The organism is Sphingobium sp. TomTYG72, from assembly GCF_055394715.1.
Genome location: NZ_AP027336.1, coordinates 607,927 through 663,019, shown reverse-complemented (window position 1 = coordinate 663,019; position 55,093 = coordinate 607,927). Strand labels below are relative to the sequence as shown.

Genomic DNA, 55,093 nt, shown 5'->3' with positions numbered 1-55,093 from the left:
TGTCGGCGATAGAGCGGCAGATGGTCCGCAATCTCCTGCATTTTTCCGAACATACGGTTGATGACGTCGCGGTGCCACGCGCCGACATCATCGCGATCGAGGAGCGGGCGAGCTTTGCCGAACTGGCCGCGCTGTTCGCCGAAGCGGGGCATAGCCGCATCCCGGTTTATCGCGAGACGCTGGATACGATCGTCGGCATGGTCCACATCCGCGACGCCTTTGCGATATTGGCGGGCAAGTCGCCTGTTCCAGACAGCCTGGAGCCGCTGATCCGCCAGCCGCTTTATGTGCCCGAAAGCATGGGCGCGCTGGACCTGCTGGCCGAAATGCGGGCCAAGCGCACCCATCTTGCCATTGTTCTGGACGAATATTCCGGGACCGAGGGGCTGCTGACTTTCGAGGATCTGGTCGAGGAAATCGTGGGCGACGTCGAGGATGAACATGACGAGGCGCCCGAAGCGCTGCTGGTCCCGCTGGAGGGCGGATTGTGGGAGGCGGATGCTCGCGCCGAACTGGAGGATGTCGCCGAGGAGATTGACGAACGGCTGGCCGATGTCGAGGAAGATGTCGACACGCTAGGCGGTCTGGCGTTCGTCATCGCGGGGCGAGTGCCCGAGGCTGGCGAAATATTGGATCACGAGCAGAGCGGCTGGAAGCTGGAAATCGTGAGCAGCGATGGACGCCGGGTGACGCGGCTGCGGCTGCATCCTCCGGTTGAAAAAGAAAATGAAGCCGAATGAGCCGGATGCCTGCGAAACTATGGAAAAGCGCGGGCAATGCTGGGGAAATGTTAAGAGCTGACGGTTAGGGTTGCGCCCGCCTTGTTGCTTTCCGGCTGGGAGCGATTTGGTGAGGGTGTGAGTCCGACGGGTGTTGCGCCGCCCCCTCTCCCTGCCCTCTCCCCCAGGGGAGAGGGTTAAGTTGGTGGAGCAGCTTCTTGCGGCACGAAAGACTATCGATTTCTGACGCGCGGGCGATGCTTTCGCCCATTGCCGTGCCGGTGACGAGATTGGAGCGCTGGCTGCTGGCGCTGGTCTTCGCCTTCACATTGTCATTTGCGGTGATTACGCCCCCCTTTCAGGCACCCGACGAAAATCAGCATTATATGAAGGCGCTGCTGCTGGCGGACGTTCGGGTCATGACGGAGCGGCGGGGCGAGGAGATTGGGGCTGAGCTGCCGCGATCTGCGCTGGAACTGCACGGGATCGATTTTCCGACCGACGTTACGGGCCAGGCGCGGCACTTTGATCGCATGATGGTCGAGCGGGCATGGAGGGCGGACGCGGGGCGGCCGGGCACTGCCTTTGCCGACTTTCCCAACGTCGCCAATTATGCGCCGACGCTCTATGCGCCTTCAGCCGCAGGACTGATGATTGGTGACGCGTTGGACCTGCCGCGCATGGGGAGCTTCTATGTGGGGCGGATCATCAATGCTGCGGGCGGGCTGATATTGCTGGCGGTGGCGTTCGGCCTGATGCCCTTTGGTCGATGCGCGCTGCTTGGGACGGCGTTGTTACCGACATTCTGCTATCAGACGGGCTCTCTTTCGCCGGACGCCGTGATCAACGGGATGGGCTTTGTAGGATTGGCGCTGTCATTGCGCCTTGCCGCAATGGGTAGCAGTCCGGCCCGGTCGGCCGGCCTGATGATTACCGCACCCCTGCTCGCGCTGGCGAAGGGGGTGTATCTGCCGCTGATGGCGGCGGGGCTGCAATGGCCGCAGCATCGGCGGGACAGGCGGCCCTGGCTGCTGCTGGGCGCGATGGCGGTTGGAGCGGCGGCCTTCATTCTGTGGATGAAAATGTCCGGCGGCAGTCAGGCGCTTTATCATATCGTGTCGCGCAAGACGGGCGAGAATGTCATGACCGCGCCGTTTGGGGCGCAGTTGGGGGTCATTCTGGCTGATCCTGTTGCCTACGCCCATGTTTTGGCGACCAGCATTATCGAGCGGTCGCCGGTTTATGCGTTGCAGATTGTCGGGCGTTTCGGGTGGAACGCGATACTGTTGCCGCTGGGGGCTTATCTGCTGGCGGCTGTCATGCTGGGGGCGGCTGTTTTGAGTGGATCAGGCGTCCGGGTCGGCGCGGGGCAGAGGCTGTGGTGGCTGGCTGTAGCTGGTGGCACCGCTTTGCTGATCGAAACGGCTATGTATCTGACGGGCACGCCATTGGGGGCGGATTATGTGCAGGGGACGCAGGGGCGCTATTTTCTGCCGCTGCTGCCTTTGGTGTTGCTGGCGATGATGCCGGAGACGGGGTTGCGGGTGGCGCGGCCGGTCTTTGCCGGATCGGCGCTGCTGTTGCTGATGATTGCGCTGGGCAGTGCCTATGACAGCTTCTGGGTGCATGGCTTCGTCACGGCTGACGGAATGCCGCCGCATGATCGGCTAAGCGACGCGTTGCTCCTGCCCTCGCCCCGCTGGTAGCCAGTAGCGGCAGAGGCATAGCCAGCCGAGCCCCTCGATCCAACCGGCGAGGACGTCGCTTGGCCAATGGACGCCGAGCCAGACGCGGCTGGTGCCGATGAGGGCGATGATGAGCGCGGCGGTGAGATAAGGTAGAACAGGCTGCTTTTTACCTGAATTACTCCATCCCGTTCGGGCTGAGCTTGTCGAAGCTCTCTTCTTCTCAAAAGAGGAAGGAAAGCCCTTCGACAAGCTCAGGGCGAACGGTGATGGTGGGGCGCCAAGTTCCAAACGTGTCAGCATGGCGAGCGCGCCGAACAGGATCATGGTCCCGGCGGAATGGCCGCTGGGAAAGCTGTAGCTATGCACGATGTCGATGTGCGGCAGAAGATCAGGGCGCGGTGCGGCGAAAATCTGTTTGAGGCCGGTGTTGAGGAAGGTGCCGCCGACCGTCACCAGCGCGAGCCATTGGGCGGCATATCGCTGGCACCGGTAGAGCAGGCCGAGCGCAACGGCGGCCATGATGAGCAATCGCCCGACCGTGTCGCCGATAATCGACGCAGCCACCATGACCGGGGTGATCCATGGGGCGGCTGCCCTGCCCGCCCCCGCCGCCTTCATCGCGGCGATGTTCAGTGGATCGAACCAACCCGATCGCTGGAGCAGCGCGATTGCCAGAACGGCGAGGAGCGCGAGGAGGAATATCCCCGCGCCCCTTTGCCATGAGCGACGATCAGATATGGAGCGCGCGTCCATAAGCGGCGAGCACGCTTTCGTGCATCGATTCCGAGATGGTCGGATGCGGGAAGACGGTGTGCATCAGTTCCGCTTCGGTCGTTTCCAGCGTCTTGCCGACCGTGAAGCCCTGGATCATTTCGGTGACTTCCGCGCCGACCATGTGCGCGCCCAGCAGCTCGCCGGTCTTGGCGTCGAACACGGTCTTGGTGAAGCCTTCCGCTTCGCCGAGCGCGATCGCCTTGCCGTTGCCGATGAAGGGGAACATGCCGACCTTCACCTCATAGCCTGCTTCCTTCGCCTTGGCTTCGGTGAGGCCGACGCTGGCGATCTGCGGGTGGCAGTAGGTGCAGCCCGGAATGTTGCGCGGGTCCATGGCGTGGGGATGCTTGCCCGCGATGGCTTCGGCGGTGATGACGCCTTCATGGCTGGCCTTGTGCGCGAGCCATGGCGGGGCGGTGATGTCGCCGATCGCCCAGATACCATCGACATTGGTGCGGCACATTTCGTCGGTCTTGAGGAAGCCGCGATCGTCCATCGCGACGCCCAGTTCCTTCAGGCCGATATTTTCGGTGTTGGGGACGATGCCGATGGCGACGATCATGTGGCTGAATTCGGCGGCGCTTTCCTTGCCCACCTTGTCCTTCAGCTTCGCCTTGATGCCATTCGCGCCGACCTGAATATCGCTGACGCCAGCGCTGGTCAGGATGGTCATGCCCTGCTTTTTGAGCGCCTTTTCGAGGAAGGCGGAGACGTCCGCATCCTCTACCGGGACGACGCGGTCCATCATTTCGACCACGGTCACTTCGGCGCCCATGTCGTTGTAGAAGCTGGCGAATTCGATGCCGATCGCGCCCGAGCCGATAACGAGTAGCTTGGTCGGCATTTCGGGCGGGGTCATGGCGTGGCGGTAGGTCCAGACGCGCTTACCGTCAGCGGGGGTGCCGGGCAGGTCGCGGGCGCGGGCGCCGGTGGCGAGGATTATGTTCTTTGCGGTCAATTCCTCGGTCTTGCCGTCCTTGGTGACGGAGAGCTTGCCTTTGCCGGTCAGCTTGCCGTCGCCCATGTGGACAGTGATCTTGTTCTTCTTCATCAGGTGCGTGATGCCCTGATTGAGTTGCTTGGCGACGCCGCGCGAGCGTTTGACGACGGCGGCGATGTCGGCGCTGATCTTTTCAGCGGCCAGGCCATAGTCGCCCGCATGCTGCATATAGTGGAAGATTTCCGCCGAGCGCAGCAGCGCCTTGGTCGGGATGCAGCCCCAGTTGAGGCAGATGCCGCCGAGATTTTCGCGCTCGACAATGGCGGTCTTGAGGCCCAGTTGCGCCGCGCGGATCGCGGCCACATAGCCGCCGGGGCCGGAGCCCAGAACGATCAGATCGTAATTTTCAGCCATCGTTGTGGTCTCTCTTCTTATGCCGCAAGCATGGGCGGAACGGTGCGGGGCTGGCGATCCTCTCCGATCGCCACGAAGGTGAAAGTGGCGCGGGTCACGCGGTAGGATCGGTCGTCATGGCGGGTGCGGCGCCAGGCTTCGACATCGATCTTCATCGATGTGCGGCCGACAGAGGCGAGCTTTGCGAAGACCGAAACTTCGTCGCCGACGACGACCGGGCGGAGGAAGGTCATGCCCTCGACCGCGATGGTCACGGCGCGGCCCTTGCTGTGGCGAGCGGCGACGGAGCCTGCGGCGGAGTCCATAAGGCTCATCAGCCAGCCGCCGAAAATATCCCCATAGGGATTAGTATCGGCGGGCATGGCGATGACGCGGACGGCGGGACTTTCCTCCGGCGGCAGCTCGTCGATGATAGGCATACTAGCGATCAGCTACCCCCAAATAAATTAGCCTAAATATAACCAGCGCGAAAGCAGTTAAAAAGTTAATCAAAACTAGCATGGATCGATTATGGGCTAGCGCTACAAATACTTTCGTCGGCGCTTCATGATATCGTAGATCAAAAACATTTCTATGATTTATAACAATACCTTGCAAATAAACTTCCGGCGAAGAGGAAAATGAAGATATCAAAATTAATGAAAACGACCTTCCTTTTGCTAACTTAGCAACATTAACAACACCATGCATGTACTCCACTTCGATTTTAACAGAACAACCGGAGTCAGGCTTCGTGATCAAACTAATGGATTGGACTTGTGCACGATCATCCTTGAGAACGATGCTGAACTCACCAGCCAAAAGTTTTTTTGATCTGTTTCGAAATGTTATTTTCCAACTAGTAGATTGACCAAATGTCCATGATTGTATCGGTTGGCAAATGATATCGTATAAACGCTCTCGATATTTTATATAAAGCGACCAAATGGCGCCGGGCGCGAATAAAACAGCAACGACTGATGTTACAATTTGGGCGATCGCAACTGCGTCCGCCCAACGGTCCTTCATGCGAGCATGCCGAGGGGGTTTTCGACCAGTTCGCGGAAGACCTGCATCAGGCGCGCGCCGTCAGCGCCATCGATCGCCCGGTGATCGAAGCTGCCGGTGGCGGACATGACGGTCGCGATCTGGAGCGAGTCATCGACGACGAAGGGACGCTTTTCGCCCGCACCGATTGCCATGATCATAGCCTGGGGCGGGTTGATGACGGCTTCGAACTGCTTGATGCCGAACATGCCCATGTTGGAGAGTGAGGCGGTGCCGCCCTGATATTCCTCTGGCTTGAGCTTGCCGTCCTTTGCGCGGATGGCGAGGTCCTTCATCTCGTTCGAGATGGCGGCGACGCCCTTGCTGTCCGCGCCGGTCACGATCGGGGTGATGAGGCCGCCGGGGATCGATACCGCGACGCTGATGTCGGCGCGGCTGAACTGCAGCATCTGGTCGCCTGCAAACTGGACGTTGCATTCGGGCACCTGGATGAGGGCGACGCCGAGCGCCTTGATGAGGAGGTCGTTGACCGACAGCTTGACGTTGCGGCTGGCGAGACCGGCGTTGAGTTCCGTGCGGAGCTTCAGCAGCTTGTCGAGTTGAATGTCGACGGTGAGGTAGATGTGCGGGACCTGCTGCTTGGACTCGGTCAGGCGGCGGGCGATGGTCTTGCGCATGCCGCTGAGCTTGATGACCTCGTGCGGGATGCCGAAGTCCTGCGCGGCTGCGGGTGCGGCGGCCGGGGCTGCTGCGGCCGGAGCCGGGGCGGCGGTCGGAGCCTTGGCTGAAGCGCCTTCCAGATCGGCCTTCACGATGCGGCCGTTGGGGCCGGAGCCGGAGAGGTTGGCGAGGTCGAGGCCCTTTTCCTCGGCGAGGCGGCGTGCGAGGGGGCTGGCCTTTACGCGGTCGCCGGATTGGGCGGGCGCAGTCTCGGCTTTGGGTGCGGGGGCTTCTGCCTTTGCGGGGACGGGATCGGCCTTGGGTGCGGCGGCGGCTGGCTTGGCGGCAGGAACGGAGTCGCCTTCGGCTGCCTGGGCGAGGTCTTCGCCTTCTTCGGCGATGATGGCGATGACGGTGCCGACTTTCACGCCTTCGGAACCTTCGGAGACGAGGATCTTGGCGATCTTGCCTTCGTCCACGGCTTCAAATTCCATCGTGGCCTTGTCAGTTTCGATCTCGGCGAGCAGATCGCCCGACGACACAGTGTCGCCTTCCTTCACCAGCCATTTAGCCAGCGTCCCCTCTTCCATCGTGGGGGACAAGGCGGGCATCTGGATTTTCTTGCTCATGCGTGAAGGCCTCTCTTCTTTTCCCGGGCGAGCGGGTAAGCGTTGGAAGCCGTTTTGACCCTTTGGGCGGGAGGGTCAAGAGCGTGGCTTGCGCCTTGGACGATAATCCGCCACATTTCACCAGACTGGTTCATAATTTACCAGATGGGTTCAAGCAGGAAGGCGGCGGGAGACCACGCTGCCCATTTTGGCGTGGGGTGCGGCGGTTATGCGGACTTATCTGGTTGTAGTGGACGAATCGCCGGAGGCGGAGACGGCGCTGCGTTTTGCCGCGCGCCGTGCGGCCAAGACGGCGGGATCGATCCGCATCCTCGCGCTCGTGCCGCCCGCCGAGTTTGTACAGTGGGGCGGCGTGCAGGCGACGATGGAGGATGAGGCGCGGCAGCGGGCCGAGGCGCTCGTCACCAGCGCAGCGGGTACGCTGACCGAGGAGTCCGGTATTCGCCCTAGTATCACTGTGCGACAGGGTGACGCGGTGGCACTGGTGCGCGAGACGCTGGACGAGATGCCTGATGTCGCGGCATTGGTGCTGGGGGCGGCGGCGAGCGGGCATCCCGGTGCGCTGGTGTCGCACTTTGCGGGCGCGGATGCGGGTAAGTTGCCTTGCCCTATCATGGTGATTCCGGGCGGGTTGAGTGCGGAGGCGATCGATCGGCTGAGCTAAGGCTGGTGCGGAGTGCCCTGATCTAAATCACTCAATCCGCTCGTGCTGTCCGAACGAGTCACTTGCCTCGTTCGAATGTCAAAGCCCTCTTCTTCCTAAGAAAAGTAAAGCCCTTCGACAGGCTCAGGGCGAACGGGGTTAGGTAGTGCCGATCAAGCGGGGTTGGGTGGGCGAATTGAGCGGCTTGATGCTCTGAACTCACATCTTGCCGCCCTCAGCGGCGGTGCTTGCCACGTTTTGCGCCCATGTGGCGGATGTTCGCGGGGCGGCCACGTTTCGCGCCGGGACGTGTCCTGTCCTTCTTGAAGCTGGGGCGTTGCGGCGGGGCGTCGGGGAGTTCGAAGCGGAGGGAGCCGTTGATCGGGTCGGCTTCGGCAAGGCGTAGCTGGAGATGCTGACCGACAGTGTAGCGGTCGCCGCTCTCCACGCCTTCCAGCGCGCGGCCTGCTTCGTCGAAGAAGAAGCGTTCGTCACCCATGGTGGAGACGGGGACGAGGCCGTCGCCACCGAGTCCTTCAACAGTCGCGAAGAAGCCGAAATTCTGCACGCCCGTAATGCGCGCATTGACCATTTCGCCAACATGAGCAGCGAGAAAGGCGGCGACATAGCGGTCGATCGTCTCCCGCTCCGCCTCCATCGCGCGGCGTTCATGCTGGCTGATCATCTCGCCGACGCGCCCCATATTTTCATGATCGTCGGCGCTGAGCGAAGTGCGGTCGGGCAGCGCGCCACCCTTTGGCGCTGGAAGTTCAAGCTTGTAGCCGCCGACCAGCGCGCGGTGGACCAGCAAGTCGGCGTAGCGGCGGATGGGCGAGGTGAAATGCGCATAGGAACCGAGCGCGAGGCCGAAATGGCCCATGTTCGCGGGGCTGTAATAGGCCTGGGTCTGGCTGCGCAGGATCTGCTCCATGATCTGGGGCTTTTCCTCCGCCTGGCCGATGCGGTCGATGAGGCGGTTGAAGGTGGACGGCTTGATGACCTGCCCCAGCGCGAAGTCGATGTCGAAGGTCGCGAGATAGTCCTTGAGCGCAACCAGCTTGTCGCGGCTGGGCGGTTCGTGGACGCGGTACATTACGGGGGCCTTCTTGCCTTCCAGCGCCTTGGCGGCGGCGACATTGGCGGCGATCATATAATCTTCGATCAGCATATGCGCGTCGAGACGTTCGCGGACGGCGACGCTGACGATCTTGCCATGTTCGTCGAGGACGACGCGGCGTTCGGGGAGGTCGAGGGCGAGAGGGTCGCGCTTGTCGCGGGCGTTGCGGAGGAGTTTCCAGCAGGACCATAGGGGCTTCAGGGCGGTTTCGAGGAGGTCCGGCTGATTTGGCGGGGTTTCGCCTTGCCCACTCCCGCTCCCTCCCGCCTGCGGGAGGGGAGAGGTGCCGTCTATGGCCGCTTGGGCGTCTTCATAGGCGAGGACGGCGGCTACGCGGATAATGGCGCGGGTGAAATGCCAATTGGTGACCTTGCCGGATGCGTCGATGGTGAGGTGGCAGGCCATGGCTGCGCGATCTTGCCCGGCGCGGAGCGAGCACATGTCGGATGACAGCTGGTGCGGCAGCATGGGGACGACGAGGTCAGGGAAATAGACGCTGTTGCCGCGCTTGCGGGCTTCCTTGTCGAGCGCGCTGCCGGGGCGGACATAGTAGCTGACGTCGGCGATGGCGACGATGGCGCGATAGCCCCCGGGGTTGGCAGGGTCTTCGTCCGGTGCTGCCCAGACGGCGTCGTCATGGTCGCGGGCGTCGACCGGGTCGATCGCGACGATGGGCAGGTGGCGCAGATCCTCGCGCTTATCCTCATTCAGGGCGATGTTCGAGGCGGCGACAGCCTCATCCTCCACCTTCTCGGGGAAGACGTGCGGGATGCCATATTTGTGGATCGCGATGAGGCTGAAGCTGCGGGGCGCGAACGGATCGCCCAATATGTCGGTCACGCGGGCGCTGATGCGCGGCGGGCGGCCTACGGGTTCGGCCAGAACGAGATCGCCGGGAGTGGCGCTGCCCGCGTCGCTGATCGGCGTGTCCTTACGGATGCGCTTGTCGACAGGGCGTAGCCAGAGCTTGCCGCCCTCCCCCGCTTCCACCACGCCAAGCAGTTCCTCGCTCGCCTTGGCGAGCTTCTTCATCGGGTGCGCGACCCAGCCGCGCCCAGCCTCTTCCGTGCGGGCGAGGATGCGGTCGCCAATGGTCAGTGCGCCTCGCTTGCCGCGTTCCATTACGCGCAGGCGGGGTGCAGGCTGGCCTTCGGCTTCCCAGCGCTCGGGCGTGGCGATGAGGGTTGTGCCATCGACATCGACGATGCGCAGGACGGTGACCTTTGGCACGCCGCCCATTTTGTGGAAGGCACGCGCCGGGCCGATGTCCAGCAGCCCTTCGTCGGCCATGTCCTTTAGCAGCGCCTTCAGCGCGATCTTTTCCTGCCCCTTGAGGCCGAAGGCTTTGGCGATTTCCCGCTTGCCTGCGGGCTGATCGGAGGAGGTGACGAATTCCATCACCTGATCGCGAGTGGGGAAGCCGGCGGGCCGGACTTTTTCGGGTTTCTTCTGCTTTTGGGTCGATGCCATGGATCAGCTATAGGGAAGGCCCAGGCGGCATACCAGATGGCGGGGTAAATTTGGACCGCTATTCCACCAGCTTGCTGGCTCGATCGCGCCAGACTTCAGCCAGGACGGGCATATTTGCCAGCGCCCGGACGGCGTCGGGTTCCACCTTGTGTCGCCCGCCGATGAGCAGGCGAAAGACGCGCGCGATCGGCCATTGCGGAAAGGGACGGTCAAGCAGTTCCATGCGCCCTTTCCCTTCCGCCTCCCCTTCGCGCAGCACGCGGAAATAGAGACCTGCGCGACCGGTCTTCACGACGGTGGCCAGTATGTCGCGTGAGCCGAAGCGGTGGTCGAGCTTCCAGCAGGGTTGCCGTCCGTGGCTGACCTCCACCAGCGCGCTGCCGAGGGAGAAACGGTCGCCGAGGCAGATTTCCTCCTCCGTCATGCCAAGGGATGCGATGTTTTCGCCGAAAGCGCCGGGTGCGTCCAGCAGCGGGTGGTCGGGCTTTCGTTCGCGCCACCAGTCATAATGGTCGTGCGGGTAGAGGTGGATCGCCTTGTCCCAACCGCCATGATGGACGGGGTCGGCGACGGCATCCCCTTCAAACCCCTGCCATCCTATGCGGACGGCGCCATCCACCGGCCGTTTCGCAATGGCGCTATAGTCGCCGTCGCGAAAGGGCATGGGCGTGCCGGTCAGCAATGCCTCGATGGTAAGATGCTCAGCCATTCCGCCCCTATGACAGCGGCGCGGAAGGTTGACGAGAGGGGGTCAGGCGCGGCTTAATTCAGACGCCAGTTTCAATACTTCGCTGCCGCTGTCGGTCTGGACGAGATAGGCGGGGTTCTTCGCCGTTCCATTGCGGCGGATCAACGCGCCCTCGATCGTCTTTTCCACATGGCCGTCGAACCTTTCGGCCACGCGTCCACGGCCTACGCCCTGCCCCCAATTCCACTTGACGCGCATACCCCTGCGGAAAGCTTCGGACATCTTCATCCTTCTCCTGCCGCAACATCATGGCGGCGTTTCGATACGGTCATGACGACAAAAATCCCGGTTGCGGATGCGGTTCCCTTGGGTTTTTCGTTTGGGTGGGTTAAGGGGCGGCTGATGGACGTCACTGGCCTTCGCGTCGCGCTCTTCAGCGGCAATTACAATTATGTGCGCGACGGCGCGAACCAGGCGCTCAACCGCTTTGTGGGCTATTTGCTGCGTCAGGGCGCGGCCGTGCGCGTTTATTCGCCGACGGTCGCGACACCAGCGTTCGAGCCGACCGGCGATCTGGTGAGCGCGCCATCCCTGGCGATACCGGGGCGGAAGGAATATCGCGTGCCCTATCGCATGTCGGGGCATGTGCGGCGCGACCTGAAGCGGTTTCGGCCCAATCTGGTCCATGTATCGAGTCCTGATCCATTGGGGCATCGGGCGGTAACATGGGCGCGGAGCAAGGGTCTGCCAGCGGTTGCATCGGTCCATACGCGGTTTGAGACCTATCCGCGCTATTATGGACTGGCCTTTCTGGAGCCGGTGATCGAATCGATGCTGCGGCGATTTTACCGGCGTTGCGATGCTATCGTCGCTCCTTCGGAGTCCATGGCGCAGCTGCTGCGCGAACAGCGCATGAGCTATGATGTCGGCATCTGGACGCGGGGGATTGACCGGGACATCTTCAATCCGGGACGCCGCGACATGGATTGGCGGCGGTCGCTCGGAATAGAAGATGATCAGCCGGTGATCGGCTTCATCGGCCGTCTGGTGATGGAAAAGGGGCTGGACGTCTTTTCCGATGCGATCGACCAGCTGAAAATGCGCGATGTGCGGCACAAGGTGCTGATCATCGGCGAAGGCCCGGCGCGGGAGTGGTTTCAGAACCGGCTGCCGGACGCTGTTTTCACCGGGTTCCAGAAGGGTGATGAGTTGGGCCGCGCGGTTGCCAGCATGGATATGCTGTTCAATCCCTCCATCACCGAGACGTTCGGCAATGTGACGCTGGAGGCGATGGCTTGTGCGCTTCCCACGGTGGCGGCGCGGGCGACGGGGAGCGAAAGCCTGGTTACCGAAGGTGTGACGGGCCGCCTGATCCGTCCGGGGGCGATCGGGGCCTTTGCCGATGCGTTGGCGAGCTATTGCACACATCCTGACGCGCGGGCCGATGCCGGGGCAGCCGCGATGGCGGAGGCGGAGCGATATGGGTGGGATCAGGTGAACCAGGCGCTGGTCGATACCTATATCCGGGTGATCCGCCAGCGGATGCAGGGCGCGCGGTTGCGCTCCAGCCCGGTTCCTTAAACCGCGCACTTTCCCTATATCGGGGCGATGGTCGATCTTTTTGCTTCCGATGCCGTGAACGAGCCCGGTGACGCCGGGGAGAATGCGCCGCTGGCCGACCGCCTGCGGCCTCGTACTTTGGCCGATGTCGTGGGGCAGGAGCATCTGACCGGGCCGGAAGGCGCGATCGGGCGAATGGTGGCGGCGGGGCGGCTGTCTTCGATCATCCTGTGGGGGCCTCCGGGTACGGGCAAGACGACGATCGCACGGCTGCTGGCCGATGCAGTGGATATGCGGTTCGAGCCGATCTCCGCAGTATTTTCGGGCGTGGCGGACCTCAAGAAGGTCTTTGCAGCGGCCAAGGAGCATGCGCGGCGCGGGGACAAGACGCTGCTGTTCGTGGACGAGATTCATCGGTTCAATCGAGCGCAGCAGGACAGTTTCCTGCCCTTTGTCGAGGATGGGACCGTGACTCTGGTCGGCGCGACGACGGAGAACCCCAGTTTCGAATTGAACGCGGCGTTGATGTCACGGGCGCAGGTGCTGATCCTGCACCGGCTGGATGCCGCCGCGCTGGAGCTGTTGCTGGAGCGTGCGGAGGCGATCACGCAGCGGCCTTTGCCACTCACTCCGGCGGCGCGGGATGCTTTGCTGGCGAGTGCGGATGGCGACGGGCGATTCCTGCTCAATCAGGTTGAGACGCTCTATTCGATCGACATAAGCGAGCCGCTTGATCCCGCTGGGCTGTCGGCGCTGCTGCACCGGCGCATGGCGGTTTATGACAAGGATCGGGAGGGGCATTACAATCTGATCTCGGCGCTGCACAAGGCGCTGCGCGGATCGGACCCTCAGGCGGCGCTCTACTATCTGGCGCGGATGCTGACGGCGGGGGAGCAGCCGCTTTATGTGCTGCGGCGGCTGGTGCGCTTTGCGAGCGAGGATATTGGGCTCGCCGATCCGCAGGCGCTGGTGCAATGTCTGGCTGCCAAGGACAGCTATGACTTTCTGGGAAGCCCGGAGGGGGAGCTGGCGATCGTGCAGGCGTGCCTCTATTGCGCGACGGCTCCCAAGTCGAACGCGGCCTATGCGGCGATGAAGGCGGCATGGAAGTCGGCGCGGGATACCGGGTCGCTGATGCCGCCGAAGAATATCCTGAACGCCCCTACCCGGCTGATGAAGACGATCGGCTATGGCAAGGGCTATCAATATGATCATAACAGTGCAGAGGGCTTTTCGGGCGACAATTATTGGCCCGAAGAGATGGAGCCGCAGACTTTCTTTGCGCCCACCGATCGTGGGTTTGAGGCGCGGATAGCCGAGCGCATGGCTTATTGGGACAAGCTGCGGGCCGAGCGCGGCGAAGGCGAATGACTCCGCGCTTCGCCCGTTATGCCGCGATCGATTGGTCGGGCGCGAAGGGGGTGCAGCACAAGGGGATAGCGGTCGCGCTGTGCGAGCGTGGCGATGCTGTGCCCCGGCTTATCCATCCGGATGGCGGAGGCTTCTGGTCCCGTTGCGCTGTTGCGGAATGGTTGATCGCGGCGGCTGCCGAAGCGCCGACGCTGTTCGGATTCGATTTCAGCTTCGCGCCGCCCTTCGTGGCGCGGGAGGCTTATCTGCCGGGCGATGAGGTGCCGGTGACGGGGCCTGACTTCTGGGCCTATGTGGATCGCGTTTGCGATGATTCCGATCTGGGTGCGGCCAGCCTGCTGCACGTCACGCACCGCCGCCATTTCTACTTCGGCAAGGCGGACGGGGTGAAGGCGGACTTCATGCACAACCGGGTGTGCGAAGCGCATTATAATGCGGGCGGTGGGGGCAAGCCCTCCACCGTCTATGACGCGATCGGCGCGGCTCAGGTGGCGAAGGCGAGCTTTGCGGGGATGCGCCTGCTCCATCATGTGCGGGATCATGTTCCCGTCTGGCCTTTCGACCCTGCGCCACGCGAGGGTTCGCTGGTGGTGGAGATTTATACCAGCATCGCGGCAAGGGCGGCGGGGCGGCCCAAGGGGCGGACGAAGATGCGGGATCTTGGCACTTTGGACGATGCGCTATCTACGCTCGGCTCTCAGCCTTATGAGGGATTGCCGCCGGACGATCATGGCGCGGACGCGATCGTCACTGCCGCGTGGATGCGCAACGTCGCGCCAAGACCCAGCATCTGGACCCCACCCGCACTCAATCCACATATTGCCGCAACGGAGGGCTGGACGTTCGGTGTCATCTGATAGTAAGGCGCTTTTCCGTCCAAAAGACGTGCCGGCTTAGCTCAGTTGGTAGAGCACCTGATTTGTAATCAGGGGGTCAGGGGTTCGAACCCTCTAGCCGGCACCATCGCTCTTGCAGGACGGGTTTTACACAGATCGGTGAGACCTACGTGCGCGGTTTATCCCGTGGCACTTCCACCGTCTTTATCCCGGTGTCCAGCGAGCCATATTTGGGCGTGGAATCGAGGCCGGGTTTGGCGCCGCTGTCCCTGGGGCCTCGGTCGCCTCCGCCCCCACCGCCACTGGATGCGGCGATGGCTTCGGAGCTTAGCGAAGTGGACAAAAGGATGGTCATGGCGGGCGGGACCGTTGCAGCGAATCTGCCGCAGGTCTTCAGAAAATTGCGTCTGTCCTCCGTTACCGACGAATTCAGCTGGTTATCCATGATGCGATCCTTCTCTATCCTCATCATAGAGTACAGAAGAGCCGCGCCGATGGATTGGCAATAAAGAGACATAGACTTTAGGATAATGGGGAACCGCGCAGGGCAGCCCAAAAGCAAAATGGGGGCCGACATTGCTGTCGGTCCCCACTTCCGTCGTGTCCCGGATCCGCTTCCCTTTCAGGATGCGATCATCGGACTCGGCGCGCGATGCTTCTACCGAGAAGGTTTGGCATCGTGTTTGCTCCGGCTGTCCGGCTATTCGCCATATTCCGCAGCTGTCTTCAAAAATTCCATGTCCGACGTTCGCTTTCGCGCGTGCATGACAGGTCTTTAGAAGACCATCAGTTTCCATTCGAACCTTGCAGTTCCAATTTCAGCCTGATGACCGAAACGTCAGTCAAATCTTTGATATGATCGCCGATTTGATGATCCGGATTTCTCCGTTTCTTCTTTCGTTTCGATAAGCCGAAGGTCTCACCAAATGTGAGTCGTTCAAAGCGGAATCTGACGGTTCAGCGACAGTCCCTGTCTAAAGCTGTGGATAAGTGTGGATATTTTTTTTCGCGCCGGTTAGCGGCCCTTCCAAACACCCGGGCGCTTCTCGACGAAGGCGGTCATGCCCTCTACCCGATCTTCCGTCGCGGTGAGCAGCTGGAACAGGCGCCTTTCGGTCAGTAGCCCCTGCTCCAGCATGGTTTCGAAGGCGAGGTTCACCATCTCCTTGTTCACCATAGTGGCCATGGGGGGCATGGAAGCAATGGCCGCAGCGGTCTTGAGCGCGTCATCCAGCAGCTCGGCCGCCGGTACGATGCGCGAGACCAGGCCCGAACGCTCGGCTTCTTCCGCGCCCATCATGCGGCCGGTGAGGCACATTTCCATCGCCTTCGCCTTGCCGACCGCCTTGGTCAGGCGCTGCGACCCGCCCATGCCGGGTGCGACGCCAAGCTTGATTTCCGGCTGACCGAATTTGGCCGTGTCCGCCGCGATGATGAAGTCGGCCATCATGGCCAGTTCGCACCCGCCGCCCAGCGCAAAGCCCGCGACAGCCGCGATCCACGGCTTGCGCGTTGCCACCACATGTTTTTGCCAGCCGGAAAAAAAGTCCTCCAGGAAGAAGTCGGCGGCTTCCTTGCTGACCATTTCCTTGATGTCCGCACCTGCGGCGAATGCCTTTTCGCTGCCGGTCAGAACCAGGCACAGTTGTGAGGGGTCAGCGTCATAGGCCGCGAAAGCAGCGCTCAGGTCCGCCAGCACCTGCGTGTTGAGCGCGTTCAGCGCCTGCGGACGGTTAAGCGTAACCAGCGTCACCGCTTCGCGCTGTTCGACCAAAATCGTTTCGAAAGTCATCGTTAGGTTTCCTTCAAATCTGCGGTGCAACGCGGCAGCAAGAGCCGCCGATCACCGTCCCATATGCATGAAGTCGCGGTCGTAGCTGCGCATATGTGCGCCGCCATCGACATAAAGCGTCTGCCCGGTGACGGCGCTCGCCTGCGCCAGATAGAGGACCGCTTCTGCAATCTGCTCCGCCAGCGGCAAGCGGCCGAGCGGCATGGCCGATTGCAGCCGTTCCATCTGTGCCTCATCATAATCGGGCGTGGCGATGGTGAGACCGGGCGCGACTGCATTGACCCGGATATGTGGGGCAAGGCTGGCGGCGGAAAGGCGGGTTAGCCCCGCCAGCGCCGACTTCGACAAGGTGTAAGCCAGCTGATCGGCGTGCGGATGATCGATCCGCTGATCAAGGATATTGATGATGCACCGATCCGCGACCCCGGCCGGGATGGTTGCGAACGATTTTGTGAGCAACGCGGGCGCGGCGCAGTTGACGGCATAATGCCGCATGAGATCGTCGGCGGAGACATTATCCAGCCGGTCCTGACCGAAAATCGCGGCGCTGTTTACCAATATGTCGGGCGGACGGCCGAAGCGTTCTGCGACCTTGGCGACGAGTTCCTCGGCGCTTTCAGGATCGGAGAAGTCGGCGGTAAAGCCGTCCCATTCCGTGCCATTTTCATCGAGGGTCAGGGCAAGCGCCGAGTCCAGCCGCGTGTCATGGCTGCCATGGATTGCGAGGGAATAGCCGACGCGCGCGAACCCGGCGGCAATGACGCCGCCCAGCCGCCTGTGGCCGCCGGTGATCAGCGCCAACCGCTTGTTCGCCAGCGGCAGCGGCCCTTCGGCCTGCCCGCGCGCGCCGCCAAGGGGCCGGTAAGCGGGTGTTTCCTCGTCGTTCACGATTCGATGAGCTTCAGCACTTCCTCGCGACTTTTTTCGTCCTCGCGGAATACGCCGAGCATGCGACTGGTCTTCATCAGGACATTGGGCGTGCGAACGCCCCGCCCCGTCATGCAGCCATGCGTCGCCTCGATCACGACGGCCACTCCCTGCGGCTTCAGATGCTCCCAGATGCAGTTGGCGACTTCGGCGGTCAGGCGTTCCTGAACCTGAAGGCGGTTGGCGAAGGCGTGCAGAACGCGCGCCAGCTTTGAAATGCCCACCACATATTTGCCGGGCAGATAGGCGATGTGCGCGCGGCCGATGATCGGCGCCATATGATGTTCGCAATGCGACTGGAACGGAATGTCCTTGAGCAGCACGATGTCGTCATAGCCGCCCACTTCATGGAAGATGCGCGACAGATGGAAAGCCGGATCGTCGCCATAGCCACGGCAATATTCGCGCCACGCCCGCGCGACGCGTTCGGGCGTTTCCAGCAGCCCCTCCCGTTCGGGATTGTCGCCCGACCAGCGGATCAAGGTGCGGATAGCTTCCGCCACTTTCGCGGGCACAACTTCCTTAATCGCTTCGCCTACAGCCTCGGCATCGGGATCATAGTCCATGGACGGCACTACTCCTCATTATCTTTGTTCAGGGCGCATATGGCGGCTATGTTTGCGGAACGCCAGCCCCCTTTACCGGGACTATGGACAGGGGTCATGCCGGGTGGCACATCAACGCGCATCACAAGAAGCCGATCCGATAAGCATGGCCGTCCCGTCGCCCTTCCCCCACCCATGGCATCAAGGCTGAGGCGTGCGGACTGAACGTATCGCAGCCGTGTTGCTGGCCGCAGGGATGTCGTCGCGCTTTGGCGAGGCGGACAAGCTGATGGCTGATCTCAATGGCAAGCCGGTCGTTGCCCATACGCTGGAAGCCGTCGCCTCCCTCGCCTTCGCAGAACTGGTGGCGGTGACGCGGCCCATCGCCGATGCTCCCGATATTCATCGGAAACTGGAGAGGCGTGGTTACAGCATATTGGTCAATGACAAGCCTGAAGAAGGGCTGGCGAGCAGTATCGTGCTGGCCGTAAACCATGTCATGCCGATCAGGCGCTGCCGGGGCATTCTCATCTGCCTGGCCGACATGCCCTATGTGCCGCAGTCACATTATAACCGGATATGCCTGGCGGCGGAGGATGTGCGGTCGGTGGTGGCGAGTACGGATGGCTTTTCTTCCTTGCCGCCCGCCTTCATCGGACGAAAGCATTTTCCCGAGTTGCTGACACTGCGCGGTGATCAGGGCGCGAGGGCGTTGTTAAGCCGAGGGCTTCAGATCGAAGCGATGAGCAGTTCGCTGGTCGATATCGACACGCCGGACGACCTGCCGCACGGATAGGCGATCAACTCGACCGGGTGGGGTCGGTCATCGGGTCGTCCATCTCCCGCACGTCAGGCATCCGGCCGATCGGCAGCGAGCCGGTCTGCCGTTCCAGCATGCGGTGAACGACTGGCGGATGAGGTCCGCTGTGCAGCAACGCAAGAGCGTCGGAATTGGCGGTATCGGCCATGGTCCGGCGGCTATTGTGGCGGACATAGTCCAGCCAGGTCGAGACGTGATAACGCTCGACCCATAATTCGGGATCGGCCAAGTCCCTGAGGAGCGACCAGCCATGCGCGCCATCGCGGCGGCGGATGCGGCGGCGCTCGCTCATCGCTGTGAGGAAAGGCACGACGGAACCCGCCGGAATGCGATATTCGATGGTGATGACAACCGGCCCGCTGCGGGGTTCTATTGGCACGGAGGTTTGCGGTTCCTGCCAGCGGTTCAGAAGGTCGAGATTTTCATCGCCGGTCTGGGATAGCGGCAGGAAAAGGCCGACCATCGCCGCCACGAACTGCACCCCGGCGGCGACGTAGAGCGACGTCACCACGCCCATATGTTCCGCCAGCCAGCCGAACAGCCAGGCGCCCAGCGCCATGCCGCCGAAAGCTGTCATCTGGTAAAGCGCGACGGCCCGCGCCAGCACCCAGCGGGGAGCGGACATCTGGACCGACACGTTGAAGGTCGACAGCGCGATGACCCAGCCTGCGCCGCAGAGCAGGAGTCCTGCTATGGTCACAAGCAGCCAGCCAGTGGAAGCTGTGATCGCGGTTCCGATGGCCAGCGCAAGGGCGGCCGAGCGCACGATGGTTTCGATGGCGAAGCGGCGGCGGAGCCTGCCTGACGAGAGCGCGCCGAGGACTGCGCCTATGCCGAACGCGCCGCTCAGGATGCCGAAGGTAAGGGCGTCGCCCTTCAATAGGTCGCGCGCCACTAGAGGCATGAGGGCGGACACCGCGCTCGCGCCAATGCCGAAGGCTGCGGCGCGCAGGAGGACCAGTTGTATCTTCGGCGACATGGCCACATAGCGCACACCCGCCCTCATCGCGAGGCCGAGGCGTTCGCGCGGAAGGAGTTTCGGCCCGCGTTCCGGCTGCCAGCGGAGGAGTACGACAGTCAGGGCAATGTAGCTCAGCGCATTGGTGAGGAAGGCGGCGGCAGCGCCTGCCGCTGCGACGATGATGCCGCCGAGTGCGGGACCGACACTGCGCGCAAGGTTGAAGCCCATGCTGTTGAGCGCGACGGCGCTGGGCAGTTGGGAACGCGGGACCATGTCACCGACCGATGCTTGCCACGCCGGGCCGTTGATGGCGGTGGCGCAGCCGACGAGGAATGTAAAGGCGAGGAGCGACCAAGGGGTGAGCAGCCCGAGCCACGCGAACAGGGCGAGCAACGCCGATACCAGCAGCATCGAGAGCTGGCAGGCGAGCATGACGAGGCGGCGGTCGAGATTATCCGCGACCGCGCCTGCCCATAACGAGAGCAGCATGATCGGCAAGGTGGTCGATGCCGGCACCAGCGCGACGAGCATGGGGGAGCCCGACAGCGAGGTCATCATCCACGCAGCGCCGACCGATTGGATCAACCCGCCGAAGTTGGACGCGAGGCTGGCGAACCATACCGCGCGGAAGATGGGGATGGCGAAGGGCGATGGCGCTGGAGGAGAATCTGCCTCTGACACGAAAAATGCATGAACCCGAAAACGATTGGAGCGTCAAACGCGGAAGGAAGGGAAGCAGTTCAATGTTAAAGCGAATAGGCTTGCACTTTACGTAAACGTAAATACATTTGCGGCGCGCCGGACGCCAAGCGGAGAGGAATGACAGAGCGATGGAAGCCTTTATCTACGATGCCGTGAGGACGCCCCGTGGCCGGGGCAAGCCGGACGGATCGTTGCATGAGATCACCCCTGTCCAGCTGGCGACCCAGGTACTGCAGGCGGTGCGGGACCGCAACGCCATCGACACGGCTGACGTGGACGATGTGATACTGGGTTGCGTCACACCGATAGGCGAACAAGGCGGGGACATCGCCCGCGCGGCCGTACTGAACGCCGATTATGAGCAGACGGTGCCGGGGGTGCAGATCAACCGTTTCTGCGCATCGGGGCTGGAAGCGGTGAACATGGCTGCGGCGAAGGTCTATTCGGGCGAAGCGGGCCTGGCGATCGGCGGCGGTGTCGAATCGATGAGCCGGGTGCCGATGTCATCGGACGGCGGCGCGATCGCGATGGACCCGGCGGTCGCCTACAAGACCTATTTCGCCCCGCAGGGCATTGGGGCCGATGTGATCGCAACCAAGTTCGGCATCAGCCGCGACGACGCCGACGCTTATGCGGTAGAGAGCCAGCGGCGGGCGAAGGTCGCGTGGGATGAAGGGCGGTTCGCCAAGTCGATCATTCCTGTTCGCGACGTGATCGGCTCGGTGGTGCTGGACCATGATGAGCATATGCGGCCCGACGCGACGATGCAGTCGCTTGCGGCGCTGAAGCCGAGCTTTGCGGCGCTGGGCGAGGAAATGCCGGGCTTCGACGCGATCGCGCTGCTCAAATATCCCGAGCTGGAGCGGGTGAACCATGTCCATCATGCGGGCAACAGCAGCGGCATCGTCGATGGCGCGGCTGCGGTGTTGGTCGGCAACAAGGATATGGGCGAGAAATATGGGCTGAAGCCCCGCGCTCGGATCAGGGCCATGGCGTCGATCGGGTCCGAGCCGCTGATCATGTTGACCGGGCCGGAATTCGTCGCGGGCAAGCTGCTCAACCGGGCGGGGATGAGCAGTCATGACATCGACCTGTGGGAACTGAACGAAGCCTTTGCGAGCGTCGTGCTGCGCTACATGCAGGCGATGGATTTGGATCATGACAAGATCAACGTGAATGGCGGCGCGATTGCCATGGGCCATCCACTTGGCGCGACCGGGGCGATGGTGCTGGGCACAGCGCTGGATGAGCTGGAACGGTCCGGCAAGGGCACGGCACTGGTGAACCTGTGCGTCGGTGCGGGCATGGGAACCGGGATTATTATCGAGCGGGTTTGAGCGAGATTGTTCCCCCTCCCGCTTGCGGGAGGGGGTTAGGGGGTGGGCAGTCCAGGCGCAACGATAGCGCGGACACCCCCCACCCCAACCCCTCCCTTAAAGGGGAGGGGCTTTAGGGAGCCAATTATGCAGACCATCAATTTCGACATCGATGCAGACGGTATCGCCACGCTGACCATCGATGTGCCGGGCCAGTCGATGAACGTCATCGGGCCGGATTTCATCGCCGATCTGGATGCGGCGATCACGCGCATCGGTTCGGAAGAGGCGATCAAGGGCGCGGTCATTGCTTCGGGCAAGGACAGTGGGTTCATGGCGGGTATGGACCTTAAATATTTCGGGTCGATGCTGGCGAGCGGTGGGGGCAAGCGCCCTGCCCCGGCCGAGATTTTTGACAAGGTTTTCGTGCTCAATCAGCTGTTTCGACGGCTGGAAACATGCGGCAGGCCGGTGGCCTGCGCCATTGAGGGCACATGCGTCGGGGGCGGTTTTGAGCTCGCGCTGGCCTGTCATCGGCGCGTGGTCGGCGATAGTCCCAAGACACAGCTTGGGTTGCCGGAGATATTGATTGGCCTCTTCCCTGGCGGCGGCGGGTCGCAGCGCTTCCCGCGCCTGATCGGCGTGCAGGCGGCGCTGATGTACATGTTGCAGGGCAAGCTGTTCCGGCCCGCAGAGGCGGCGATGCTGAAGGCCGTCGATGAAGTGGTGCCGCAGGGCACGGCGGTCGAGAAGGCGAAGGAATGGGTAAAGGCAAACCCGTCCGCCAACGCGCAGCCGTGGGACGTGAAGGGCTTCAAGTTCCCCGGTGGCGCGGGGGCTTTCAACCCCGGCTTCGTGCAGACGATGGTCGGCGCGGTGCCTATGACGCTGAAGCAGACCCAGCGGAACATGAACGCGCCGGTCGCTCTGCTGTCCGCTGTCTATGAAGGCGCGCTGTTGCCGTTCGACCGGGCGATCCGGGTGGAGAGTAAATATTTCGCCAAGGTCGCGGCCGATCCGCAGGCGGCGAACATGATCCGCAGCCTGTTCGTGAACAAGAATGCCGCCGAACGCGGCGCGCGGCGGCCGAAGGACCAGCCCAAGGCGCCGACGAAGAAGCTCGCCATGCTGGGCGCGGGCATGATGGGCGCGGGGATTGCGACGGTGGCAGCGCAGGCAGGCATGGAGGTCATGCTGTTCGACCGCGACCTCGCCTATGCTGAAAAGGGCAAGGCGCATGTCGAGGATGTGCTGAAGAAGCGGCTGGGCCGTGGCATGACGCCCGAGAAGTTGGCGGAGACTCTGGCACGCGTCACACCGACGACCGACTATGCGGCGCTCGCGGGAGCGGACTTCGTGATCGAGGCGGTGTTCGAAGATGTGGCGATCAAGGCCGAGGTCACGAAGAAGGTCGAGGAGGTTTTAGGGCCTGATGTGATCTTCGGGTCCAACACATCGACGCTGCCGATCACCAAGCTGGCCAAGGCATGGAGCAAGCCCGCCAATTTCATCGGCATCCATTTCTTTTCGCCCGTGGAAAAGATGCCGCTGGTCGAGATCATATTGGGCAAGGAAACCGGCCCGGCCGCAATCGCCAAGGCGCTGGATTTCGTCAGCCAGATCAAGAAGACTCCGATCGTCGTCAATGACTCGCGCGGCTTCTATACCTCACGCTGTTTCGGCACCTATGTGCAGGAAGGTGTGGAGATGGTGGCCGAGGGGATCAACCCGGCGCTTATTGAAAATGCGGGGCGGCAGTTGGGGATGCCGGTTGGCCCCCTGGCTGTCGGCGACGAGGTGTCGATCGAGCTGGGCCACAAGATCGTCGTCGCCGCGCAGAAGGAATTGGGTGACGCCTATGTAGCGCAGCCGTCCGATGCGGTGATGGCGCGGATGGTCGAGATGGGGCGGCTGGGCCGCAAGAGCGCGAAGGGCTGGTACGATTATCCTGAGGGCGGGAAGAAGCATCTGTGGGCGGGGTTGGATGACATGTTCCCGCGTGCGGCGGTGCAGCCTGATGTGGAGGAAGTGAAGGAACGGCTGCTTTATCGGCAGTTGATCGAATGCGCCCGCTGCTATGAGGAAGGTGTGCTGGAGACGGTGGAGGATGGCGACTTGGGCGCAATCTTCGGCTGGGGCTTTGCGCCTTGGACGGGCGGGCCGTTCAGTCACATGGACACGGTTGGCATCGGGCATGTGGTGGCTGTGCTGGAGCGGCTGGCGGCGCGGCATGGGGATCGCTTTGCGCCGACCGTGCAGTTGCAGGATATGGCGGCTAGCGGGGCAACCTTCTATGATGGAGGGGCGAAGGCTGCGGCGGCTTGAGAGCTGAGCTGATGGTTTAGGTTCCTCTCCCCCGTTCGGGCTGAGCCTGTCGAAGCCCCTCTCCTTCCAAGAAGAAAAGTCCTTCGACAAGCTCAGGACGAACGGGGTTGGGTGGGGGTAAGCCGTGTCCCCGGTCGCGGCGTTCGTTCAGATGATCTCGCAGCGCAACACGGAAGGCTGTTAATCGTTCGGACAGTGGGTTAGGTCTCGCCCGACATTTTCGGGAGACGTCCTTTTTATGAGCGAAAAGCCCACGGTTCTGGTCACGGGTGGTGCCGGTTATATTGGAAGCCATGCTGTGCTGGCGCTGCGCGATGCTGGGTATGGCGTCGTCGTGATCGACAATCTGGTGACGGGTTTTCGTTGGGCGGTGCCGGACGATGTGGCCTTCGTTGAGGGCGATATTGCCGACCAGCCACTGGTGCAGCAGGCTCTGCGCGATCATGACGTTAAGGCGATCATGCATTTTGCAGGCTCCGTCGTGGTGCCGGAATCGGTCGAAAATCCGCTCAAATATTATCACAACAACAGCGCGAAGACCCGCGACCTCATCGAAAGCGCGGTGACGGTTGGCGTGCCGCATTTCATCTTTTCCTCGACCGCCGCGACCTATGGCATTCCGGAGGAAAGTCCGGTCAAGGAGACGACGCCGCAGCGGCCGATCAATCCCTATGGCATGTCGAAGCTGATGACCGAATATATGCTGCGCGATGTCAGCGCGGCGCATGCGATGAACTTCTGCGCGCTGCGATATTTCAACGTCGCGGGCGCTGATCCGCAGGGGCGGACGGGTCAGTCGACGGCGGGCGCGACGCATCTCATCAAGGTGGCGGTCGAGGCGGCGCTGGGTAAGCGGGAGTTTGTGTCGGTGTTCGGCACCGATTTCGATACGCCGGATGGGACGGGCGTGCGCGACTATATCCATGTGACCGATCTGGCGGCGGCGCATGTGCTGGCGCTGGATGCTCTGATGGCCAAGCCGGAGCAGAATTATCTGCTCAATTGCGGCTATGGGCGCGGTTTTTCGGTGCTGGAAGTGCTGGATGCGGTCGATCGGGTGACGAACATCAAGATCGAACGGCGGATGGAGGGGCGGCGCGCAGGCGATCCGGACTCGCTGATCTCCGACAATCGGGCGATCATGGCGGAATTTCCGTGGCAGCCGCGCTATGCCGATCTGGACCAGATCGTCACGCATGCGCTGGCGTGGGAGCGCAAACTGACGGACATAAGGGGCGATCGCGATGCCCACTGAACATCTTTTCATCGATGGCGCTTTGGCCGCTGCAGATATGGCGCGGCGGATCGAGTTCGTGCTTGGCGATGCGATCGCAGCGCGGGGGGTGGCGACGATCGCGCTGTCCGGCGGGCGGTCGCCCCGGCCGGTGCTGGAGGCGCTGTCGGGCGCGGCGCTGGAGTGGGACAAGGTCGTCGTGACGCTGGTCGATGAGCGATGGGTGGCGCCCGATCATGCGGACAGCAATGAACGGCTGGTTCGCGAGACGCTGTTGCAGGGCGCAGCGGCGAAGGCGCGGTTCGTTGGCATGAAGAATGACGCGGCCGATGCCTATGCTGGACAAGCGGCGTGTGAGGCGGCGCTGGCCGAGTTGCCCTGGCCGCTGGACATCGTGCTGCTCGGGATGGGCGAGGATGGGCATACGGCTTCGCTGTTCCCGGAGGCGAAGGAGTTGGCCAAGGGGCTAACCACTAGCGCCCTGACGCTGGCCGTGACGCCGCCTGCCGCGCCGCATCAGCGCATGTCTTTGAGCGCCAAGGCGATCCTGAAGAGTCGGCATATCTTCCTGCAAATCGGTGGTGTGGCGAAGAAGGCGGTTTACGACCGGGCGCTGGCCGGTGGGCCAGTTGAGGAGCTGCCGATCCGGGTGGCGCTGTGCCAGCATGGCGTTTCGGTCGAGGTCTGGATTTCGGAGTGAGGCGCATGATTGCGCAGATCGATCCTTTTCATGCCATCGCGATCGGGGTGGAGGCGCATCGGCTGGAGGCCGAAGGGCGCTCCATCCTCCATATGGAGTTCGGCCAGCCATCGACCGGCGCGCCTGCCGCTGCGATTGCCGAGGCGCATCGGGTGCTGGACAGCGATCCAATGGGCTATTGGGAGAGCCCGGCGCTGAAAGAGCGGATCGCGCTGCTGTACCGGGAGCGTTATGGCGTGACGGTGGCGGCGGAGCAGATTTTGCTGACTTGCGGCGCTTCGCCGGGGCTGGTGCTGGCGCTCAGTTGCCTGTTCGCGCCGGGCGCGCGGGTGGCGACGGCGCGGCCGGGCTATGTCGCTTATCGCAACACGTTAAGGGCGCTGTATCTGGAGCCGGTCGAGGTGGATTGCGGGCCTGCCGAGCGGTATCAGATCAGCGCGGCGGCTCTGGAGGCGATGGAGCCCGCGCCCGACGGCGTGATCATCGCGAGTCCGGCCAATCCCACGGGCACGATCATTCCCGCTGACGAGATGGCGCGAATCGCGGAGGTTTGCGCGCGGCGCGGGATCAGGATCGTGTCGGACGAGATTTATCACGGCCTCTCCTATGGCGAGGCGGCGCATTCGATGCTGGAGTTCGCGCCCGATACGGTGGTCGTGAACAGCTTTTCGAAATATTTTTCCATGGCCGGGTGGCGGCTTGGCTGGGTGGTGTTTCCGAAGGCGCTGGTGGAGGCGGCGCGGGCGCGGATGGGGAATTTGTTCCTGACGCCCCCTTCCCTCGCCCAGCATGCGGGGTTGAAGGCTTTTGACTGCCTCGCTGAGCTTGAGGGGCACGTCGCGAGTTATCGTCGGAATCGGGAATTGTTGTTGGCGGCGCTGCCCGCGCTCGGCCTCAAGGAAATCGCGCCGCCGGATGGGGCCTTCTACATCTATGCCGATGTGGGGCATTTGACGGACGACAGCCTTGGCTTTTGCCGAAGGTTGCTGGAGGAGACAGGCGTGGCGACGGCGCCGGGGATCGATTTTGATCCTGTCGATGGGCACCGGCATATCCGGATCAGCTTTGCCGTGTCGACCGACCGGGTGGAGGAGGCGATCCGGCGGCTGGTGCCTTGGTTTGCGGCTCAGCAGCGACGGGCTTAGGGTTTTTCACGCGGAGACGCGGAGGAAGTTCTTAGAAGGTGATCTCATCCCAGCGTAAGCTGAGATCTCGGTAGGCTGAGCCGTGCCCTATCGCCGGAGATGCCAGCTTTCGCTGGCATGACGTGAAGCTCTTTGAGCTCTGCTCAAAGAACGGCGATGTGAATGTTGACCGGCCATCCGGCGCTGTTTGATCCATTATGGATGGACCGCTGCCGATTAACTGGAACTGTCATCTTTTTGCGCTAGGGAAGCCGCGCGACCCGAGGCTTTTACCTGGTAAAAGTCCCACTTGGCCCGGCAGCTTCGTGCTGCCGGGTCTTTCTTTTTCATCGATGAAGGATGGTGCGGGCGGTCGGAATCGAACCGACACTCCTTTCGGAACCGGATTTTGAGTCCGGCGCGTCTACCAGTTTCACCACGCCCGCGTGCATGGCCTGCCCGCGCCAAATGGCAAAATCAGGTGCCAGCGTCCAGACAAAAATCAGCCGGGGTGCAGGATAAGGCTGTCGGACGGTTGCAGGGGCTGCCCGGCGCCGATAGCCTGCTTGCGTAACGAAACCGGACCGCTATAGGACCGTTTCGTGCAGACCTGAAAATTCCTCAAAACGGAAAAGGGCATCCTTTGACCGATCCGTCTGCCACGTTCCTGCTTTTCGGTGCCACCGGCGATCTGGCGCACCGCATGATCTTTCCTTCGCTCTATAACCTCCTAGTCGACGGTCTGCTGCCCGATGACTTCATGATCGTGGCGTCGGGCCGCACGGAGATGGATGACGAAGCCTTCCGCGCGGACATCGACAAGGCGCTGCAGAAGTTCGTCGGCGCCGATCGCTATGATGCGGAAGTCGCGGAGCGGCTGAAGGCGATGATCGGTTATCAGCCGGTCGAAGCGGGGAAGGCCGAGCAGTTCAAGAAGCTGGCAAAGCGGCTCGACGGACGGGCGGATCGCGGGTTGTCGGTCTATCTGTCGACGCCCCCTTCCCTCTTCGCGCCCACGGCGCAGGGGCTGGCGGACGCGGGTCTCATTACGCCGACGACGCGGATCGCGATGGAAAAGCCGATCGGCAAGGACCTCGCTTCTTCGAAGGAGGTCAACAACGGCATCGGCGCGTTGTTCGATGAGAGCCAGATTTTCCGGGTCGACCATTATCTGGGCAAGGAGACGGTGCAGAACCTGCTCGCCCTGCGCTTTGGCAATGTGATGTTCGAGCCGTTGTGGAATGCCACGGCGATCGACCATGTGCAGATCACGGTGGGCGAGACCGTCGGGCTGGAAGGCCGGGTGTCCTATTATGACGGAGTCGGCGCGCTGCGTGACATGGTGCAGAACCATGTGCTGCAAATCCTGTCGATCATCGCGATGGAGCCCCCTGCCCGCATGGACCCGACCGCTGTGCGCGACGAGAAGGTCAAAGTCCTGCGGTCGCTACGCCCGATGACGGCGGAAACCGTCAAGACCAACAGCGTGCGCGGGCAATATTCGCCGGGCGCGGTCGGCGGTGAGATCGTCACCGGCTATAGTGACGAATTGGGCAAGCCGTCGGACACCGAAACCTTCGTCGCGTTGAAGGCCCATATCGACAATTGGCGCTGGCAGGGCGTGCCATTCTACCTGCGCACGGGCAAGCGGATGCCGACGCGACAGTCGGAAATCCAGATTCAGTTCAAGCCTGTGCGCCATTCGATATTCGGCCGCGACGGGCAGCATTCGGGCGGGGGTTCAGGGCTGGAGCCCAACACGCTGATCATCCGGCTTCAGCCCGACGAATATATCCGCCTGCTGATCATGAGCAAAAGGCCGGGGCTGGAGCGCGACGTCCATCTGGAGGAAGTGACGTTGGACGTGTCGCTGACCGCCGCGTTTGCAGGGCAGCGGCGGCGGATTGCCTATGAGCGCCTGATCCTGGACCTGCTGGCGGGCGACCAGACTTTGTTCGTGCGCCGGGACGAGGTGGAAGCGCAGTGGACATGGATCGATTCCATCATCGACGGCTGGAAGGAGGCGGGGGTGAAGCCATCGCCCTATGCTTCGGGGAACTGGGGGCCGTCTTCGGCCATTGCCCTGATTGAACGAGACGGAGCCAGCTGGCATGACTGACCTACATCCGGTGATCGCCAAGGTCACCGACCGCATTGTCGAGCGGAGCGCCCGGCAGCGCCTCAAATATCTGGACCTGATCGAGCGTGGTCGCGACGCCGGGACCAACCGCGCGCAGCTGTCCTGCGGCAACCTTGCCCATGGCTTTGCGGCGAGTGGCGAGGATAAGCCAGTGATCCGCACCGGCAGCGCGATGAACATCGGCATCGTCACGGCCTATAATGACATGCTGTCGGCGCATCAGCCCTATGGTCGTTACCCCGAAGCGATCAAGATCGCAGCGCGTGAGGTCGGCGCGACGGCGCAGGTGGCGGGCGGCGTGCCCGCCATGTGCGACGGGGTGACGCAGGGACAGGCGGGCATGGACCTTTCGCTCTTTTCGCGCGACACGATCGCGCTGGCGACGGCGGTATCGCTCAGCCATGCGATGTTCGAGGGTGCGGCGCTGCTGGGCATATGCGACAAGATCGTGCCGGGGCTGCTGATCGGCGCGCTGCGTTTCGGGCATCTGCCTACGATCCTGATTCCCGCCGGGCCGATGCCTTCGGGCCTTGCGAATAAGGAAAAGGTGCGAATCCGCCAGCTTTATGCCGAGGGGAAGGTCGGCAAGGAGGAGCTGCTGGAGTCCGAAAGCGCCAGCTATCATGGCGCGGGCACCTGCACCTTCTACGGCACGGCCAACAGCAATCAGATGATGATGGAAGTGATGGGGCTGCACATGCCCTGCGCGTCCTTCGTCAATCCGGGCACGAAGCTGCGCAGCGAACTGACGCGGGCGGCGGTGCATCGGCTAGCCAGCATCGGATGGGACAGCGATGATTACCGGCCGCTCGGCCATTGCGTCGATGAGAAGGCGATCGTCAACGCCATCATCGGCCTGATGGCTACCGGCGGATCGACCAACCATGCGATCCATGTGCCAGCGATAGCGCGGGCGGCAGGGATCAGCGTCGATTGGACCGACTTTGCGGAAATTTCCGATGTCGTGCCGCTGCTGGCGCGGGTCTATCCCAACGGCGCGGGCGATGTGAACAATTTCCACATGGCTGGCGGCATGTCCTTCGTCATCCGCGAACTGCTGGACAATGGACTGCTGCACCGGGACATCATGACGGTCGCTCGGGCCGACCTGACCGATTATGGCAAGGAGCCGGTGCTGGAGGATGAGGCGCTGCGATGGCGTGACGTTCCGGTATCGCGCGATGACGCCATCCTGCGGCCGGTGTCGAGCGCCTTCAGCCCTGATGGCGGCATGCGCCTGCTGGCGGGCAATCTGGGCCGCTGCGTCATGAAGGTGAGCGCGGTCGAGAAGGAACGCTGGACCATCGAGGCTCCGGCGGCTGTGTTCCACGATCAGGATGATGTGCTGCGCGCCTTTAAGGCGGGTGAGTTGGAACGCGACGTCGTGGTCGTGGTCCGTTTTCAGGGGCCGCGCGCGAACGGGATGCCGGAATTGCACAAGCTGACCCCGGCGCTGGGCGTTTTGCAGGATCGCGGGTTCCGCGTGGCGCTGGTGACGGACGGGCGCATGTCGGGGGCTTCGGGCAAGGTGCCTGCTGCCATTCATCTGTCGCCCGAAGCTTTGGGTGGCGGGCCGATCGGCAGGCTGCGCGATGGCGACATGGTGCGGGTCTGTGCTGACAAGGGATTGATCGAGGCGCTGGTCGATGCGGCGGAGTGGGACGCACGGGACATGCCCGTGCCCCCGCCGGCTCCTTATGACACTGGCCGCGAACTATTTGCGCTTTTCCGCCATCATAGTGATCTGGCGGAAAGCGGCGCTTCGCCCATTTTGGCTGCGATGGAAGCTGAATTATAATCCCCCACCCGTCATGCCAGCGCATTGCTGGCGTCTCAGGCGAGAGGGCACGGCCCGGCCTCATGAGATTCCAGCTTACGCTGGGATGACGCCATGATTGGAGTGGTCCTATGACCGACATCATCGCTGCCGACATTGGCGGCACTAACGCCCGCTTCGCACGGGCCAAGCTGAACGCGCGCAATGTCCCGACGCTGGGCAAGGTGCGGAAATACAAGGTTGCCGACTTCCCCAGCCTGCAAGCCTGCTGGGCCGCTTTCGCGCATGATGAAGGCGGCAATCTGCCCAAGGCGGCATCGATCGCCTTTGCCACCGCGATCGGACGTGATGTTATCAAGCTGACCAACAGCAGCTGGATGATCCGGCCCGACACGCTGGACGAGGAACTGGGCCTGAAGCAGATGCGGCTGGTCAATGATTTCGAAGCGGTGGCGCATGCCGTCGCGCGCCTGCCGGACGACAATCTGCCGCTGCTGTTCGGGCAGGACCGGCCTTTCCCCCGCGACGGCGGCGTTACGGTGGTGGGTCCGGGGACGGGCCTTGGCGTCGCGATGATCGCGTTCGACGATGGCGAGCCGCATGTGATCGCGACCGAAGGCGGGCATATCGACTTCGCGCCGCTCGACACGATGGAGGAGAAGATCCTCGCCTATCTGCGCGACAAGTTCCTGCGCGTATCGACCGAGCGGATCGTGTCGGGGCCGGGCCTCAACAATATCTACAAGGCAATGGCGACCATCGGGCATGACCGCGTCATCCTGATGGAAGATGCCGAATTGTGGCAGGCCGCGATCGACGGCACCGACGAGTTCGCCCGGGCGGCGTTCGATCGCTTGTGTCTTTGTTATGGATCGGTCGTGGGCGACCTGGCGCTGGCGCAGGGGCCGAACGCGGTCGTGCTGGCAGGCGGATTGACCCAGCGGATGCGCGGCTTGTTGCCACAGAGCGGCTTTCATCGGCGCTTCATCGCCAAGGGGCGGTTCGAAAGCCTGATGGCGACAGTGCCCATCCGCCTTGCGGTGCATGAAGAGATTGGACTGTACGGGGCGGCCGCCGCCTTTCGGGAGAAGAAATAATGTCGCTCAGCGTTGAACAGGTGATGGAGCTGGCGCCGGTCATTCCGGTGCTGGTGGTGGATCGGGTGGAGGACGCGCTTCCCATCGCGCAAGCGCTGGTGAAGGGCGGCCTGCCCGCGCTGGAAGTGACGCTGCGGACACCCGCGGCGCTGGACGTGATCCGCGAGATGGCGAAGGTCAAGGGCGCGGTGGTCGGCGCTGGCACCGTGCTGAACCCGTCGCAGCTGGACGCGGCGATGGAGGCAGGCGCGCGGTTCATCGTGAGCCCTGGCCTCACTGAACCGCTGGGCAAGGCGGCGATCGCGGCGCGGGTGCCGTTCCTTCCCGGAACGGCGACGGCAGGCGACATCATGCGCGGGCTAGACCTGGGCCTTACCCATTTCAAATTTTTCCCGGCGGAGACTTCGGGCGGGCTGCCCGCTTTGAAGGCGCTGGCCGCGCCGCTGCATGTCGCGCGCTTTTGCCCGACGGGCGGCATCACGGCGGAAAGCGCGCCCAAATGGCTGGCCGAACCCTTTGTGAAGTGCGTCGGCGGCAGCTGGGTCGTGCCCAAGGGGCCAGTCGATGCCGCGAAGATCGAGGCTTTGGCGCGCGAGGCTGCGGCGCTGCCGCGCTGACGTTTCGCGCCGCCGCCATTGCACAGCGGGATTTCCCGCCCTAGATCAGCGCCATGATCCTGCGTAGGCTGCTCCCTTCCATCGCCCTTTTCCTTTCTGGCTGTGCCGGGACGCTGACGGGCTATCCTTCACTCGCCAAGCGGGCGGTGGAGAATGCGCCGGTGGGAGAAGCTCCGGCTCCTCCGGCACCGATCGCGGCTGATCCAGCGTTGCTGGCGCAGGTTGACCGACTTGCAGCGCAGGCGCAGGCGGGCAATGCGGCTTTCGACAAGGCGTGGCCCGGCGCAGATCGTGCAACGCGGGCTGCGTCGGGCGCGGCGGTGTCCAGCGAGTCCTGGGTCACGGCACAGCTTGCGATCAGTGCGCTGGAGGCGGCGAGGAACGATAGCGTTTCGGCGCTCGCCAGCCTCGACACGCTTTATGTCGAGCGCAGCAATGCGCTGGCGGAGGACCAAGCCAAAGGTGGGGTGGAGCAGATCGATGCGGCGCGCAAGGTGGCGCTGGCGATTGTGGATGCGCAGAATGACCGGATCGATGCGGTGAAGGGGCGGCTGGCGCAGCCTTGAGTTTTGGGGCTATGCGAACGTTATATTTCCGTTCCGGCTGAGCTTGTCGAAGCCCTTTTCTGTTGTTCAAGAAAGTGAAGCCCTTCGACAGGCTCAGGGCGAACGGATGCAAGTATGTGGTTCAGGCGTCCGCCTTCAATGCGCCTTTGTGGGCCTTCGCATTGTGGACATAGCGGTCAACGCCTTCGCGCATGTCGATCAGCGCTTCATCGCTCAAATCGCGCACATATTTGGCCGGGCGGCCGGTCCAGAGCTGGCGGTGTGGGACTGTGCGGTTGGGCGATAGCAGCGCTCCGGCGGCCAGCATCGCGTCGCTTTCTATCACGCAACCGTTCATCACCACCGCGCCAAGACCAACGAACGCCCGGTCTTTAAGTTCGCAGCCGTGGATCATTGCCATGTGCCCGATCAGAACATCATCGCCGATGATCGTGGGCCAGCCATCCGGCTTGGCGGGATCGGGGCCGTCGCAGTGGATGACGCTGCCGTCCTGAATATTCGTGCGCGCGCCGATGCGGATCGCGTTGACGTCGCCGCGCACGACGCAATTATACCAGATGCTGCTATCTGGCCCGATCTCCACATCGCCGATGATGCGCGCGCCCGGCGCGATGAAGGCGCTGGGGTGGATGACAGGAGTCTTGCCGCCAAAGGTCAGGATGGTGGCACCGGGATGATCGGCATGGGCGGCGTGCGGATGATCGGGCATGGCGTCAGGCTCCCAGCAGCCGCGCGGCGTGAAGCGCGTGGTAGGTGAGAACGCCCGAGCAACCGGCGCGTTTGAACGCGAGCAGCGTTTCCAGCACCAGCGCGTCGCGGTTGCCCACTCCCGCAGCGACGGCGGCTTCGATCATCGCATATTCGCCCGACACCTGATAGGCGAATACGGGCACCTCGAACCGGTCCTTCACCCGGGCGATGATGTCGAGATAGGGAAGGCCCGGCTTCACCATGACGCTGTCCGCGCCCTCCGCGAGGTCGAGCGCGACTTCGCGCAAGGCTTCCTCGCTGTTGGCGGGGTCCATCTGGTAGCTTTTCTTGTCGCCCTTCAGCAGGCCGCTGGAACCGACCGCGTCGCGGAACGGACCGTAAAAGGCGCTCGCATATTTGGCGGCATAGGCCATGATCTGGACGTTGGCATGGCCTTCTTCCTCCAGCGCCTCGCGGATCGCGCCGACGCGGCCGTCCATCATGTCGCTGGGCGCGATGATGTCCGCGCCCGCCGCTGCCTGATTGAGGGACTGGCCGATCAGCACGTCAATCGTGGCGTCGTTGATCACATAGCCTTGCTCGTCGAGCAGGCCGTCCTGACCGTGGGCGGTATAGGGATCGAGCGCGACGTCGGTCAGGATGCCGATGTCCGGCACCGCGTCCTTGATCGCGCGGATGGCGCGGCACATGAGGTTGTCGGGGTTAAGCGCTTCCTCCCCATCATCGCTGCGGCGATCAGCCTGCGTGTTAGGGAACAGCGCGAGGCAGGGAATGCCAGCGTCACGGGCTTCCCGCGCGCGGGCCACCATGCCATCGACCGACCAGCGCGAGACGCCGGGAAGGGACGCGATCGGCTCTTCCACCCCCTGCCCTTCGGTCACAAAGAGCGGCCAGATGAGGTTACTCGGGTGCAGGCGATTTTCGGCGTGCAGCGCGCGGGTCCAGGCGGCGGCGCGGGTGCGGCGCAGGCGGAGCGCCGGATAAGAAGCGTGGGTCATCGGCGGGGTTTAGGCCGCCCGGATCGCCCGATCAAGGTTTCGCTGGCCCATGTCTGAGCTATATAAGGATGCGGGCGGCGCGGAAGCTGACCTTCTTGGCGAGATCCCACGATCCATCGTCGCGATAATACCAGGCGGCAAGGCCCGCTATCCGAAGGGGGCGGGGTTGGAAATCGGCCTTCAGCTTATCGGCAAGTGCGCGAGCGACCGAAGGCTCAACCTTGTTCTGGACGGTGATGTGCAGGCGGGGACGCGCTTGATCCTGCGGGGTGAGCAACCCCCAAAAAGCTTCGGCCAGTTCATCCCGGATGGCGACCAGACCGTCACTATTAAGGCCAAATGCGACGCCCCGGCCGAGCAACATGACGCCGGTTATCATGGCGAGGGGCGATGGCGCTGCGCACAACCGCTTCATCCTATCGCTCAGTTCCGGCAGCAGCGTCGGCGGCAGATGATGGAACAGCGAAATATGGGCGGGCACCTTGTTGCGTTCCGGCGGGAAATGGGCGCGGCGGAGGCCATCCGCCCAGGCGAAGTCCTCCGCTCCCATAAGCGCCGTCACTACGATCGGCGCGGTACCCGTGCTTTCAGTCAGCCGGATGTTCCTTCAACCATTGCAGCACCGGTTCCGGGCTCGTCTGGCCATAGGGATCATCATCCTCCCCGATATCGTTGATGCCGGGCTCCTCGAACCATGCGACCACCTGACCGTCATCGACGACCATGGCGTAGCGCCAGCTCCGGTCACCAAATCCAAGATGGTCCTTCTTCACCAGCATGCCCATACGGCGCGTGAAGTCGCCCGATCCGTCCGGCAGCAGCTTCACATTCCTGACGCCCAGATGCTTGCCCCATTGGTACATGACAAAGGCGTCGTTGACCGAGATGCAATAGACATCATCGACGCCCAACGCCTTGAAATCGTCGTAGAAGCGTTCGAAAGCAGGGCATTGTTCGGTCGAACAGGTCGGCGTGAAGGCGCCCGGCAGCGAGAATACGACTACCCGCTTGCCCTTGAACAGATCGCCCGTCTGGACATCCTGCCAGCGGAAAGGATTGGGGCCGCCGACGCTTTCATCGCGCACGCGGGTCTTCAGCGTTACATCAGGTACGGAACGTCCGAGCATTTCATCATCTCCCGGTCAGCATCGCTTTCATGCGGTGAAACGCATCTATATGATGGTCGGCTACGTGGGCAAAGGCTTCAGGGAGGCGAAACTCATATGAGCGCGTCACGATCCTTCAAATTCATCGCAATCGGCCTGCTGATCTGGAATTTGATCGGCGTGGCGGCCTTTGCCATGCAATATGGCGCTGATCTGGCGGCGCTGGCGGAAAGCGATCCCTACACCGCCCGCATCTTTGCAGGGATGCCGGATTGGGCTTGGGCGGCCTATGCCGTCGCGGTGGGCGCAGGCACGGCTGGAGCCATGCTATTGTTGCTGCGAAAGGCGGCAGCGGTGGCGTTGTTCGCGCTGTCGATGGTCGCTGTCGCGGTGCAGTTCGGGTACAGCTTTTTGGGCACCGATTTGTGGGCGGTGAAGGGCGCGGCGGCGGCGGTGTTTCCGGCGGTGATCTTCGCTGTTACGGTTGGGCAGTGGCTTTATGCCGTGCGGTTGAGGGCGAGGGGTACGCTGCGGTGATTAGCGGAGGAGGTGCTATTTCCCCTCCACCACCGCTTCGCGGCGGTTCCCCTCCCCACGCTACGCGCAGGGAGGATTAGGTGGCTTTCAAAGCTCTCCGCGAGCGCGGCGGATTTCGAACCATTTGCGGACATTCTCATTATGCTGCTGGAGCGTGTCCGCAAAAATATGGCCGCCCTTCCCGTCAGCGACGAAATAGAGCGCCTTTGTTTCGGCGGGATGCAGCACCGCCAGGATGGACAGCTTGCCGGGGTTGGCGATCGGCCCTTTGGGCAGGCCAGTCATCGCGTAGGTGTTATAGTCGTTGACGGCAGCGATCTCCGACTTCTTGATGCGGCGGCCAAGCGGCTTGCCCTTGGTGATGGGATAGATGATCGTCGGATCGGCCTGAAGCATCATCCCGGCCTTCAGGCGATTGCCATAGACGCCCGCTACGGTGGGCCGCTCAGCAGGGACTGCGGTTTCCTTTTCCACAATGCTGGCAAGGATGATCGCCTCCTTGGGCGATTTCGCCACGCTATTGGGCGCGCGTTCGGCCCATAGCTTGGTGAGCGTGCGCGTCATCGCGTCCTGCATGCGTTTGAGCACAGCGGCGCGGCTTTCACCCTTGTCGAACGCATAGCTGTCGGGAAGCACGCTGCCCTCTGCGGGGACCGAGACATCGCCGGTCAGTTCTTCATTCGCCATCAACCGTTCATGGACCATTATCGAAGGCATCCCTTCCGGTATGGTCACCAGCCGGGTCAGCGTCTTGCCTCCTTGGAGAATGGAGAAAATGTCGGCGTTGCTGGCACCTTTGGGAATCAGGAACTCGCCCGCCTTGATCGACTTGCCGCGCCCGAACACCTTGGTGCGGGTTAGGAATGCGTCGGCGGAGCGCACCGCACCCGCCTGTTTCAGAAGGACTGCGGCGTCCGCTACGGTCGCTCCATCGGGCACGACGACGCTTATGTCGCGCGGGGCTGGTCCTGCTTCGGTCCAGCCATAGACGAAGCGGAACGCCACGAAGGCGGCGACGGCCAGGCCGATCGCAAGGATAACCAGCCCGAACCGCCGCATGGCTCTGTCCTCAGATCGCCTTCATGATGAGCGACGCATTGGTGCCGCCAAAGCCGAAGCTGTTGTTGAGGACAGCGCGCACCTTCCGCTCCTTCGCCACATGCGGGACGAGATCGACGCCCGCGCAGCTTTCGCTGGGCTCGTCGAGGTTCAGCGTCGGTGGCACGATCTGGTCGCGGATGGCGAGGATGCAGAAGATGCTTTCAACGGCGCCCGCGCCGCCCAGAAGATGACCGATTGCCGACTTGGTGCTGCTCATCGACATGGTCGAGATATTGTCGCCGAACAGGCGCTTGACCGCGCCCAGCTCCAGCTCGTCGCCAAGCGGGGTTGAAGTGCCATGCGCGTTCACATAGTCGATGTCGGCAAGGCTGAGGCCCGACTTTTTGAGCGCCATTTCCATCGAGCGGTAGCCGCCGCTACCCTCTGGATGCGGGGCGGTGACGTGATAGGCGTCGCCGGACAGGCCATAGCCGATGACTTCGGCATAGATGTGAGCGCCGCGCTTCTTGGCATGCTCATATTCTTCGAGCACGACCACGCCAGCGCCTTCACCCATGACGAAGCCGTCGCGGTTGATGTCATAGGGGCGGCTCGCCTTTTCCGGCGTGTCATTGAACGCGGTCGACAGGGCGCGTGCCTGAGCAAAACCGGCGATGCCGATCGGGCAGATCGCGCTTTCCGCGCCACCCGCCAGCATGACGTCGGCATCGTCCATCGCGATCATGCGCGCGGCATCACCGATCGAATGCGCGCCGGTCGAACAGGCGGTAACGACCGCATGGTTGGGACCCATCAGACCGTACTTGATCGAAACCTGGCCGGAAATCAGGTTGATGAGGCGGCCATGGACGAAGTGCGGGCTAACGCGGCTCGGCCCCTTGTTGGCCAGCACCAGCGATTCGCTTTCGATGCCCGGCAGGCCACCGATCCCCGAACCGATGGAGCAACCGGCGCGCAGACGCTCTTCCTCGCTCATATTGTCGAGGCCCGCATCGCGCAGCGCCTGGCTAGCAGCGGAGATGCCATAGACGATGAAGGGATCGACCTGACGCTGGATCTTGTGATCCACGTCCAGGCTCGGATCATAGCCATATTCATGGTCGGCGGGCTTCACTTCGCAGGCGATGCGGCACTTATATTCGCTGGCGTCGAAGCGCGCGATCGTCGCAGCGCCGGACTTCGAAGCAAGGATGTTCTTCCAGGTAGTTTCGACATTCCCGCCAAGCGGGCTCACCATGCCGAGGCCGGTTACGACTACGCGACGCATATATCTGCTCCGAAAATCTTCATAGGTTTGGGCCGCTCCTTAGCTGCTTCGAGAGCGCTTGTGAACGGTGCACCAGATACGAAAAGGCTCCCCAAGACCGGATTCGCCGGACAGGAGGAGCCATTTCCTTCAAAAAACGCAGGCAGCCGACCCCCCGGTCAGCCGCACAACATTCTTACTGCTTGCTGTCGATATAATCGATCGCATCCTTGACGGTGCCGATCTTTTCGGCGGCGTCGTCAGGGATCTCTACGCCGAATTCTTCTTCGAACGCCATCACCAGCTCAACGATGTCGAGGCTGTCTGCGCCCAGATCATCGATGAAGCTTGCATCCTCGGTCACCTTTTCGGCTTCGACGCCCAGATGTTCGACGACGATTTTCTTAACGCGATCCGCGGTCTCACTCATGAGTGGTCCTTTTTTACTGGGTATCGTTGAGGTTGTGAATATTTGTTAAGGCATGCCCTAGAGGCAAGCCCCGACGGAGGCAAGAGGCAAGAAAAGATCGAAACGCATGATTTCGGCCCCTCCATGCGCCTGAATGGCACATTGCCACCCGATTGGGACGGATCGGCGAGCCCTTTCAGCCTCTTGCGAGGGTCAGATCATCGCCATGCCGCCATTAACATGCAGGGTCTGGCCCGTGACATAGCCTGCCTCGCGGCTGGCGAGATAGACAACCGCAGCGCCGATATCCTCACCAGTACCGAGGTCGCCCGCAGGTATCTTCTGAAGGATGGCACCCTTCTGCGCGTCATTCAGCGCATCGGTCATGGCCGAACGGATGAAGCCGGGCGCGACGCAGTTGACGGTGATCCCCCGGCTCGCCAGTTCCTGGCCGAGCGACTTCGACATGCCGATGATGCCTGCCTTTGACGCGGCATAATTGGCCTGGCCGGGATTGCCGGTGACACCGACGATTGAGGTGATCGAGATGATGCGGCCGAAGCGCGCCTTCATCATCGGCTTGGCAGCGGCGCGGGCAAGGCGGAAGGCGGCTTCCAGATTGACCGAGATGACATCGGACCATTCCTCATCCTTCATCCGCAGGATCAGGTTGTCGCGGGTGATGCCGGCATTGTTGACGAGAATGTCGATCTTGCCGCCGAGCGCTTCGACCGCCTGAGCAACAAGGCCATCGACCGATGCGGGATCGGACAGGTTGCAGACCAGCGTCTTGTGATCGCCGCCAAGTTCGGCTGCGAAGGCCTTGAGCTTCTCCTCATTGCTACCCGAAAGCGCCAGCGTCGCACCCTGCGCCGCGAGTGCGCGGGCGATCGCTGAACCGATGCCACCCGAAGCGCCAGTCACCAGCGCGGTCATGCCTGTCAGATCGAACATAGCTTTTTATCCTTATCTTAGAGAGCGGCGAGGGCGGCTTCGATGTCGTCCATGGTGATGACGCTGCGGACGGTGGCGTCGGGGGCGATGCGCTTGACCATGGGGCCGAGCACCTTGCCGCCAAGTTCGACGAACTCGGTCACGCCCGCGTCCCACATGGCAGCGACGGATTCGCGCCAGCGGACGCGGCCGGTTACCTGTTCGACCAGGCGGCGAATGATTTCCTCGGGGTCTGCGATCGGTGCGGCGAGGACGTTGGCATAGACGGGGAGCAGCGGGGTGTTGATGGCGGCCTTGGCAAGGGCTTCTTCCATCGCTTCGGCGGCGGGCTGCATCAACGGGCAGTGGAACGGCGCCGAAACCGGCAGCAGCACGCCGCGCTTGATGTCATGGTCCTTCACCAGGGCGACCGCGCGCTCGATCGCGCCGCGATGGCCGGAAATCACCACTTGGCTCGGATCATTGTCGTTGGCGACGGTGCAGACTTCGCCCTCAGCCGCTGCATCGGCCAGCGCCTGCGCCTTTTCGATGTCCGCGCCGAGCAGAGCCGCCATCGCGCCATCGCCCACCGGAACCGCCGCTTGCATGGCCCGGCCGCGGAGCTTCAGGAGGCGCGAGGTGGTGCCGATATCGAAGGCTTCCACGGCGCACAGAGCGCTATATTCGCCAAGACTGTGCCCGGCGACGAAATCGCCCTTTTCCGCCAGCGAGAAGCCGCCTTCGCGCTGCATTACCCGCAACGTCGCCAACGCATTGGCCATGATTGCGGGCTGGGCATTCTCCGTGAGGGTCAGGTCGCTTTCCGGACCTTCCACCATGATGCGGAACAAATGTTGCGACAGGGCGTCATCGACCTCCTGAAACAGTTCCTTCGCGGCCGGGCTCGCTTCGGCCAAAGCCTTACCCATGCCAACCGACTGGCTACCCTGCCCCGGAAAAAGAAATGCCCTCATCATTCACCTTTTGACGCAAGGACGCCTGGAAAAGCGCCGTTTTTCAACATCGTTACACTTTGAGACACAAATGCCGTTGAGACATCAGGTCCCTTTCGGCAGTTTCCCTGACTGGACCGCCTCAACCCCCAAGGTGGCGTCCCTTTAACGACGACGGAGTGCAAGGAAAAGGTGCGATATCGCATTGGCTGGATCAGCGGGGCGGCGTTGACGCTCTCGGCTTGCGCGGCGGGGCCTGACTACCGGGCGCCGCAACCGGCTGCCTTGGGGGTGCCGGGCAGCTATTATGCGGCACCGGCGGGCGGCGCGCTGAGTGAAGCGGAGCTTGCGAGCTGGTGGACCCGGTTGAACGATCCGGTTCTTGCAGGACTGATCGACCGGGCGGTGGCCAGCAACCTCGACATAGTTCAGGCACAGGCGCGCTTGCGGCAGGCGCGGGAGTCGCTGGTGCAGGCGCGGGCAGCCTTTCTGCCGCAGGTCAATGCGTCGGGTTCTGCCGGGCGGAGCTATTCCAACCGTGGTGGCGGCACGCGCGTTATCGACGGCAATGTCGTGTCCACTGGATCGGACAGGTGGAGCAGCAGCTATTCCCTGGGCGCCAATGCGAGCTGGCAGATCGACCTGTTCGGCGAATTGTCCCGATCGGCCGAGGCTGCGCGCGCGGATCTGGCTGCGTCGGGCTATGACCTCGCCAATGTGCGGCTGACCATCATAGCCGAACTGGTCACCAACTATATTCAGGCAAGGCAAACGCAGGAGCAGTTGCGCATCGCCCGTGAAACGCAGGCGATCCAGCAGGATAATTATAATATCGCCAACTGGCGGCTGCAGGCGGGGCTGGTGTCCTCGCTAGATGAGCAACAGGCTCGCGCCCAGCTCGCCCAGACGAACGCGGCGATCCCGCAACTGGAGGCCAGCCTGCGCGGCAGCCTGAACCGCATTGCCGTGCTGACCGGGCAAGCGCCGGGCGAAGCCACGCGCGCGCTGGAAGCCCCTGCCCCGATCCCGGTCGCTTCTACCCTGATCGCCGTCGGCATTCCCGCCGATACGCTGCGCCAGCGGCCCGATGTAAGGGGAGCGGAAAGGGCTCTAGCGGCGGCAACAGCGCGGATCGGTGTGGCGCAGGCACAGCTTTACCCGTCGCTCGGGATCAGCGGCAATATCGGCACCAACGCGACCAGCATCAAAAGCCTGTTCGACATCATCACCGGCGGTGTCTTCGCCAATGTTGCACAAGTCATCTTCGATGGCGGGCGGCTCGCTTCTCAGGTGCGGTCGCAAAGGGCGGCTACGGATGCAGCCTTCGCCGCCTATAAGCAGAGCGTGCTGACGGCGCTTGAAGATGTCGAAAATGCCATGACGTCCCTGAACAGCGCCCGCCAGCGCAAGGCCGAGTTCGCCACCGCCTTCGATGCGTCGAACAACGCCGCCCTGCTGGCGCGCAGCCAGTATCAGTCTGGGCTGATCGATTTCCAGACGCTTTCCAACACCGAAACCACGCTGTTGAACGCGCGCAATAGCCTTGCGGCTGCGCAAGCCGACGAGGCCCTTGCCATCGCCCAGCTCTACAACGCGCTGGGTGGCGGCTGGCAGAATATGGACAACCGCCCCAATGAGTGAAGATGTGAGCACGGACAAGGATCTGGACGAATTTCTCGGCGCGCGTCCCGAAAAGCCGTGGCGCAAATGGGTGGTGCGGGGTGCGGTCGGGCTGGCGCTGCTGATCCTGATCCTGCTGCTCGCCCGCTGTTTTTCGGGCGAGGACAAGCCGAACTTCGCCACGCGGGAGGTGCGACGCGGCGACTTGACGGTGACGGTGTCGGCTACCGGGAATCTGAAGCCCATCAATCAGGTGGATGTGGGCTCTGAACAGTCGGGCAAGATCACGCGTGTTTATGTCGATGTGAATGATCGCGTGACGAAAGGGCAGCGACTAGCTGAACTCGATACCCGGCGCCTTGTGGATTCGGTTACTCAGAACCGGGCACAGGTTACGGCGTCGCAGGCCAGTGTCAGCCAGGCGCAGGCGCAGGTCGCGCTGGCCAAGGCGACGCTCGACCGGCAACTGAACGTCTTTCGTCTGTCGGGCGGGCGCGTGCCTGCCAAGACGGAACTGGATGCGGCGCGGGCTGATTATCAGTCCGCTTTGGGCAATTTGCGGGCGCAACAGGCGCAAGTCAGTGTGTCGCGGGCTCAGCTTGCGACGGCGCAGACTAACCTGTCGATCGCGCAGATCGTGTCACCGGTGACCGGCGTCGTCTTGTCCCGCGACATCGAGCCCGGCCAAACAGTAGCCGCGTCCTTCAATGCCCCTGTGCTGTTCACAATCGCCGAAGACCTGACCAAGATGGAGGTGGAAGTCGCGGTCGATGAAGCCGATGTCGGTCAGGTGAAAGAAGGCCAAACGGCGACCTTTGCCGTCGATGCCTTTCCGGGCCGAACGTTCCCCGCGCGGGTGACGCGGGTCAATGTCGGCTCCAATGCTTCAAGCAGTTCCTCCTCCTCATCGGGCAGCAGCACGACGGCCAGCACGGCTGGAACTGTGGTGGCATACGCGGCGGTCCTCGCCGTCGATAACAAGGATGAGACGCTGCGCCCCGGCATGACGGCGACGGCCGACGTCGTGACGCAGCAGTTGAGTGACGTTTTGCTGGTTCCAAACGCCGCGTTACGGTTCAAGCCGAGCACGGGCGCGGGACAAGGCGGCGGCATTACGAGTCAGATCGTGCCCGGCCCTCGCCGCTTCCGCCGTGGCGGCGCCAACCGGCAGGTTAGCTTCGGTATTGGCAGCAGCCAGACTGTCTATGTCGTCGGCGAAGATGGCAATCCCAAGGCCGTGCAGGTGACAGTCGGCGCCAGCGACGGAGCGCGCACGGCCATCACTGGTGGCGGGTTGAAGCCGGGCATGCGGGTCATCACGGGCCAGTTGGCGGCGGGACAGGAACAGCCTGCGGAGGACAGCTCGAACGGCGGCGGCCAGCGGCGTGACCGTTCCGGTGGCGGAGGAGAGCCTCGCGGCACCGGTCGGCAGAATGGAACCTGACGCAGTGCCTGATCCGATCATCTCCTTGCGCGGCGTCACCAAACTCTATGGTTCGGGCGCCACCGCCTTTCAGGCGCTGAAGGGTATCGACCTGGACATTGAGGAGGGGGATTTCGTCGCGGTCATGGGGCCTTCAGGTTCGGGCAAGTCCACAGCGATGAACATTATCGGCTGCCTCGACGTACCCAGCAGCGGCGAGTTCCTGTTCAAGGGACGCCATGTCGAAACGCTGGACCGCGACCAGAGGGCGCTGCTCCGCCGCCGCTATCTTGGCTTTGTGTTTCAGGGCTTCAACCTCTTGTCCCGGACGAGCGCGCTGGAGAATGTCGAATTGCCGCTTCTCTACCGGGGCGAGGACAAGAAGGCGCGTTATGATGCGGGCATGGCCGCGCTCGACAAGGTGGGTCTTAAGGAATGGTGGGGCCATACGCCCGCTGAACTGTCAGGCGGGCAGCAGCAGCGCGTTGCCATCGCGCGGGCGATCGTGACGCATCCTGCAGTGCTGCTGGCCGACGAGCCGACGGGCAATCTGGATTCGGAACGGTCGGTGGAGATCATGGAACTGCTGACCGACCTCAACCGGAATAGCGGCATCACCGTGCTGATGGTCACGCATGAACCCGACATGGCCGCCTATGCGCGCATGATCGTGCATTTCAAGGACGGGCTGGTGGAGCGGATAGATGCGGGGGTGAAGGTGTGAGGACTGTACGCCCCCAACCTTCTCCCTTGAAGGGAGAAGGATACGAAGCCTTGCTCGCGCCGCGAGCTAGGCGAAGTTGGATGAGGGTGAGAGGCTGCGCGCCTCCCCCTCACCCAGCTTCGGCTAGGCAGCACGCTGCCAAGCCTTCGCAACCCTCTCCCCGGAGGGGCGAGGGAGAGCGGGAATGCTAGGAACGACCGTCACCCTGGCGTTCCGGGCCATCAACCGGCACAAGCTGCGTAGCTTCCTGACGACGCTGGGCATCATCATCGGCGTGGCGGCGGTGGTCACCATGGTGACGCTGGGCAACGGTGCGACGGCGGCCGTGCGGCAGCAAATCAGCTCGCTGGGCGCGAATGTGTTGCAGCTGCGGCCGGGGCAAGGCTTTGGCCGGGGCGGTGGCGGACCTAGACCGCCAGACTTCAAGTCGGCCGACCTAACGGCGATCGAGAACCAGCTGACCGGCGTGCGCGCCGTCGCCCCGCTGGTGCAATCCAGCGGCACCGCCATCTATGAGGGCAGCAACTGGTCGACGACCGTCTATGGCACCACCGCTTCCTATTTCGAGGTGCAAAGCTGGAAGGCTGACGCGGGCCGCCTCTTCATGCCGGAGGAGGAGGAAGCGGGCAAAGGCGTCTGCATCATCGGCAATACGGTACGCACGAACCTGTTCCAAGGGAGCGATCCGACGGGCAAGCGCCTGCGCATCAAGGGCGTATCCTGTCAGGTCATCGGCGCTTTGGCGACCCGCGGCCAAGGAGGCTTTGGCGATCAGGACGATGTCGTCGTCATGCCGATCAAGTTCGTGCAGCGCCGCTTCACCGGCGACCGCGACATCAGCCAGATCATGATCGCGGTGGACGACGCCTATGACACCTCCACGGTTCAGGCCAGCCTTGAGGAACTGATGCGCGAGCGGCGCAAGGTGAAGCCGGGCGCGGACGATAATTTCAACGTGTTCGATACCAAGCAGATAAGCGACACGCTGACCGGGACGACCACCATATTGACTCAGATCGTGGCGGCGGTCGCGGCCATTTCGCTGCTGGTGGGCGGAATCGGCATCATGAACATCATGCTTGTGTCGGTGACGGAGCGCACGCGCGAGATCGGCATTCGCCTCGCCATCGGCGCTGTCGCGCGGGAGGTGCTAATGCAGTTCCTGGTGGAGGCGATCGTTCTGTCCTGCCTGGGTGGGCTGATCGGCCTGATCCTTGCCCTGATCGCCTCGGTCATCATTGCGCCGTTGATGCAGGTGCCCTTCATCTTCGACGTGAAGGTGAACATGATCGCCTTCTTCTTTTCGGCGGCGATCGGGGTGGTGTTCGGCTATTTCCCGGCGCGACGGGCGGCGGCGCTCAATCCCATCGACGCGCTGCGGCACGAATGATGGCTGTTACAATTTCAGACAGTTAAGCCGCGTTCCCGGCACAAGCTTGCGACAAATCCCGCCTAAATCTGTCTTCAACGCCGGAGCAACGGCGCAACAGATTAAGGTAAGGAGCAAGCGAGATGATCAAGAAACTGCTGATGACGCTGGCCGCGACCACGATGGTCGCAAGCCCCATGGTCGCCGCGCAGGCGCAGGCCGCGCCGCATCGCGAAGTGACCCGCGTGGTGAAGCAAGGCCCGCATGGCCGCACCGTGGTCAAGCACAAGGTGGTCAAGCACAAGACGGTCGTGCGCAAGAACGACTATCGCCGCTGGGGCAAGGGCCAGCGCTTCGACCGCCGCTATGCCCGCGATTATCGCGTGATCAACAATTATCGCGACTATCGCCTGAACGCCCCGCCGCGCGGTTATCACTGGGTCCGTTCCGGCAATGACGCAGTGCTGGTCGCGATCACCAGTGGCATCATCGGCGCGGTTATAGGCAGCGCAATCCGTTAAGGCTTCGTTCCACCGAGCAGCCAGAAAGCGCCCGGGGGACCTCTCTCCCTCCGGGGCGCTTTCTCTTGCGTCCACCCTTGCCAACCCGGCGCATTTCCGCCATAGGCGCCGCTTCGCGTGGGCCGGGGTGACTCGGGAACGCGCGGATGAGTGCTTGAGACGACAGCCGGAGGGGCGTTCCACATGGGGTGGGCGTCAGCGATCGGCCAACAGATGAGGCAATACCCATGGCTCTTTACGAGCATGTGTTCCTTGCGCGCCAGGACCTGGCACAGGCGCAGGTGGACGCACTGGCGGAAACCGCCACCAAGATCGTCGAGGATAATGCTGGCAAGGTGACCAAGGTGGAAACCTGGGGCCTGCGCAGCCTCGCCTACAAGATCGCCAAGAACCGCAAGGCTCACTATGTGATGCTGAACATCGACGCCCCAGCCGGTGTCGTCGCGGAACTGGAGCGCCAGACGCAGATCAACGAAGACATCATCCGCTACATGACCGTCAAGGTCGATGAGCTGGAAACCGGCCCGTCGGTGATGATGCGCAAGCAGGAACGCGCCGAGCGTGGTCCGCGCGGTGATCGTGGTGACCGTGGTCCTCGCGAAGATCGTGGCCCGCGCCGCGATCGCGATGAAGCCCCGGCTGGCGAATAAGGAGATCTGAACAATGGCACGCCCGTTTTTCCGCCGCCGCAAGAGCTGCCCCTTCGCCGCCAAGGATGCGCCGAAGATCGATTACAAGGACGTCCGTCTGCTGCAGGGCTTCGTGTCCGAGCGCGGCAAGATCGTCCCCAGCCGCATCACGGCTGTGTCCGCCAAGAAGCAGCGTGAGCTGGCCCAGGCCATCAAGCGCGCCCGTCACCTGGGCCTGCTGCCCTACATCGTGAAGTGAGGGAGTAAGACTCATGGAAATCATTCTCCTCGAACGGATCGAGAAGCTGGGTGCCATCGGTGACATCGTCACCGTGAAGGACGGTTACGCTCGTAACTTCCTGCTGCCCAACAAGAAGGCGCTGCGCTCCAACAACGCCAACAAGAAGGTCTTCGAAGCCAACCGCGCGAAGATCGAGGCCGACAACGCCGCCCGCCGTGGCGACGCTGAAAAGGCTGCCGAAGGCGTCAACGGCAAGCAGATCGTCCTGATCCGCCAGTCGTCCAACGCCGGTCACCTCTACGGCTCGGTCGCGGTTCGCGACGTCGTCGAGGCGCTGCACGCCGATGGCGTGACCAACGTCACCAAGGCGATGGTCGTGCTGGAACGTCCGATCAAGACGCTCGGCGTGTTCGACGTCAAGGTCGCGCTGCACCCCGAAGTTGCCGTCACCATTCAGGTGAACGTCGCTCGCTCGCCGGAAGAAGCTGATCTGCAAGCGCAGGGCGTCGACGTGATGGCCGACCTGTTCGAAAAGGACGAGGCTGGCTTCACCGAAGATTATGATCCGAACGCGGAACCCGGCGAAATCGCCGTGGAAGCGGAAGAAGCTCCGGCTGAAGAAGCCTGAGTTTCCACAACGGACCAAAAAGAAAGCCGCCCCTCACCGGGCGGCTTTTTTATTGGATGGTCAGCGGGGTGCTGGAGGTTGCGATCCTGCTGGCACGTCATGCCTATTATTTACATAACTAAATCCGTTCGGGCAGGCTACGGACCAACGGTCGCATGGGAGCAAATTCGCCCACGCACCCATCCGATGGCGCTTCAATAATCGATGCGGATCTGCACCTGCGAGACATCGACGCCTGCGTGTTTCGCGACTTCCCGCTTCGCTGAATCGATGACATCATGAAGCTGCTGACCCAGACGGGCATTGCCCACCCCTGCGGAACCGTGCGGCGGCGCGACCGCCTCGCCCACAAGCAACTGCTGCTCGGTCAGGCCGAATGCCTGGGCGAGGGCGATCAGGCTCCTGCGCCGGGGCATGGTTTTACCCACTTCCCACGCCCACAGCGAGGGTTTGCTGAAACCCGTCAACTTGGACAACGCTTCCCGGCTGAGGCCGCGTTCGCGGCGCAACCGGCGCAGACGCGCAGGAAACATTTCAGGGCTTTGCGCATCGGCGGCATGATCGACCGGCCTGCCATTGCTGCGCACCGTGCTGCGAAGCCGGGTCGCACTGACAGCGGCTTGGGGGAGCGCCTCATCGAACCGGCATCCAAATAGCGGTTCATCCTGCCACACGACGCGGGCGGAGACGGAACCCGCTTCGGGCAGGGACAAAAGCACGCCTTGGCCAAGCTGTAGTTTTGAGCTGGTTTCAATCAGCATCCCCGCCGTGGAGATATCGTGAACCACGACGTCGGCTGATCCCTCACCCAGTGCTTCGGCCACCTCAAGGCGAACGGGCCAACGAATATCGGCGCGCTTGTCGCCGGGTTCGGGGGATTGCTCCATGATCGGATCGATAGCCATGCTATGATACTCGCATTTAATGGGTTTACAGCAAGTTAATGCCTGAAGCGGGTTGGAGCGATCCGGGCCATTCTTCCCTGCCCCATTCTGTTCAGCCATCATCCCGGACCCGGATGAAAATAACAGCCCCCTTTCCTCCTTACCCTATCCTGCTCTATGGCGAAGGCCATATTTCCGAAGGGGACCGACAACTTGATCCTAGACCTTGCCGCCGCGGCTTCGGGCGCCATTCGTTTCGATCAGCTGGGGCTAAGCCCGGTCGCGCTCGACCTCGGCTTCTTCACGCTCAAATGGTACAGCCTCGCCTATCTGGCGGGCATATTGATCGGCTACTGGTATCTGCTGAAACTTATCGCCCAGCCGGGTTCTCCCATGGCGCGGCGGCATGCCGACGACATGATCTTCTATGCTACGCTCGGCATCATCATCGGTGGGCGGCTGGCCTATGTCTTCTTTTACCAGCCCGAAATCCTGCGCAATCCGCTCGACATCTTCAAACTGTGGAACGGCGGCATGTCCTTCCATGGGGGCGCGATCGGCGTGTCGCTGGGCATCCTCTACATGGCGCGGAAGGAAAAGCTGTCGTGGCTGCGCATCCATGATTTCGTCGCCTGCTGCGTACCCTTCGGGCTGTTTTTCGGCCGCCTCGCCAATTTCGTGAATGGCGAGCTATGGGGCAAGGAAACGGACGTGCCGTGGGCTATCATCTTCCCGACCGGCGACCCCTTCCCCCGCCATCCGAGCCAGCTTTACGAAGCCTTTTTCGAAGGTATCGTGCTGTTCCTCATCCTCGCCTTCGCCTTCTGGAAGACGCGCGCGCGCTACAAGCCGGGAATGCTCGTGGGGATTTTCCTGCTGGGCTACGGCATATTCCGTTTCGGCGTGGAATATTTCCGCGAAGCTGACGCGCAGCTGATGGAATTTGCAGCGCGCACCGGCCTTCACATGGGCCAGTGGCTGTGCGTGCCGATGATCCTGGGCGGCCTATACCTGATAGCAACCGCGAAGGGCCGCCGCGTTCGCGTGGAGCCAATCGCGGGGAGCGCGAGTGTCAGCTGAACCGCTGAACCTCGCCCAGCGGCTGGCTCGGCAGATTGACGCCGGGGGGCCGATCTCGGTCGCGCACTATATGGCTGAGGCGAACCAGCATTATTACGGCACGCGCGATCCTCTGGGCGCGGCAGGCGATTTCACCACCGCGCCGGAGATCAGCCAGATGTTCGGCGAACTGGTCGGCCTGTGCCTGGCAGACTTGTGGATGCGATCGGGCAGCCGTCCGAACGCACTTTATGTTGAGCTTGGTCCAGGGCGCGGCACTCTCGCGTCCGATGCGCTGCGCGCCATGGGCAACGCGGGATTAACGCCCCAACCCCATTTCGTCGAAACCAGTCCGTCCTTGCGCGAGCGGCAACGCGCTCTCGTCCCGAACGTCTTTCACCATGACAGCGTCGGCGCCCTACCGGACAATGCGCCGCTACTGGTCGTCGCCAACGAGTTTTTCGATGCCCTGCCCGTCCGCCAGATCATCCGTTCGGGTGAAGAATGGCGCGAGCGGGTGGTCATCTGCCCTGATGAGGCCGACTCGAACCGTTTCGAGGCCGTGCCGGGCTATCGGCGCGTCGAATCGGGCATTCCCGCCATCGCGGCGGACGCTCCGGATGGAGCGATCATTGAAATACCGCTGGCAGGGACCGCCATCGCGCTGGAACTGGCGCAGCGGATCGCGCGGCAAGGCGGCGCCGCGATCATCATCGACTATGGCTATGAAGGTCCTGCGATCGGCGACACGTTGCAAGCCGTGCGCGAACACCAATTTGCGGACCCTTTCCTGGAACCGGGCGAAAGCGATCTTACGACCCATGTCGATTTCACCATGATCGGCAACATGGCGCGGCAGGCGGGCCTGCGAGTGATAGGGCCGGTGAACCAGGGTGAGTTGCTGCGAAAGCTAGGCATTGACGCGCGGGCGGATCAGCTCGCGCGCACATCCCCCGCACGGGCGGCAGAGGTGGAGGCTGCGCGGCTGCGGCTGACTGCCGATGACGCCATGGGGACGCTGTTCAAGGCGATGGCCTGGGTGCATCCGGATTGGGCGGAACCGGCGGGATTTGAGAGGTAGACCAGTCTCTCTCGCCTTCGATCGAAACTAACGGAGGCGAGAAAACTAGGCTTCCTCAATCTTCCTGATGATAACGGCTCAACCGGCGAATGAAGCCGATAAGGCCGGTCTGGCGGCTGCGCTTCATGCGCTCGGCGTGAAGGATCGTCTGAACCCGCCTGAAGCAATCGTCCGCATCGACATTGCAGAGAACATAATCATAGCCGTCCCAATGCGCGATTTCATTGGCCGCGCGGGACATGCGGCCTTCGATCACTTCCTCGCTGTCGGTCGCACGGCCGCGCAGGCGGCGTTCCAGCTCTTCCATCGAGGGAGGCAGGATGAATACCCGCACGACATCGCCCCCGGCGATCTGGTGCAGCTGCTGAGCGCCCTGCCAGTCGATGTCGAAAAGTACGTCACGACCGCTCTTCAACATGGCCTCGACCGGCGCGCGCGGCGTGCCGTAGCGCTGGCCGAAGACGTGCGCCCACTCGAGAAATTCATGCTCCGCCGTCATCCGGCGAAATTCCTCCAGATCGACGAAATGATAGTCCTTGCCGTCCACTTCGCCCGGCCGCATCGGCCGCGTGGTGGCGGAAACGGACATGGCGAGGTCCGACTCAGCCGCCAGAAGCTTGCGCGCGATGGTGGATTTGCCCGCGCCAGAAGGCGAGGAAAGAACGAAGAGCACGCCACGCCGCTTGAAATCGGGCGCCTCAATAGGGATGCTGTCGGCCATGGCCGCTAGTGACGCCGTGGAACGCGTTTGGCAAGAGGCCGTGAAGGGGGACGATCGTTGAGACGCAAGGCACTACGCAACCGCCGGGGCTTCGTTGCCGCCGGGATCATCGTACTGCTGACCTGCGCGCTGCTATTCTTGATGGCGCGGCCGCCGATCTGCACTTGCGGCAATGTCGAGCTGTGGCATGGGGCACTGGACAGCGGCAACAGCCAGCATATCGCCGATTGGTACAGCCTCAGCCATGTGATCCACGGCTTCCTCTTCTACGCAGGCGCGTGGGCTTTGATGCGACGGCAACCGATTGGCCCACGCTTTGCGCTGGCGGTGCTGGTCGAATCCGTGTGGGAGATATTGGAGAACTCGCCGATCATCATCGACCGCTACCGCGCGGCGACGATCGCGCTGGGCTATAGTGGCGACAGCATCCTGAATTCGACGAGCGATATCGGTATGATGGCGCTCGGCTTCCTCTTCGCGGCCCGCGCGCCGGTCGCGGTGACGATATGCGCTGGCATCGCACTGGAAATCATCGCGCTAGTGGCGATCCGCGACAATCTGACGCTCAACGTGCTGATGCTGGCTTGGCCGATTGAAGCGATAAAAAGCTGGCAGTCGGCCCTTTAGGCCTTTTTCGTGCGGGCTTCGGTGATCGGCACCGGTTCGTTGCTAAGATCAGGCAGCGCCTTCACCGCACGTTTGCGATCGACTTCTCGCTTCGTCTCATACGCTTTGCCTGCCAGATAAGCGCCGGTGACGAACAGCGCACCCATCGGATAGCGCATGATCAGCCGCTTGGCGCCCATGCCCGCGATAAGTCCGACCACGCCCTTCTTTCCGGTAGCCGCAGCAACGCGGGCCGCGACGACGGCCGCGCCCAGGCGTGCCGTCTTTCGTAGCAGCCCTGCCTTGCGCGGCGGGCGGACGGTGACAAGCGGCTGTTTGGCAGTGATCTTCTTCATATGGCGATCAATGTATCGCAGGACGGGCGGTTCCGCCAGTTCACACCATATTTTCCGGCCGGACCAGCCGATCAAAACTTTCCTCATCGATCAGGCCAAGGGCAAGGCCCGCCTCCTTGAGCGTGAGCCCTTCTGCATGCGCATGTTTCGCGATCTTCGCGGCGTTGTCATATCCGATCTCGGGCACGAGGGCGGTGACCAGCATCAGCGACCTGTCGACCAGTTCCGCAATGCGCTTCTCGTTCGCCTCCAGCCCCTCGACGCAGCGTTCGGCAAAGCTATCCATGCCAACGCTCAGCAAATGGATGGAACGCAGGACGGCAGCGCCGATCATCGGTTTGAAGACATTCAATTCCAGATGCCCCTGAAGGCCGCCGACCGTGACGGCCTGATGATTGCCGATCACCTGGCTCGCCACCATGGTCAGCATCTCGCACTGGGTCGGATTGACCTTTCCGGGCATGATCGAACTGCCCGGTTCATTGGCAGGAAGATCCAGTTCGCCGAGCCCGGAACGCGGTCCGCTACCAAGCAGGCGGATGTCGTTTGCGATCTTGGTGAGCGAGACGGCCAGCGTGGCGAGGGTCGAGGAGAGATGGACCAGCGAATCGTTGGAGGCGAGCGCTTCGAACTTGTTATCGGCCGTGCGGAACGGCAGGCCGGTGATCGCCGCAATCTCCCTTGCCATGGTGACGTCAAAGCCCTCGGGCGCGTTCAACCCCGTACCCACGGCGGTTCCCCCCTGGGCGAGGGCCATCATCCCGTGCATGACGGCAGGCTCGATCCGATTGCGACAGCGGTATAGCTGATGCGCGTAACCCGAAAATTCCTGCCCCAGCGTCAGCGGCGTTGCGTCCTGAAGATGGGTGCGGCCAATCTTCACGATGCCGCCCCAGGCCTGCGCCTTGTCATCCAGCGCCCTGTGAAGCCGGTCGAGCGCGGGAAAGAGTTGCTCCATCGCGGCGCGCGCGGCGGCGATGTGAAGCGCGGTGGGAAAGCTGTCGTTGGACGACTGCCCCATATTCACATGATCATTAGGGTGAACCGGCGACTTGCCACCCCGCTTGCCTGTCAGCGCTTCGTTGGCGACGCCGGCGATCACCTCATTCACATTCATGTTGGATTGCGTGCCGCTGCCCGTCTGCCAGATGACGAGCGGGAATTGGTCGTCATGACCGCCCGCGATCACTCGGGCGGCGGCTGCTTCAATCGCTTCGGCAAGCTCTGGCGCCAATCCTTCCGTGCGATTGACCCGCGCCGCAGCCTGTTTGACGATGGCGAGCGCGTGGATAATCCCGATCGGCATGCGCTCCATCGGTCCGAAGGGAAAATTTTCGATGCTGCGTTGGGTCTGCGCGCCCCAATAGGCGCTTGCAGGCACCTCTATGGAGCCGATGCTATCGGTTTCCGTGCGGCTTTTCATGCAAAGGCTCCCGGAACATAAGGTCAGGAAACCAATCTGGGAGGTAAGGCGGCTATCCGCCAGCCCTTATTTCTTCTTGCCGAAATCCACAGTCACGACGTTGGAGCCGTCTTCGGTCGTGACCAGCGGCGCGTCATTCTCCGCTTCCTCATGCGGCTCTGGCAATCCGTCCGACTGCACCTGGAATTGGAGCGCGAAATTCACCGCGGGATCCACGAAGGCCGTGATGGCGGCGAAGGGTATTACAAGATGCGACGCAACCTGATTGAAAGTCAGGCTGACCTCGAACCCGTCGCTGCTGACTTTCAGATCCCAGAATTTATTCTGAAGGACGATCGTCATCTCGTCCGGGAAACGTTCCACCAATTGCTTGGGAATCGCGACTCCGGGAGCCTGCGTCTTGAACGTGATGTAGAAATGATGCGAACCCGGCAGACCGCCAGAATGCTCGACTTCGCCCAGCACGCGGCCGACCACGGCACGCAGCGCCTCCTGAACGATTTCGTCGTAGGGAATCAGGCTGTCAGGCAAGTCGTCGCTCATCCCCCATTGTCCTAACGGCGCGGCGCGGCGGGTCAAGTGCGCCCCGCACATGCAACGCCACATTGCATGCCACCCCCACTTCGGTATAGGGCGCAGCCATGCGCACGGCCGAAATTCACCGCAACACTGCGGAAACGCAGATCGACGTGACCGTCAATCTCGACGGAACGG

General features: G+C 62.7%; 56 protein-coding genes and 2 tRNA genes (2 of these 58 running past the window's edge). 31 read left to right on the top strand and 27 right to left on the bottom strand.

The genetic code is table 11. The features are described from left to right. Both ACZ5U1_RS03475 and ACZ5U1_RS03470 read left to right on the top strand, forming a co-directional pair. Nucleotides 1–740, top strand: the 3' portion of a protein-coding gene (locus tag ACZ5U1_RS03475; protein ID WP_464779386.1) for a hemolysin family protein. The gene continues 205 nt to the left of window position 1, outside the view; only the last 740 of its 945 coding nucleotides appear in the window; its start codon lies off the left edge, out of view; the stop codon is at nt 738–740. Between the two features lie 236 nt (nt 741–976). Beyond that, nucleotides 977–2,425 (top strand): DUF2142 domain-containing protein, encoded by a 1,449-nt coding sequence (locus ACZ5U1_RS03470; protein WP_464779385.1) that lies wholly within the window; start codon nt 977–979, stop codon nt 2,423–2,425. On the opposite strand, the gene ACZ5U1_RS03465 is transcribed toward ACZ5U1_RS03470, so the two are convergent. From ACZ5U1_RS03465 to ACZ5U1_RS03445, 5 genes are read right to left on the bottom strand one after another with little or no spacing between them, the layout of a single operon-like run. Continuing rightward, nucleotides 2,387–3,160, bottom strand: a complete 774-nt coding sequence (locus ACZ5U1_RS03465; protein ID WP_464779384.1) for a phosphatase PAP2 family protein — start codon at nt 3,158–3,160, stop codon at nt 2,387–2,389. The two genes, ACZ5U1_RS03470 and ACZ5U1_RS03465, sit on opposite strands and share 39 nt — an antisense overlap. Next, complete coding sequence (gene lpdA / locus ACZ5U1_RS03460) at nt 3,138–4,535, bottom strand: dihydrolipoyl dehydrogenase (protein ID WP_464779383.1); 1,398 nt, start codon at nt 4,533–4,535, stop codon at nt 3,138–3,140. The genes ACZ5U1_RS03465 and lpdA overlap by 23 nt, the downstream gene beginning before the upstream one ends. Nucleotides 4,536–4,552: 17 nt before the next feature. Then, on the bottom strand, nt 4,553–4,954 hold the full coding sequence (locus ACZ5U1_RS03455) for an acyl-CoA thioesterase (RefSeq protein WP_464779382.1): 402 nt from the start codon (nt 4,952–4,954) through the stop codon (nt 4,553–4,555). 1 nt (nt 4,955) lies between these two features. Next, entirely contained in the window at nt 4,956–5,543 is a 588-nt protein-coding gene (locus ACZ5U1_RS03450) for a hypothetical protein (protein WP_464779381.1), read from the bottom strand. Next, a complete protein-coding gene (locus ACZ5U1_RS03445; protein ID WP_464779380.1) occupies nt 5,540–6,811 on the bottom strand; it encodes a pyruvate dehydrogenase complex dihydrolipoamide acetyltransferase in 1,272 nt (423 codons plus the stop codon). The genes ACZ5U1_RS03450 and ACZ5U1_RS03445 overlap by 4 nt, the downstream gene beginning before the upstream one ends. 208 nt (nt 6,812–7,019) lie before the next feature. On the opposite strand from ACZ5U1_RS03445, the gene ACZ5U1_RS03440 reads away from it, so the two are divergent. After that, a complete protein-coding gene (locus tag ACZ5U1_RS03440; protein ID WP_460985984.1) occupies nt 7,020–7,475 on the top strand; it encodes a universal stress protein in 456 nt (151 codons plus the stop codon). 214 nt (nt 7,476–7,689) lie between these two features. On the opposite strand, the gene rnr is transcribed toward ACZ5U1_RS03440, so the two are convergent. The 3 genes from rnr to ACZ5U1_RS03425 are packed head-to-tail and all read right to left on the bottom strand — an operon-like array spanning nt 7,690 to nt 11,011. Further along, the gene (gene rnr / locus ACZ5U1_RS03435) at nt 7,690–10,041 is read right to left on the bottom strand and encodes a ribonuclease R (RefSeq protein WP_464779379.1); all 2,352 of its coding nucleotides are present in this window, start codon (nt 10,039–10,041) and stop codon (nt 7,690–7,692) included. Between the two features lie 58 nt (nt 10,042–10,099). Beyond that, on the bottom strand, nt 10,100–10,750 hold the full coding sequence (locus ACZ5U1_RS03430; RefSeq protein ID WP_464779378.1) for an MOSC domain-containing protein: 651 nt from the start codon (nt 10,748–10,750) through the stop codon (nt 10,100–10,102). A 42-nt stretch (nt 10,751–10,792) separates the two neighbouring features. Then, nucleotides 10,793–11,011: a hypervirulence associated TUDOR domain-containing protein gene (locus tag ACZ5U1_RS03425; RefSeq protein WP_464779377.1), complete on the bottom strand. Its 219-nt coding sequence runs from the start codon at nt 11,009–11,011 to the stop codon at nt 10,793–10,795. 120 nt (nt 11,012–11,131) lie between these two features. Here ACZ5U1_RS03425 and ACZ5U1_RS03420 point away from each other — a divergent pair, with 120 nt between their 5' ends. From ACZ5U1_RS03420 to ACZ5U1_RS03405, 4 genes are all read left to right on the top strand, one after another. Then, nucleotides 11,132–12,310, top strand: a complete 1,179-nt coding sequence (locus ACZ5U1_RS03420; protein ID WP_464779376.1) for a glycosyltransferase family 4 protein — start codon at nt 11,132–11,134, stop codon at nt 12,308–12,310. Nucleotides 12,311–12,337: 27 nt separating this feature from the next. After that, complete coding sequence (locus tag ACZ5U1_RS03415; protein ID WP_464779375.1) at nt 12,338–13,660, top strand: replication-associated recombination protein A; 1,323 nt, start codon at nt 12,338–12,340, stop codon at nt 13,658–13,660. Beyond that, the gene (locus ACZ5U1_RS03410; protein WP_464779374.1) at nt 13,657–14,517 is read left to right on the top strand and encodes a hypothetical protein; all 861 of its coding nucleotides are present in this window, start codon (nt 13,657–13,659) and stop codon (nt 14,515–14,517) included. The genes ACZ5U1_RS03415 and ACZ5U1_RS03410 overlap by 4 nt, the downstream gene beginning before the upstream one ends. Before the next feature lie 30 nt (nt 14,518–14,547). Continuing rightward, nucleotides 14,548–14,623, top strand: a tRNA-Thr gene (locus tag ACZ5U1_RS03405). 888 nt (nt 14,624–15,511) lie between these two features. Here the strand turns inward: ACZ5U1_RS03405 and ACZ5U1_RS03400 are convergent. The 3 genes from ACZ5U1_RS03400 to folE are packed head-to-tail and all read right to left on the bottom strand — an operon-like array spanning nt 15,512 to nt 17,781. Further along, nucleotides 15,512–16,288, bottom strand: coding sequence for an enoyl-CoA hydratase-related protein (locus ACZ5U1_RS03400; RefSeq protein ID WP_464779373.1), 777 nt, complete (start codon nt 16,286–16,288; stop codon nt 15,512–15,514). 51 nt (nt 16,289–16,339) lie between these two features. Further along, nucleotides 16,340–17,176, bottom strand: a complete 837-nt coding sequence (locus ACZ5U1_RS03395) for an SDR family oxidoreductase (protein ID WP_464779372.1) — start codon at nt 17,174–17,176, stop codon at nt 16,340–16,342. After that, complete coding sequence (gene folE, locus ACZ5U1_RS03390) at nt 17,173–17,781, bottom strand: GTP cyclohydrolase I FolE (protein ID WP_196225909.1); 609 nt, start codon at nt 17,779–17,781, stop codon at nt 17,173–17,175. Before folE ends, ACZ5U1_RS03395 begins: the two co-directional genes overlap by 4 nt. Before the next feature lie 193 nt (nt 17,782–17,974). Between folE and ACZ5U1_RS03385 the strand changes: the two genes are divergently transcribed. After that, on the top strand, nt 17,975–18,556 hold the full coding sequence (locus ACZ5U1_RS03385) for a nucleotidyltransferase family protein (RefSeq protein WP_464779371.1): 582 nt from the start codon (nt 17,975–17,977) through the stop codon (nt 18,554–18,556). A 4-nt stretch (nt 18,557–18,560) separates the two neighbouring features. Here the strand turns inward: ACZ5U1_RS03385 and ACZ5U1_RS03380 are convergent, their stop codons facing one another. After that, nucleotides 18,561–20,222: an MFS transporter gene (locus ACZ5U1_RS03380; protein ID WP_464779370.1), complete on the bottom strand. Its 1,662-nt coding sequence runs from the start codon at nt 20,220–20,222 to the stop codon at nt 18,561–18,563. 149 nt (nt 20,223–20,371) lie between these two features. Here ACZ5U1_RS03380 and ACZ5U1_RS03375 point away from each other — a divergent pair, with 149 nt between their 5' ends. The 5 genes from ACZ5U1_RS03375 (at nt 20,372) to ACZ5U1_RS03355 (ending at nt 26,963) form a co-directional block, all read left to right on the top strand. Further along, nucleotides 20,372–21,580 (top strand): acetyl-CoA C-acetyltransferase, encoded by a 1,209-nt coding sequence (locus ACZ5U1_RS03375; RefSeq protein WP_464779369.1) that lies wholly within the window; start codon nt 20,372–20,374, stop codon nt 21,578–21,580. Between the two features lie 126 nt (nt 21,581–21,706). Further along, entirely contained in the window at nt 21,707–23,884 is a 2,178-nt protein-coding gene (locus ACZ5U1_RS03370; protein WP_464779368.1) for a 3-hydroxyacyl-CoA dehydrogenase NAD-binding domain-containing protein, read from the top strand. A gap of 238 nt (nt 23,885–24,122) precedes the next feature. Next, nucleotides 24,123–25,139 (top strand): UDP-glucose 4-epimerase GalE, encoded by a 1,017-nt coding sequence (gene galE / locus ACZ5U1_RS03365; RefSeq protein WP_464779367.1) that lies wholly within the window; start codon nt 24,123–24,125, stop codon nt 25,137–25,139. Then, the gene (gene pgl, locus ACZ5U1_RS03360) at nt 25,129–25,818 is read left to right on the top strand and encodes a 6-phosphogluconolactonase (protein WP_464779366.1); all 690 of its coding nucleotides are present in this window, start codon (nt 25,129–25,131) and stop codon (nt 25,816–25,818) included. Before galE ends, pgl begins: the two co-directional genes overlap by 11 nt. A gap of 5 nt (nt 25,819–25,823) precedes the next feature. Then, the gene (locus ACZ5U1_RS03355) at nt 25,824–26,963 is read left to right on the top strand and encodes an aminotransferase class I/II-fold pyridoxal phosphate-dependent enzyme (protein WP_464779951.1); all 1,140 of its coding nucleotides are present in this window, start codon (nt 25,824–25,826) and stop codon (nt 26,961–26,963) included. A 340-nt stretch (nt 26,964–27,303) separates the two neighbouring features. Here ACZ5U1_RS03355 and ACZ5U1_RS03350 read toward each other — a convergent pair. Beyond that, nucleotides 27,304–27,388, bottom strand: a tRNA-Leu gene (locus ACZ5U1_RS03350). Nucleotides 27,389–27,585: 197 nt separating this feature from the next. Between ACZ5U1_RS03350 and zwf the strand changes: the two genes are divergently transcribed. The 5 genes from zwf (at nt 27,586) to ACZ5U1_RS03325 (ending at nt 33,139) form a co-directional block, all read left to right on the top strand. Further along, nucleotides 27,586–29,061 carry a glucose-6-phosphate dehydrogenase gene (zwf, locus tag ACZ5U1_RS03345; protein WP_464779365.1) on the top strand — a complete coding sequence of 492 codons (1,476 nt, stop codon included), beginning with the start codon at nt 27,586–27,588 and terminating at the stop codon, nt 29,059–29,061. Beyond that, complete coding sequence (gene edd / locus ACZ5U1_RS03340) at nt 29,054–30,880, top strand: phosphogluconate dehydratase (protein ID WP_464779364.1); 1,827 nt, start codon at nt 29,054–29,056, stop codon at nt 30,878–30,880. Before zwf ends, edd begins: the two co-directional genes overlap by 8 nt. A 110-nt stretch (nt 30,881–30,990) precedes the next feature. Then, a complete protein-coding gene (glk, locus tag ACZ5U1_RS03335) occupies nt 30,991–31,956 on the top strand; it encodes a glucokinase (protein ID WP_464779363.1) in 966 nt (321 codons plus the stop codon). Next, complete coding sequence (gene eda / locus ACZ5U1_RS03330) at nt 31,956–32,573, top strand: bifunctional 4-hydroxy-2-oxoglutarate aldolase/2-dehydro-3-deoxy-phosphogluconate aldolase (protein WP_464779362.1); 618 nt, start codon at nt 31,956–31,958, stop codon at nt 32,571–32,573. Before glk ends, eda begins: the two co-directional genes overlap by 1 nt. Before the next feature lie 53 nt (nt 32,574–32,626). Continuing rightward, a complete protein-coding gene (locus ACZ5U1_RS03325) occupies nt 32,627–33,139 on the top strand; it encodes a hypothetical protein (RefSeq protein ID WP_464779361.1) in 513 nt (170 codons plus the stop codon). 121 nt (nt 33,140–33,260) lie between these two features. Here ACZ5U1_RS03325 and ACZ5U1_RS03320 read toward each other — a convergent pair whose 3' ends face one another. From ACZ5U1_RS03320 to ACZ5U1_RS03305, 4 genes are read right to left on the bottom strand one after another with little or no spacing between them, the layout of a single operon-like run. Continuing rightward, nucleotides 33,261–33,848, bottom strand: a complete 588-nt coding sequence (locus ACZ5U1_RS03320; protein WP_464779360.1) for a gamma carbonic anhydrase family protein — start codon at nt 33,846–33,848, stop codon at nt 33,261–33,263. A 4-nt stretch (nt 33,849–33,852) separates the two neighbouring features. Further along, a complete protein-coding gene (gene hemB, locus ACZ5U1_RS03315) occupies nt 33,853–34,848 on the bottom strand; it encodes a porphobilinogen synthase (RefSeq protein ID WP_464779359.1) in 996 nt (331 codons plus the stop codon). A 58-nt stretch (nt 34,849–34,906) separates the two neighbouring features. Further along, nucleotides 34,907–35,398 carry a 2'-5' RNA ligase family protein gene (locus ACZ5U1_RS03310; RefSeq protein ID WP_464779358.1) on the bottom strand — a complete coding sequence of 164 codons (492 nt, stop codon included), beginning with the start codon at nt 35,396–35,398 and terminating at the stop codon, nt 34,907–34,909. 37 nt (nt 35,399–35,435) lie between these two features. Then, nucleotides 35,436–35,975 (bottom strand): redoxin family protein, encoded by a 540-nt coding sequence (locus ACZ5U1_RS03305; RefSeq protein ID WP_464779357.1) that lies wholly within the window; start codon nt 35,973–35,975, stop codon nt 35,436–35,438. Nucleotides 35,976–36,071: 96 nt separating this feature from the next. Between ACZ5U1_RS03305 and ACZ5U1_RS03300 the strand changes: the two genes are divergently transcribed. Beyond that, nucleotides 36,072–36,491: a sugar transporter gene (locus tag ACZ5U1_RS03300; RefSeq protein WP_464779356.1), complete on the top strand. Its 420-nt coding sequence runs from the start codon at nt 36,072–36,074 to the stop codon at nt 36,489–36,491. A gap of 87 nt (nt 36,492–36,578) precedes the next feature. Here ACZ5U1_RS03300 and mltG read toward each other — a convergent pair whose 3' ends face one another. From mltG to fabD, 5 genes are all read right to left on the bottom strand, one after another. Beyond that, nucleotides 36,579–37,550 carry an endolytic transglycosylase MltG gene (mltG, locus tag ACZ5U1_RS03295; protein WP_464779355.1) on the bottom strand — a complete coding sequence of 324 codons (972 nt, stop codon included), beginning with the start codon at nt 37,548–37,550 and terminating at the stop codon, nt 36,579–36,581. A 10-nt stretch (nt 37,551–37,560) separates the two neighbouring features. Beyond that, nucleotides 37,561–38,820 carry a beta-ketoacyl-ACP synthase II gene (gene fabF / locus ACZ5U1_RS03290; protein WP_464779354.1) on the bottom strand — a complete coding sequence of 420 codons (1,260 nt, stop codon included), beginning with the start codon at nt 38,818–38,820 and terminating at the stop codon, nt 37,561–37,563. 175 nt (nt 38,821–38,995) lie between these two features. After that, a complete protein-coding gene (locus ACZ5U1_RS03285; RefSeq protein ID WP_006950224.1) occupies nt 38,996–39,229 on the bottom strand; it encodes an acyl carrier protein in 234 nt (77 codons plus the stop codon). Between the two features lie 192 nt (nt 39,230–39,421). Next, the gene (gene fabG / locus ACZ5U1_RS03280) at nt 39,422–40,162 is read right to left on the bottom strand and encodes a 3-oxoacyl-[acyl-carrier-protein] reductase (RefSeq protein WP_464779353.1); all 741 of its coding nucleotides are present in this window, start codon (nt 40,160–40,162) and stop codon (nt 39,422–39,424) included. 17 nt (nt 40,163–40,179) lie between these two features. Continuing rightward, the gene (fabD, locus tag ACZ5U1_RS03275; RefSeq protein WP_464779352.1) at nt 40,180–41,115 is read right to left on the bottom strand and encodes an ACP S-malonyltransferase; all 936 of its coding nucleotides are present in this window, start codon (nt 41,113–41,115) and stop codon (nt 40,180–40,182) included. A 171-nt stretch (nt 41,116–41,286) separates the two neighbouring features. On the opposite strand from fabD, the gene ACZ5U1_RS03270 reads away from it, so the two are divergent. From ACZ5U1_RS03270 to rplI, 8 genes are all read left to right on the top strand, one after another. Beyond that, nucleotides 41,287–42,735 (top strand): efflux transporter outer membrane subunit, encoded by a 1,449-nt coding sequence (locus ACZ5U1_RS03270; RefSeq protein ID WP_464779351.1) that lies wholly within the window; start codon nt 41,287–41,289, stop codon nt 42,733–42,735. Continuing rightward, nucleotides 42,728–44,158 (top strand): efflux RND transporter periplasmic adaptor subunit, encoded by a 1,431-nt coding sequence (locus ACZ5U1_RS03265; RefSeq protein ID WP_464779350.1) that lies wholly within the window; start codon nt 42,728–42,730, stop codon nt 44,156–44,158. Before ACZ5U1_RS03270 ends, ACZ5U1_RS03265 begins: the two co-directional genes overlap by 8 nt. Nucleotides 44,159–44,162: 4 nt before the next feature. After that, nucleotides 44,163–44,861, top strand: coding sequence for an ABC transporter ATP-binding protein (locus ACZ5U1_RS03260; RefSeq protein ID WP_464779349.1), 699 nt, complete (start codon nt 44,163–44,165; stop codon nt 44,859–44,861). Between the two features lie 184 nt (nt 44,862–45,045). Then, entirely contained in the window at nt 45,046–46,251 is a 1,206-nt protein-coding gene (locus ACZ5U1_RS03255) for an ABC transporter permease (protein WP_464779348.1), read from the top strand. A 122-nt stretch (nt 46,252–46,373) separates the two neighbouring features. After that, on the top strand, nt 46,374–46,751 hold the full coding sequence (locus ACZ5U1_RS03250; RefSeq protein ID WP_464779347.1) for an RcnB family protein: 378 nt from the start codon (nt 46,374–46,376) through the stop codon (nt 46,749–46,751). A 227-nt stretch (nt 46,752–46,978) separates the two neighbouring features. Further along, nucleotides 46,979–47,401, top strand: coding sequence for a 30S ribosomal protein S6 (gene rpsF / locus ACZ5U1_RS03245; protein WP_196225883.1), 423 nt, complete (start codon nt 46,979–46,981; stop codon nt 47,399–47,401). A gap of 13 nt (nt 47,402–47,414) precedes the next feature. Further along, nucleotides 47,415–47,639 carry a 30S ribosomal protein S18 gene (rpsR, locus tag ACZ5U1_RS03240; RefSeq protein WP_004212076.1) on the top strand — a complete coding sequence of 75 codons (225 nt, stop codon included), beginning with the start codon at nt 47,415–47,417 and terminating at the stop codon, nt 47,637–47,639. A gap of 13 nt (nt 47,640–47,652) precedes the next feature. Beyond that, nucleotides 47,653–48,249, top strand: coding sequence for a 50S ribosomal protein L9 (gene rplI / locus ACZ5U1_RS03235; RefSeq protein ID WP_464779346.1), 597 nt, complete (start codon nt 47,653–47,655; stop codon nt 48,247–48,249). A 194-nt stretch (nt 48,250–48,443) separates the two neighbouring features. Here rplI and ACZ5U1_RS03230 read toward each other — a convergent pair whose 3' ends face one another. Beyond that, complete coding sequence (locus tag ACZ5U1_RS03230; protein ID WP_464779345.1) at nt 48,444–49,154, bottom strand: helix-turn-helix domain-containing protein; 711 nt, start codon at nt 49,152–49,154, stop codon at nt 48,444–48,446. Nucleotides 49,155–49,310: 156 nt separating this feature from the next. Here ACZ5U1_RS03230 and lgt point away from each other — a divergent pair, with 156 nt between their 5' ends. Then, nucleotides 49,311–50,213, top strand: coding sequence for a prolipoprotein diacylglyceryl transferase (gene lgt, locus ACZ5U1_RS03225; protein WP_464779344.1), 903 nt, complete (start codon nt 49,311–49,313; stop codon nt 50,211–50,213). Beyond that, entirely contained in the window at nt 50,203–51,273 is a 1,071-nt protein-coding gene (locus tag ACZ5U1_RS03220; RefSeq protein ID WP_464779343.1) for a class I SAM-dependent methyltransferase, read from the top strand. The genes lgt and ACZ5U1_RS03220 overlap by 11 nt, the downstream gene beginning before the upstream one ends. 55 nt (nt 51,274–51,328) lie before the next feature. Here the strand turns inward: ACZ5U1_RS03220 and gmk are convergent, their stop codons facing one another. Beyond that, on the bottom strand, nt 51,329–51,994 hold the full coding sequence (gene gmk / locus ACZ5U1_RS03215; protein ID WP_464779342.1) for a guanylate kinase: 666 nt from the start codon (nt 51,992–51,994) through the stop codon (nt 51,329–51,331). A gap of 27 nt (nt 51,995–52,021) precedes the next feature. On the opposite strand from gmk, the gene ACZ5U1_RS03210 reads away from it, so the two are divergent. Beyond that, nucleotides 52,022–52,621: a DUF2585 domain-containing protein gene (locus ACZ5U1_RS03210; RefSeq protein WP_464779341.1), complete on the top strand. Its 600-nt coding sequence runs from the start codon at nt 52,022–52,024 to the stop codon at nt 52,619–52,621. Here ACZ5U1_RS03210 and ACZ5U1_RS03205 read toward each other — a convergent pair. From ACZ5U1_RS03205 to ACZ5U1_RS03195, 3 genes are all read right to left on the bottom strand, one after another. Continuing rightward, entirely contained in the window at nt 52,618–52,956 is a 339-nt protein-coding gene (locus tag ACZ5U1_RS03205; RefSeq protein WP_464779340.1) for a hypothetical protein, read from the bottom strand. The two genes, ACZ5U1_RS03210 and ACZ5U1_RS03205, sit on opposite strands and share 4 nt — an antisense overlap. Nucleotides 52,957–52,996: 40 nt before the next feature. Further along, nucleotides 52,997–54,379 (bottom strand): class II fumarate hydratase, encoded by a 1,383-nt coding sequence (gene fumC, locus ACZ5U1_RS03200; RefSeq protein WP_464779339.1) that lies wholly within the window; start codon nt 54,377–54,379, stop codon nt 52,997–52,999. Nucleotides 54,380–54,445: 66 nt separating this feature from the next. Then, nucleotides 54,446–54,922 (bottom strand): SspB family protein, encoded by a 477-nt coding sequence (locus ACZ5U1_RS03195; RefSeq protein WP_449473174.1) that lies wholly within the window; start codon nt 54,920–54,922, stop codon nt 54,446–54,448. A gap of 98 nt (nt 54,923–55,020) precedes the next feature. Here ACZ5U1_RS03195 and hisB point away from each other — a divergent pair, with 98 nt between their 5' ends. Next, nucleotides 55,021–55,093 carry the beginning of an imidazoleglycerol-phosphate dehydratase HisB gene (gene hisB / locus ACZ5U1_RS03190; protein WP_196225873.1) on the top strand. Its footprint extends 515 nt past the window's final position, so only the first 73 of its 588 coding nucleotides appear in the window; it begins with the start codon at nt 55,021–55,023; its stop codon lies beyond the right edge, outside the window.

Bases quoted from the DNA above. Each gene is read 5' to 3' on its own strand.
- ACZ5U1_RS03470 (WP_464779385.1), top strand. From the start codon at position 977: ATGCTTTCGCCCATTGCCGTGCCGGTGACGAGATTGGAGCGCTGGCTG.
- ACZ5U1_RS03465 (WP_464779384.1), bottom strand. From the start codon at position 3,160: ATGGACGCGCGCTCCATATCTGATCGTCGCTCATGGCAAAGGGGCGCG.
- lpdA (WP_464779383.1), bottom strand. From the start codon at position 4,535: ATGGCTGAAAATTACGATCTGATCGTTCTGGGCTCCGGCCCCGGCGGC.
- ACZ5U1_RS03455 (WP_464779382.1), bottom strand. From the start codon at position 4,954: ATGCCTATCATCGACGAGCTGCCGCCGGAGGAAAGTCCCGCCGTCCGC.
- ACZ5U1_RS03450 (WP_464779381.1), bottom strand. From the start codon at position 5,543: ATGAAGGACCGTTGGGCGGACGCAGTTGCGATCGCCCAAATTGTAACA.
- ACZ5U1_RS03445 (WP_464779380.1), bottom strand. From the start codon at position 6,811: ATGAGCAAGAAAATCCAGATGCCCGCCTTGTCCCCCACGATGGAAGAG.
- ACZ5U1_RS03440 (WP_460985984.1), top strand. From the start codon at position 7,020: ATGCGGACTTATCTGGTTGTAGTGGACGAATCGCCGGAGGCGGAGACG.
- rnr (WP_464779379.1), bottom strand. From the start codon at position 10,041: ATGGCATCGACCCAAAAGCAGAAGAAACCCGAAAAAGTCCGGCCCGCC.
- ACZ5U1_RS03430 (WP_464779378.1), bottom strand. From the start codon at position 10,750: ATGGCTGAGCATCTTACCATCGAGGCATTGCTGACCGGCACGCCCATG.
- ACZ5U1_RS03425 (WP_464779377.1), bottom strand. From the start codon at position 11,011: ATGTCCGAAGCTTTCCGCAGGGGTATGCGCGTCAAGTGGAATTGGGGG.
- ACZ5U1_RS03420 (WP_464779376.1), top strand. From the start codon at position 11,132: ATGGACGTCACTGGCCTTCGCGTCGCGCTCTTCAGCGGCAATTACAAT.
- ACZ5U1_RS03415 (WP_464779375.1), top strand. From the start codon at position 12,338: ATGGTCGATCTTTTTGCTTCCGATGCCGTGAACGAGCCCGGTGACGCC.
- ACZ5U1_RS03410 (WP_464779374.1), top strand. From the start codon at position 13,657: ATGACTCCGCGCTTCGCCCGTTATGCCGCGATCGATTGGTCGGGCGCG.
- ACZ5U1_RS03400 (WP_464779373.1), bottom strand. From the start codon at position 16,288: ATGACTTTCGAAACGATTTTGGTCGAACAGCGCGAAGCGGTGACGCTG.
- folE (WP_196225909.1), bottom strand. From the start codon at position 17,781: ATGGACTATGATCCCGATGCCGAGGCTGTAGGCGAAGCGATTAAGGAA.
- ACZ5U1_RS03375 (WP_464779369.1), top strand. From the start codon at position 20,372: ATGGAAGCCTTTATCTACGATGCCGTGAGGACGCCCCGTGGCCGGGGC.
- ACZ5U1_RS03370 (WP_464779368.1), top strand. From the start codon at position 21,707: ATGCAGACCATCAATTTCGACATCGATGCAGACGGTATCGCCACGCTG.
- galE (WP_464779367.1), top strand. From the start codon at position 24,123: ATGAGCGAAAAGCCCACGGTTCTGGTCACGGGTGGTGCCGGTTATATT.
- pgl (WP_464779366.1), top strand. From the start codon at position 25,129: ATGCCCACTGAACATCTTTTCATCGATGGCGCTTTGGCCGCTGCAGAT.
- ACZ5U1_RS03355 (WP_464779951.1), top strand. From the start codon at position 25,824: ATGATTGCGCAGATCGATCCTTTTCATGCCATCGCGATCGGGGTGGAG.
- edd (WP_464779364.1), top strand. From the start codon at position 29,054: ATGACTGACCTACATCCGGTGATCGCCAAGGTCACCGACCGCATTGTC.
- glk (WP_464779363.1), top strand. From the start codon at position 30,991: ATGACCGACATCATCGCTGCCGACATTGGCGGCACTAACGCCCGCTTC.
- eda (WP_464779362.1), top strand. From the start codon at position 31,956: ATGTCGCTCAGCGTTGAACAGGTGATGGAGCTGGCGCCGGTCATTCCG.
- ACZ5U1_RS03325 (WP_464779361.1), top strand. From the start codon at position 32,627: ATGATCCTGCGTAGGCTGCTCCCTTCCATCGCCCTTTTCCTTTCTGGC.
- ACZ5U1_RS03320 (WP_464779360.1), bottom strand. From the start codon at position 33,848: ATGCCCGATCATCCGCACGCCGCCCATGCCGATCATCCCGGTGCCACC.
- hemB (WP_464779359.1), bottom strand. From the start codon at position 34,848: ATGACCCACGCTTCTTATCCGGCGCTCCGCCTGCGCCGCACCCGCGCC.
- ACZ5U1_RS03310 (WP_464779358.1), bottom strand. From the start codon at position 35,398: ATGGGAGCGGAGGACTTCGCCTGGGCGGATGGCCTCCGCCGCGCCCAT.
- ACZ5U1_RS03305 (WP_464779357.1), bottom strand. From the start codon at position 35,975: ATGCTCGGACGTTCCGTACCTGATGTAACGCTGAAGACCCGCGTGCGC.
- ACZ5U1_RS03300 (WP_464779356.1), top strand. From the start codon at position 36,072: ATGAGCGCGTCACGATCCTTCAAATTCATCGCAATCGGCCTGCTGATC.
- mltG (WP_464779355.1), bottom strand. From the start codon at position 37,550: ATGCGGCGGTTCGGGCTGGTTATCCTTGCGATCGGCCTGGCCGTCGCC.
- fabF (WP_464779354.1), bottom strand. From the start codon at position 38,820: ATGCGTCGCGTAGTCGTAACCGGCCTCGGCATGGTGAGCCCGCTTGGC.
- ACZ5U1_RS03285 (WP_006950224.1), bottom strand. From the start codon at position 39,229: ATGAGTGAGACCGCGGATCGCGTTAAGAAAATCGTCGTCGAACATCTG.
- fabG (WP_464779353.1), bottom strand. From the start codon at position 40,162: ATGTTCGATCTGACAGGCATGACCGCGCTGGTGACTGGCGCTTCGGGT.
- fabD (WP_464779352.1), bottom strand. From the start codon at position 41,115: ATGAGGGCATTTCTTTTTCCGGGGCAGGGTAGCCAGTCGGTTGGCATG.
- ACZ5U1_RS03265 (WP_464779350.1), top strand. From the start codon at position 42,728: ATGAGTGAAGATGTGAGCACGGACAAGGATCTGGACGAATTTCTCGGC.
- ACZ5U1_RS03255 (WP_464779348.1), top strand. From the start codon at position 45,046: ATGCTAGGAACGACCGTCACCCTGGCGTTCCGGGCCATCAACCGGCAC.
- ACZ5U1_RS03250 (WP_464779347.1), top strand. From the start codon at position 46,374: ATGATCAAGAAACTGCTGATGACGCTGGCCGCGACCACGATGGTCGCA.
- rpsF (WP_196225883.1), top strand. From the start codon at position 46,979: ATGGCTCTTTACGAGCATGTGTTCCTTGCGCGCCAGGACCTGGCACAG.
- rpsR (WP_004212076.1), top strand. From the start codon at position 47,415: ATGGCACGCCCGTTTTTCCGCCGCCGCAAGAGCTGCCCCTTCGCCGCC.
- rplI (WP_464779346.1), top strand. From the start codon at position 47,653: ATGGAAATCATTCTCCTCGAACGGATCGAGAAGCTGGGTGCCATCGGT.
- ACZ5U1_RS03230 (WP_464779345.1), bottom strand. From the start codon at position 49,154: ATGGCTATCGATCCGATCATGGAGCAATCCCCCGAACCCGGCGACAAG.
- lgt (WP_464779344.1), top strand. From the start codon at position 49,311: ATGGCGAAGGCCATATTTCCGAAGGGGACCGACAACTTGATCCTAGAC.
- gmk (WP_464779342.1), bottom strand. From the start codon at position 51,994: ATGGCCGACAGCATCCCTATTGAGGCGCCCGATTTCAAGCGGCGTGGC.
- ACZ5U1_RS03205 (WP_464779340.1), bottom strand. From the start codon at position 52,956: ATGAAGAAGATCACTGCCAAACAGCCGCTTGTCACCGTCCGCCCGCCG.
- fumC (WP_464779339.1), bottom strand. From the start codon at position 54,379: ATGAAAAGCCGCACGGAAACCGATAGCATCGGCTCCATAGAGGTGCCT.
- ACZ5U1_RS03195 (WP_449473174.1), bottom strand. From the start codon at position 54,922: ATGAGCGACGACTTGCCTGACAGCCTGATTCCCTACGACGAAATCGTT.